The following is a 57671-nucleotide window of genomic DNA, read 5'->3' as shown; positions in this document are numbered from 1 at the left end:
ATTACTCATTTTGGTCTTATTTCCTTGGATCTTGTTATTGTGATTTAACCAACTCTGTTTTAATCATTACTTGTTTACAGTTGACTTAAATCCCATTGAAAATTGTAAGGTTTTGCTAAATCTTTTACGCTTATTTTATAAAGCTTTTTACTTATATTGGTTACTTATATTTGTTACATAACTCTTTGTTAGTTAAAGCTCTACAGTAAAGATGACATCTTTACCTGCAGTGACTTGTCCTTGTGCTTTTACTAGGTATTGCACATCTTCCATATTGGCCAGTACTACAGGGGTCAACAAACTCTCAACTTGATCGGTTAAGTAGTCTAAGTCAAATTGCAAAATTGGATCGCCCACTTTGACTTGCTGTCCTTCTTCGGCCAAACGTTTAAAACCGTTACCACGAAGTTCAACCGTACCCACACCAAAATGAACAAACAGCTCTAGCCCTTGATGAGACTCAATACTGAATGCATGATTGGTTTCAAATATTTTTCCTATGGTGCCATCAATTGGCGCTAAAATCAGCTTGCCTGTTGGGTTGATAGCTAATCCATCACCGACAATCTTTTCTGCGAAAACAACGTCGGGGACTTGTTCAATTTCTACTAGGTCGCCAGAAACAGGAGCATAAATTTCGATACCGCCAGTTAAAGCGGGTTGTCCTGAAATAAGTCGGCGTATACGGCTTAAAAATCCCATGAGATATAGCCTCTTTTTATAATGTTTTTATGGTTTTATTCTAGTGTTGTCTGATTTTTTTATAAACAATAAATATTGAAAAATACTAAATAAAGTCAAATTAACTGAATAACTGGTTTAATTGTTCTATGTGGCTAAAGCCTAAAGCTTGCTGTGCTTGTCGGTAAAATTGCTGATATTGGCCATTACAGATAGTGGCCTTAACGTCTAACAAGCTTGCGGTGTTAACACTTAGCTCATCAATTCCTAGACCGACCAATAAGCTAATTAGTTTCGTATCACTGGCTAATTCCCCACACAAACACACTTTGATTTGATGAATTTTACAGGTATCAACGGCCATCTTTATCAAGCGGATCATTGCAGGAGAGACAGGAGGGTAATCTTTTACAAGTTCAGGATTTCCCCTGTCAGCGGCTAAGGTATATTGAGTTAAGTCATTGCTACCAATACTAATAAAGTCTAACTTAGGTAAAAGGTGAGGTAAGTTAAGTACCGCTGCTGGTGTTTCAACCATGATACCAACATTGAGCTCTCCAAAGCCTTTTTCTTCTTCTACAAGTTGTTGCTTACACCAATCAATGAGTTCAAAAGCTTGTTCTAGCTCTTCTATTTGGTTCACCATTGGAAATAATAAACGGATTCGACCATGGTTTGCGGCGCGCAGTACAGCTTTAATTTGTGTGGTAAATAACGTTTGATGTTGAAGGCTGTAGCGGATCCCACGAACGCCCAATGCTGGGTTATCTTCATATTGCTGACTCAAGCAAGGAATTTCTTTATCTGCGCCGATATCAAACGTACGAATAGTGAGGACTTTTCCATTGAGGCTATGTAATGCATCACAATATTGTTGATATTGTTGTTTTTCATTGGGAACAGAATCAACTTGCATCAATAGAAACTCAGTTCTGAACAGTCCAATACCCGCAGCGCCGCTGTGCTCAATTTGGGTAATGTCATTCATGCTACTGACATTGGCAAGTAAACAAACAGGGTGTCCATCACGGGTAACACTGGGTTTATCGACGTATTGCAATAATGCGTCACGTCGTTTTGATTCCTGCTCTGATTTCTGCTGTAGAAGCTGCTGAGTATCAGGCGCTGGATTGATATGCAGCTCACCACTAATCGCATCGAGAATTAACGGGCTACCATCTAGAATGTCATGAGTATTGAACTGGCAACTGAGTAAAGCAGGTATGCCTGCCGCTTTGGCTAAAATGGCAGTGTGACTGGTTAATCCACCCGTTTGAAGCACGATACCTTTAATTTTATTTAACGGAATGGTAGCAAATTCAGCAGGTGTAATGTCTTCAGCCAGTAAAATACTGTTGTCGGTAAGCTTTGATACATCCCATTGCAAGGTGCCGTTAACGGCTGACATTAGTCGCTTGCCTAAACAAAGCACGTCATTGCTTCGATTAGCCATGTAAGGATCGTCGAGTTGGGCTAACTCTTCAGCATGCTGTGCAAAAATTCGTTCAACTGAAACGACTGCAGAAAATCTAAAACGGGTAATATAATTTTTGAGCTGCTCAGCTAAATCATCATCTTCGAGCAGCATGATATCAGCATCAATTAAATGAAAATGCTCACTATCGGGTTCTATCTGTGTTTGGCAATGGCTCAAATGACTGGTTAGAAAGCGAATGGCTTTCGTGGCTTTTTCACACTCTTTAGCAATGTCGGCAACAGGAAGTAAACGGTAATCTACCGTTTGGTTATGCAGGTTAATATGAACTGCTTGACCGAATGCAATTCCGGGGGAAACAACAATACCTGTTACTGCCATAAGCCTTCCTGTTAGCTAAGTGTGATGAGTAATTCAGAGACAGTTTCTACTGCTTTTTCAGCCTGTTCTCCGTCAGCAAATACCTTAACAGATTGACCTTGATATAACCCTAATGTTTGTAATTTAAACAAACTTTTGGCACTTGCTTGTTTACCATTACATTCGACAATGACGTCGCAGTCAAAGTTTTTTGCGGCTTTGACTAATAAAGCTGCTGGGCGGGTGTGGATTCCGTGGGGTGCAATAATGGTAACGGTTTTTTCGTACATCTAAGCTAACTCGTTCATAAATAATAGTCAGAATAATACCGTAAACCATGGATTGCTAACAGTGAGTTTATGTTATTACTGAGCTTTGGTAGTTAAATATGATTCATCTAGCGAAGAAGTATGCGTGAGCAAAATCACTCACGCATAAAAGCTGAAAAAAATTAGAGAGGTATGATTAGTTAGTTTTGAATTGACTTAAATTTTCAGTAACGCTCTGGCTAATGGTTTGTAGTGATTGCGCTGCTTCAGAGTTCGTTTCGTTAGTTCTGACTGCAATTTCAGTTAATTCAGAAATAGTGGTGATATTGCGGTTTATTTCTTCGGTAACTTGAGACTGTTCTTCTGTTGCACTTGCCAGTTGGGTATTCATGTCACTGATATTAGCAATGACGGCTAAAATTTCAGTCATCGCTTCTTGTGACCGAATCGCTTTAGTTTGTAACTGAATGGATTGTTCTTGGGTTTCAGTGTTGCTCTTAATCACGAGTTCGACGCCATCGTGAATATTAGTAATGATTTTATTGATCTCATTGGTTGAAGCCTGTGTGCGAGTGGCAAGGGCCCTAACTTCATCAGCAACAACTGCGAACCCGCGGCCATATTCTCCAGCACGTGCCGCTTCAATTGCTGCGTTCAACGCCAGTAAGTTGGTTTGATCAGCAATTCCGCCAATGGTGTCTAAGATTGAACTGATTTCAACTGATGATTTGCCTAAGTCATGGGTGACATTTTCTGCATTTTTTAGCTCAGTGACTAATAAATCCGTTTCGTGTACGGTTTCTTGCATAAAGGCATGTGACTGCTGAGCTTGCTGTTTCACATTGTTGGCGCCATCAGCTGCTTGATAAGTGTTTTGCGCCATATCATGGGTTGTTGCAAGCATTTGATTTACTGCTGTGGCAACACTTTGGGTTTCACTGTGGATTAATTCTGCGCTTTGATTTGACTCTTCAACGGCGACTAAAAGCTGCTGCGCATCAGTATCAAGTTCTTTGCCTAGTGGTTTTAACTCTGAGACTACAGACGCAATTTTTATGACGAAATCATTGAATGCATCAGCCATTTTAGCTACTTCATCTTTACCGCTATTATCTAAACGCTTTGACAAATCGCCTTCGCCTTTTGCGATGTCTTCCATTGCTGCAATAGCAGCGTTAATCGGCGATGTGATAGAAATATTCAGTAGTACAAAAAAGCCAAAGATAGGAATAGAAATCAGCATCATGATGATCAGGTAATTAATCACCACACTGCCCATGCTGTCTATGACATCACTGGAACTGCCATGCGCAATAATAGTCCAACCCCATTCAGGGTAGTATTCCGAACCCGCTAAAATCGTTTCTACACTATTCGTTGATGATAAATTGCCTTGGTATTCAGATTGGCCTTTGGTCATTCTTCTAGCATTACTGACAAGCTCTATCAAAGGCTTCGTTCCGTCAGCAGCAATATAACTGTCAGATGAACGTCCTTCTAACATGGTATTTTCAGGGAAACTGATAATGACGTTATTTTGGTCAACAACAATGTAAGATTCATTCGTGCCATAACGTAAATCTGCTATTACTGATAAGGCTTGTTGTTTTATTTCTTCTGCATCAGTTTGTTGATTACTTTGGCAGGTTAATGCATTGAGAAGGGAAGTTGCGGTGGACACTTGCGCTTCAATTTGAACCTTCTTTTGATTGATGAGGTTGTTGTACTGTTCATTAATAGAAAAACTGGCAAAACATACGGTTCCTATTGCCGCGAGAACTAACATTATGATGAGACGTTTCAAGATAGTTAATTGTCTGAGGAAGGCGATCATAGATACTCTTTAAAATTTTTCAGCGATGTATTTTGCAAATATAGACAGTTTTAGTTCTAGAAAGAACATCTTATTAGTAGAAGTGTGATCAGCTGATATAAATTTACAAAATGATACATATAGTGAGTGTTTTCAAGCACTATGACCAACTTTAGAAAAGCTTAACTATCAAACTGTTAATGCGAAGTATGTTATGTGTGTTTTTTATTTTTGCTAATGAGTTGTTTTGGCTTTGATTTATTATTCGATAAGCCTCAGAATGAAGGAAAAGTAAAACTAGGTAATATATTGTTATGAATTCAGTCCAAATTGTTACAACAGATGACATCCTACTCAAGTTATGTCATTCCGTTTCTCACGTTCTTTCAAGCACCAGTGACAGCCAAGTGACCCATGCTGGTATGGTGCAGAATATTACTCGTACTTGTTTAAAGCCTGACTTAGGTTGCTTTTCGATATTTGATGGTGGTTTTTCTGGTTTAGTGGTTATCAATTTTTCAAAAGAAGCCGCCATAGAGATTTATCGCAGATACATGATTAACATGGGAATGCCTGAATCTGAGCTCGCTTTTTCACACACATCTGATGATGTTGGAAACGTGATGGGTGAGTTGATGAATCAAATACTGGGTGATTTCATCAAAACAATTTCAAAAGAATTACAAACATCAATCAGCCAAAGTCAGCCAAAAATGTTAACTATCAATAAAGAGTTAACGATATCGATTGATACTAATTTAGATGAAGCAGTATCAAGAAGAGTGTCATTTAAAACAGCTGATAATCATATATTTTATCTAGAGTTTGCCATGGATAAAACAGAATTCATTATGCTGAAAGAGTTTGAATTAGATGAAGAATTTGATCCTGATTCATTGATTGAAGCACATGGCAGTAACAATCAATCTAAAACGGCGACTAAAAAAGATGCGCCAGTCATAGTGGCAGACGATGCTGATGATTTATTGAATGAGTTAGGTTTATAAATTAAAACGGTGAAAACTGTCGTTATTTTAGGTATAAACAAGGTGTGAGTACCTAAAATAACTATAAAAAGGCCTGATGCTAATATGACATCTAAAGCTACTTCCATCGACATCGCTTATCGAGCCGGTGTTTCGCAATCGACGGTTTCTCGCGCATTGAGAAATAGTCCCTTAGTTAACCTCGAAACCAGGCAACGAATTCAAGCCATTGCCAAAGAACTCAATTATAAAGTCGATAAAAATGCCAGTAATTTACGGACTCAAAATAGCCACACTTTGGCGTTGTTGATCTGTGAAGACCCCACTAATGATGAATCATTAATTAACCCATTTTTCCTGTCTATGCTTGGCTCGATAACCAGAGCAACCGCTCAGCAGGGTTATGACTTATTGGTTTCTTTTCAGCAACTATCCAGTGATTGGCATGCTGACTATGAGGATAGTAATAAGGCCGATGGCATCATATTACTGGGCTACGGTGACTATGTAGATTATGAACATAAGTTACAAAAATTATTAGAGCAAAATACCCATTTCATTATTTGGGGCGCTGAGCATAACAATAAAGAAGTGCTCTCCATTGGTTGTGACAACCATCAAGGCGGCGTGATAGCCACTGAACATATTATATCGCTTGGATTGAATAAAATTGCTTTTTTAGGCGATGCATCTGAACACAGCCCTGAATTTCGAGACCGCTATTTAGGTCATGCAGAGGTGTTGAAAAAAGTGGGTATTAAACTGAATAAAAAATGTCAGTTTGATGCTATCAGTACCGAAAGTTCAGGCTTTGATGCTGCAATTAAATTATTGGATAGTGGCCATGAGTTTGACTCTATCTTCGCTGCCAGTGACTTGATTGCTATTGGAGCAATTCGTGCACTTAAAAAACGCGGTGTTAGAGTGCCAGAAGATATTGCTGTCGTAGGTTATGATGACATCCCAGTCGCAAGCTTTGCTAATCCATCTCTCACCACGGTTAAGCAAAATACTAAACTTGCTGGTGAAATTTTAGTTGAAAGTTTATTAAAGCTCATACGCGGAAAAGAAGTGGGGCCACAGCTGATACCTACCAATATGGTTGTAAGACATTCTTGCGGCAGCAGCCCAGAGGCAGACAATTAGATTTTCTGTTGTAATAAATTGATATCTATTAATTGGATTTACATGGTCATGCCAATATATAAAGCCGATTACCTTTAAAAGTGACGGCTTTGTTTGCATCGATATGAAGAGATGGTTTATCCAGTTAAATAACCTTAACTTCATGACTACTTTGTAATGAGAGTTAACCTTAGTCATTATGGATAATGCTTTGAATCAAGATACTATACGCCCAAATAGAGTTAACATTTTACGCCTTCATTTATCGATATATCTTGGTTTAAACCGTCTCGTATACAAAACTAAATTATTGATAGTGTTTATCCTATTAAGCCTCATTTCCTTTCAAGTTAAATCGCAAGATTTAGAGCCTCGCAGTTATACCAATATCCCGATCGACATGCATTTTATGGCAGCAGGCTATCTGCACTCTGAAGGCGCATTGTCTCCATCTCCATCTGTTCCTTTAAAAGATGCTCATCTAACATTGGATGCAGCAGTGTTAGGTTATGCCCATTCATTTGGCTTAGCAGGCAATTCTTCAAAATTTGATATGTCATTATCGCGTATCTGCATGAAAGGGTCTGCTGATTATCAAAATGAAATTGTGACAGCTAATCGTTGTGGCTATGGCGATCCTAAAGTGAGGTTAACATGGAACTTTTACGGTGCTCCAGCGGTTGAAGCAAAAGATTTTGCAAAGTATCAGCAAGGCTTAGTCATCGGTACCAGTTTACAAGTTAGCCTTCCCATTGGTACTTATGACGAAACTAAGTTAATCAATGCTGGAGCCAACCAATGGGTCTTTAGACCAGGCATAGGAATGTCTTATCGCGTTGGTGATTGGTATTACAGCGCAATGACATCGATTCGTTTATACAGTGATAATGATGAATTTTATAATCAAGTGCAGCTTAGCAAGCAAGCCCAATATACTTTTCAGGGGCATATTATTTACAGTATTGCACGTGGACAATGGCTGTCGTTAAGTGGCAATTACTTCATCGGTGGTGAAACCAGTAAAAATGGTATTGATGCTGATGATGACCAAGAAAATTCACGATTCGGATTAACATATTCATTAGCATTTAATCGTCATCACAGTATGAAATTGTATGCGAGCACAGGTGTAATAACCCGCATCGGCAATGATTTTGATACCTTAGGCTTAGTATGGCAGTACGCCTTTTAACACGCGTACAAAGCAATGAAGCAAAATGATAATAATTAACCGTTAACAAGGAAAGCATATGGCTGGTGCAAGTTTACTAATGTTGTTGGATGATATCGCTGCAATATTAGATGATGTTGCTGCTATGAGTAAAATTGCTGCAAGAAAAACAGCAGGGGTGTTAGGTGATGATTTAGCCCTCAATGCTCAGCAAGTCTCAGGTGTTGCATCAGAACGTGAATTACCGGTTGTTTGGGCTGTAGCGAAAGGCTCATTCATGAATAAATTAATCCTTGTACCAGCAGCCTTATTAATTAGTGCATTTATGCCGTGGGCGATTACGCCTTTGTTGATGTTTGGTGGGCTTTTTTTATGTTTTGAAGGATTCGAGAAAATTTATCACTCCTATGTTCACCGAAAAGATAAAAAGTCCGAAATATCAGAAAAAGAAATTATCCAGAAGTCTGAGCAAGACATTAAGGCGTTTGAGAAGAAAAAGGTCAAAGGCGCAATCAGAACGGATTTTGTTTTATCTGCTGAGATTATTGCCATTAGTTTAGGTGTAGTCGCACAAAGCAGTTTGTTAAGCCAGTTTCTTACCTTAAGCGTGATTGCGATCATTATGACTGTTGGGGTATATGGTTTGGTGGCGGGTATCGTCAAAATTGATGACTTGGGACTTTATCTAACTCAACGAAAAGGTGAAGGGCCGCTGGTTGCCGTTTGGCATAAAATAGGTTTTGGTTTGCTAACTTCAGCGCCTTATTTAATGAAAGGGTTAACGATTGTGGGCACGATTGCCATGTTTATGGTGGGGGGCGGTATTCTCACTCATGGCATTCATGCCATAAGTGCTCAGATTACCAATATTGCCCTCATGGTGAGTGACATAGCTTATTTAGGTGGATTACTAGCAGCGCTCACGCCGAGTCTGTTAAATGCGATATTTGGCGTAATAGCAGGGGCAATTGCAGTCATGACGATGACTGTAATAACAAAACTCAGAAGTTAATAAAAAGCTTGGCTTGAGTTTACAGGCTCAGCCGTGAGCCTTTATATTGGATTGAGCAAGAACTTCTTGGCCGTCATAACAACAGCTTCCTTTGAACTGCTTTGCTTTGTACATGTATTGGTCTGCTCGCTTAATTAAACTGTCTCTTGATCTGGCTTGAAAAGGAAAATAACTGACTCCCATACTTGTCGTAATTGACAATTTATTACCATTAAACTCAATCGGTTGGCTTACTGAGTCAAGAATTGATTGCGCTTTGTGACCTATTTGATCAAAATCTTCAATAGTCCCTAAACAGACTAAAAACTCATCGCCGCCAAGGCGGCCAACAATATCAGCTTTTCGGGTACATTCTTGTAAACGCTGAGCCACTTGCTGTAATACCGTATCACCCGCATCGTGACCTATTGAATCGTTAATAATTTTAAAGTTATCGATATCGAGAAAAAATAAAGCCACTTTACTACCTGATATATGGGCATCATTAATCACGTTATCTAAGGCTCTTTCTAGTGCTCTGCGATTCATTAAGCCCGTTAAATGATCTTTTTCAGATAACACTAACAGTTGTTGTTTTTGCTTTTCCAGTTCACTGGTTTGTCTGTTCACTTCTTGTTCTAATTCTTGTTTTGAAACCATAGTGGTTTCAAGCTTTTTGGTCATCTGATTAAAAAATGAAGCGAGCAAGCGAAACTCTTCATCTAAGTTTTTAGCATCTATTTTATGATTTATTTCTCCTTTTGAGAGTGCATGAATCCCTAATTTCATTCTATTGAAACCAATTTTAAAGCGTTGGTATATCGAGAAGTTCATCGCCAACACTATAATTGCGGCTAAGATCAACCCAAGGGAGGAGTACAACATGACAGATGTAATTGCGATTTGATTACTGTCTAAAGTTGTTTGATTTAAATAAGCGACTTCTTCTGACATGTTCTCAATCAATATATTATATCGGTAGCGTAATAGTTGCTGAGCTTGAGTGACATGGCTATTTTCTGACGTGCTAGATTGTGATGAAAGGGCTTGCTCTTGTGTTAGTAAAGATCCCATATCGTCAGTTAACTTTTGAAGGTTAAACACACTCTGTGTGTAGATGTTTTTTGTTATTAACAACTGAGATAAAGATTCATGAGATAAAACGACTTGTTGTAAACTGGCTTGATCTTGCCGTTGCGAAAACAACCACAACTGGCTACGTAAGGCATCTATATTCTCCTGTAAATCTGAAAAATAACGCAGCGTCTCAGTGGTTTTATGTTGAGCTGAGTGGATTTTTAAAAATGAAAAACTGAGCAACAAGGTAAAAATAAAACTAATGCAGAGCAGAATAATCAGTTTTCCATTAATGGACTTTACCATGATACTTCCTTGGAACTTTTTGCTTGTTCAAATGGCTGTTTGTAAATGACATCACGAAACTCTGGCTCTTTACCTTTGACTAAGCCCTGTTGCTTAGCCCAGTGGGATTGGGTTTGTAAACTCGACAAAAGTGAGTTGCCAATAGACAACCTAAAAATATAATCATTCCATGACCATTTTATCTGATTTAGCGGAACATCTAAGTGTTTGGCCACTATCACCATAGCAGTCTCAGGGTGTTGATTAATCCATTGAATTGCTTGTTCCAGAACATCAATGATGACAGCAGTTTGAGCTGTTTTCGTTGTTGTCGATGGGCTAAAATACGATTTTTTGGATATTAGGTTAAAACTGAGCTGATAAATCCCCTGAATGCCTAGATTGGTTATCGTATTATTGGTCAGCATTTTTATTTGATATCCATATGGCTCCCATATTGAAATAGCATCGACTTGACGGGTGATTAAAGCATCGACCAACGCTTTTGGTGAAAGGTAGACTTTTTCGATATCGCGCTTATTACCTCCTTGAGCAACCAATAAAGTATCGAAATAATATTCACTGGCACTGCCTTTGACGATGCCGACTTTTCTAAGGTTGCTGTTGTTGCTGTTGTTGCTGCTCTCTGTACTGATTGATACGCTTTCTTTAATCGTTAAATTTTCATTAAGAGTTAATAGCTTTAAATCGTTTGAAGACTGCACAAAACTGGTTAATAAGGCGATGTCATGGGTTTGATAGCTTTTAAACATCACTACAGATTCTGAAGCCGTTGCAAAATCAACTTGATCGTTAATTAACGCTTCACTGCACTCAACGCCGCCAAAACACGCTATAAGTTCAACATCAAGGTTTGCTTTTTCGAATAATGATAAGTGTTCAGCAATAATAAATGGCGCACTGAGTGGGGTTTGTGAAACGCCAATTTTGAAGGGGTTATCTTCAGTTTGAGTTGCCACTTTTGTGGGTGATAGCAGGAGTATTAGTGAAAGGGTGACACAGCTAATGAAAAGGATGGCCAACTTGATAGAACCTTTATTTTTTCTAACGTTATTGAGCAGGCTGTTCAAAGTCCGATCCTTAGACAAATTATTCACTTAAGGTTAATTCTAGATTATCTATTAATTTTTGTAGGGTTATTTAGTTAATATTTTTAGTATTGATATCAATAACGTTAAAAACAACTGTGTAAGTGCTTAATACAATGTCATTTGAAAAGCATAAAAAAGGCCACTTAAAGTGGCCTTTACTGACGTCTTAACAAGACTAGTTACATCGTATTACAGCAAGAGTAATACTCAAGATTACTGGTTTAGTTTTTCTGCAACGACAGGGTAGAAGTCCCAAACTGCTTTATCAGTCATAGAACGTACGAGTTTAACGTACTCAGCATGCGTCCAAGCAAGTGGTGTCGCCGAGTTAGTGCCTTGGCCCATTTCATAGTTGTATCGTGTTGGGTTACCCACACCATCCCAAGCTTGTTCTGGTAGCATTAATCCTTCATTAGCAAAGGTTTCCATACCTTGAACGTATGTATTGATCAATTGCTGATGCACTTCAGGTGTCAAGGTGTCGGTAGATTTTGCTAATGCGAGTTCATAATGTCCGCGTTCACCAGTAAAGAAAGGCCATACTCGACCACGTTGATCTTCGGTATTGCCTTTCTCTGCATAACTCAGACCCGTGGTGATATCTTCACCGTAACCATCATTACCATAGCGTCGATAACCAGGTATTTTGCTGCCATCTTTAGCGGTAAACTCATACTTAACTCGCAAGTTATGTTCAAGTTCAGTGTTATCAATTAGCATCACACTATTTTGAATGACGCTGTCGTTAGCATTCTTAACGCCATATCGGACTAACTCTAAGAAACCACCATCCAAAATAGTACGCTGATCTAGCCCTGGCTTACCATTGTTATCCAGTAGCTTGTCGTCATTATTCGGATTCCCATTTGGGCTAATACGCACGTAATAAGGCTTGTTGTCTTTCGCTAATTCACCGTTATTAGTGACCATGGTACTTTCAAGACTGGCTTCAAGTTTCTTAGCAATAGCTAAGTACTCTTCGGCTTCGCCATCTTTAGCAAGTTTGCCTAAATCACTCGCAGCAACGAGCCCGGCAATGACTGCCGCAGTGGTTGAAGGTGAGAATCCAGCTTGTTCTTCCCAGCGTTCTTGTTGAGTACTTGGCGGGATGATTTCGGTGTCATTCCAGTCGAGTTTCACTTTGCCGCCTGTGACTAAAAACTCTGCCGCAGGTTTTAACATTTCTTGATACCACTGAGTAATTTCGGTATCGGTTAACACGCCAGCTTGCCATAATTTCCAACCCAACATGATTGGCATGGCGGTTTGGTCTAGTTGTACTCCGACCCATTCAATCTCGCCATCCACATGGGTTTTTTGTAAGAACCAACCAGGGGTACCGACGTATTCAGGTGTTTGTTGACTGACCTGAACCTTTTTCAAGTATTCAAAGGCTACTTTTGGTGTTTCAGTATCGCCCATCGCAAGAAATGCCATTGCGCATTGATAGAAATCACGCGGCCATACAGCTTTATAACCAGTACTACCGACTTTTGCCGAAACTGAGTCGCCCCAAGGGTTTGATAGCGAAGCGATTAAAGCTCCTGCATGGGTTTTATCTTCCTGGGCTTTTAGTACAAGTGCGCTGGTATAGAGAAGTTGTCCATCATCTGTTGTGTTTGCACTCATTGCATTAATTGCAGGTAGTGAGGCTAAATAATCTTTCCAACCTGTGTGTTTGTCGTCGCCCAAATAGGCGCTTAAGACTTTGTCATAACCCGTCGCTAATGTTGCATCTGTATTGGCTAAACTGCTTTGCTTATCAGCGCCAAAACCGATGGCTACATTCATCTCAAGGGTATTACTGCCTTGAGCTTTATTGAGGGTTGGATATTGCGCTGTAAGGGCAACGTTACCCGCTGAAGCTTTATCGGCGCTAGTACTGCTATACAGACTATCTAACTTTCCATTATCTTTTAAATCACTTAAACCATCAGATGTGCCGACAAAACCAGCGCTCGCTTGGGTGAAAGCAACATCAGATTTAATCGTCATCACTGATGATTCAGCCTTAGCGGTGAATGCAACCAAGGCTTGTTCTTCAATGACTGCAATGTCATTTGCGCCGCTGTTATCAATATGAGGGTTAGCGTAAAGGTGGGGGGTAATGCCATCTGCATAGGCAGTAAAAATAACTTTCATCATCATACTGTCGCGGTTTGGATCAGTAAAAAAGTGCTTTTCTATTCGATATTGGCCATTTTTGGCTTTGTTAGTCACTTTGTAAGCTAACGAAAGTGGACGCCCTTGCTCATCTTGATGAAGGTATTCAATGGTACTGATGGTGTCTTCTTTTTCTGTATCAACAAAACCTTCACCCGTTACGATGAATTGCATTTCTTTAAGCTGTGCATTATGGATCATGCCATACATGGTTTCAGTTAAAATACCTTGTGCTAACGAGAACCATACTTTACTGACTGGGTTTTCTGCACTGCTTTGGTATTGGCCATCGACATAAGGTTCATAAGAAGTACCAATACCCGTTTTACCTGAGAATGCCCAAGTTGGATCGATACCTGGTGCACCAGGTGCAATGCTGTTTGTTGTGGTTGTTAATTCTTTAGCCTTGCTAGTACCTGTGTCGGTAGTACTGGTATCAGAGCATGCGGTTAACGCAAAGATTGAAGCACCGATGACCGCAGCATTGACTGCATGAGCGATGACTGATTTTTTATGTGTAGTCTTGTGTAATACGGTTTTCATTTATGACTATCCCCAAATTAAATTTTATTTTTATCAAACTGTTATTAAGTTATTTGTAATTAGCGAACGTTATTACTAGCAAGTTCAGCTATTTAACTTCTGATTTTTTGAATTTGTATCGTGAGTTTAATTAAACATCGCTGCTAGGTTGGTCAACAAATAGCACTGCAACACCGGCAATAATCATAAATACACCACCCGTTATTAATGCGAAAATTGGCTGACCGTCAAACAAGGTTTTTAAAATTACGCCTAATACACTGGCAGCAAGTAGTTGGGGGATAACGATAAAGAAGTTAAAAATCCCCATGAATACGCCCATTTTTTTCGGTGGTAAAATCCCCGATAACATTGCATAAGGAACTGAAAGAATCGATGCCCAAGCGATACCAACCCCAATCATTGGGATCCATAACAAAGCCGGATCTGTAATAAAGAAGAAGCTGATTAAACCAAGCCCACCTAAGGTAAGGTTAATGGTGTGAGCAAAACGTATACCGACGGCTTTAGCTAAGAAGGGAATGGCAATCGCGGCTAATGCAGCAAAGCCGTTATAAGAGGCAAATAACATCCCAACCCAATCAGCACCATCATTGTATGCTTTGGTTAATACATCTGATGTGCCGTAATGATATGAGGTCACGGCTGAGGTGGTATAAATCCACATTGCGAATAGAGCAAACCAAGAGAAAAATTGCACAATCGCCAGTTGGTGCATGGCTTTGGGCATATGAAATAAATCATCTACCACATTAAAAACCATTCCGAGTGACTCTCGTTCAGCAATGTTGGTGCTCGTCACTTTTTTGAGTGCCATTGAGCAGTACAGCTGAAGTGGACCAAAAGTGAAAATACCTATGGTGAGAATATACAGTTGTTTGTCCAAGTCAAAACCCATGACCAGGCCGGTTGCGATAGCGCCAACAGCCATCCATAACAGCGCCGCAAATTGATACTGGCCAGCAGTGCGCGAGCGTTGTTCGTCTGAGGTTTCTTGTCCGCTTTGGGCTTCATCTTGAGCTTGAAAAGCACTGATTTCTTCAGGTGAGTATTCTTTTGAAGAGATTACAGTCCAGCCAACAGCAAGAAATAGCACCGCGCCACCAAAGTAAAATGCATAGCGAACTGAGTCGGCTATTTGTCCTTCCGGTGCAGTATTCGCGACGTCAAAAAAGTTGGTTAAAATATAAGGAAGGGCAGAAGCAACAACGGCACCAATACCGATAAAGAAACTCTGCATTGCATAGCCTTGTGTGCGTTGGCTTTTTGGCAGGTTATCGCCTACAAATGCTCGAAAGGGCTCCATAGCAATATTAATTGATGCATCCATAATCCATAGCATGCCAGCAGCAACCCAAAGTACGGGTGAGTGCGGCATGATGAATAAGGCTAGTGTGGTACAGATTGCACCGATGAGAAAGTAAGGACGACGTCGCCCAAGACCATTCCATGTATTATCACTTAAGTAACCAATAATAGGTTGTACAATAAGGCCCGTAAGGGGAGCTGCAATCCATAGAATTGGTATTTCGTCTATTTCTGCGCCTAAGGTTTGAAATATGCGACTGACGTTGGCGTTTTGTAACGCAAAACCAAATTGGATCCCCAAAAATCCGAAGCACATGTTAAAAATTTGCCAGAAGCTTAATTCCGGTTGTTGACGACGCTGGATCTGTGTTGAAGCCTGAGGCTGGTTATTATTATCGACAGACATGATTATTCCTTTATCTTCCATTTTAAATGGCTCGTTCAGCATCAAGGCTGAATTCTTATTTTACTAGTGGCTATCGCTAGGTGCTTAATACGTCTGATAAAACGATAGTTAAAAAAATGGCGAATACTCATCTCCCTTAGACGGGTATTCGCCAAAGACCTCGTATTGATATCTTCGGTTGATAATGAAGTTATCAAAGGTACTCAAAACCTGACACAATCCGATGAAGGTGATGTGTCAGTAACGACCTAGCCCAATCCATCCCCACAAGCAGAGGAAGAAATTTAGCAGGTTTTATATTAGCCTTGAGGCGGAATTTGGCACAACTCATTACATACGTATTCATCATTTATGCACAACGAAAAGTGATCATACTTGTAACAGGTAGGCAGCAGTATTGGTGCTAGCATTGTATTTAAGAATGAAATATAAGGCACTGTAAATGAAGAAAAACCTGAAGGCAATGAAGACATTGCACAACAGGCTTTTGGGGGGAGATTGTTAAATTAATTGGCTCGTTAAACAATATAACGAGTAAAGCATTGATAACGGGTTTAACTAACGGTGTAACCTAGCCAGCGATGCAAACTAGCCAGCGATGTAAACGTAAGTCATGAGCCTAATCCAAATCACAAAGCTTTGAAGCGAATCGCAGTGCCGCCACTGCTAGCAAGTGATAAGCTCATTTCATCTTTTGCGGTGACAGTCTTGGTTTCAATCACATAATCATAGGGATTGGTTTCCCAATTCGCTTTATCACCATCACGATAAATTTGCGCTTGATATTGTTTATCTGCTCCTAAGAAATCGAGTTTAATGACGACTTTACGTGGACTTTCGTCTGTCAGTGCACCGAGATACCAATCTTCTGATGCACGGTCTTTGCGGGCAAAGGCGACATAATCACCGATTTCACCCGCTACAGCGATACTCTCACTCCAATCCGTGGGTACATCCTGAATAAACTGAAATGCATCTAATCTTTCTACATAATTTCTTGGTAAATCAGCGGCCATTTGAATCGGGCTGTATAACACCACATACAAGGCTAATTGTTTTGTAAGGGTGGTTTGTACGCGGTTCACTGCATCTAAGCCCTTAGGAGCTAAGTCGAAAATACCAGGAGTGAAATCCATTGGGCCTGACAACATACGGGTATATGGCAAAATAGCGGTATGTTCTGGATTGTTAGGCGGTGTGCCCCAAGCATTAAACTCTTGTCCACGGGCACCTTCTCTGGCAATCCAGTTCGGATAAGTACGACGAAGACCAGTATCTTTTACTGGTTCATGAGTATTGATACTGATCCCGCGTTTAGCGGCCTCAGTGACGCTATGGAGGTATTCGTTCACCATAAACTGACCATCGTGCCATTCGTGGCGAGTTATACCATTTTCGTCGATACGCTTAATATCACCGCCATCAGCAACGTAACCTGTTTTAATTTGAGTCACATCGTGCTTTTTATACAGGTCGTAAGCGTCGCTCATCTGGTTACGGTAGTTGGTAACTGAACCAGAGGTTTCATGGTGACCAATTAATCGCACATTTTTGCTCGCGCCATATTCACTTACTGCGTCGATATCAAAATCATCATAGGGTTTAGTAAAGCTGAAAACATCGCCATTATGAAACCAGCTACCATCCCAACCGATATTCCAACCCTCGACCAGCACGCCATCAAAGCCATATTTGGCGGCAAAGTCCATATAGCGTTTAGTCTCGCTGGTGGTTGCGCCATGTTTTTCACCCGATCCCCAAGTGTTTTCATTCAAATGCATGCCCCACCAAATACCAACATATTTTCCTGGTTGCACCCAAGAGACATCGCCGAGTTTATTGGGCTCGTTAAGGTTGAGGATTAAATCTGAATTGAGCAAGCCTGTCGCTTTATCGGCTATTTGAACCGTACGCCATGGGGTGGTAAATCCGGGTGCTGTTTTAACTAATATACCGTCAGACCATGGGGTTAAATCAGCTTTTAATGTGCCGTCTCTGCGTTGATCTAGCACCATAGCTGCGTAATTGGTTAAGGCGGCTTCATGAATACTTAAATGGGTGCCACTCTTTAATTTGTATGTGAATGGTGTATGTGCGCGGTCGACCTTATTAACACTTGTGGTGTTATATAAATATTCGTAACGGTTCCAACCACGCCCAGGGATCCACCAAGCTGTTGCATTATGGGCATCAGGTACTGAAAATTCAGTGAGCTCGTTAATTATATTAAGCGATGTAACATCGGCGAGAGAGGCTTGTTTAGGGACGGTATATCTAAAGCCAATACCGTCATCAAAGGTTTTAAATTCAAGCGTAAACTCATAGGTGCCATTTGAAAATGTTGTGGTGAGTTTATTGTGCTGATCAAGTACCCATTCTCGTTCGCCCCAGGGCTGCTGCCAAGGGGTAGAGGATGACTCAATATCAGATGACTTAATTTCAAAACCGCTGCCGAATTCCCCCAAAGACTGAAATACCAAACCTAAACGTGAATTTAATACTGCATCTTGGCCATTAAAGCTGACTTTATACTCTGGTCTATCACCATCATCAGTAAGGCTGACAAGAATTTTTTTATCAGGGGAGCTGACGGTTACAGTTTGGGCATGCACATGAGTATGGGTTGCAAAGAGTGTTAGGGCGCTCAATGTCGTTAGTAGAGCTCGCTTACAGTTGATGTTTGATGTAATTGAATGCTGCTTGTTATTTGAAGCGAATAACATTGTGACTCCATTTTATTATTTGTATTTCCTTAACCCATAGTAGAGCTGTTAATTATTCAGCTGCAATTTGTTACATACGTATTCAATTCAATTGTCATAAATTGGTTGAATTTATTTTTACGTTTATAAAATATATTTGAAATGAGAAGTATTTGTAATTAGGTGTTTAATTGAAAATTGAGAAATAAATTACTAGTTGTATCGTTGTTTATTTGGTACTGAAAATGCCTCTTAGATACAGGTGTTAATGTGTTTGATTGCGCTCGCTGTAATTGTTTCAAAAAGTGGCTATTAAATTTAGATTTTGCAAATGCGCCTTGCAGTAATAGCAATTGTGATAGTGTTAAAAGTGCAGCTAAATCTATGACTTACCTATATTTTACAATTTAAACTTCTATTTGCTGAAAGTATGATTTGGTATTGTTCCTTTACATAAAAAAAAAGGAAATACCATGGTGATGAACAGACGTAGCTTTTTAAAAGGCAGTAGCGCATTTGCATTTTCCGCAAGTATTATGGGGTGTTCTAGTAGTGATGATGACACGACTGAACCGCCAGTAATTGAGCCTCCAACACCTGAACCAGATGGTGTATTTCATACAACTTGTCCGCGAAACTGTGGTGATAGATGTAGCTTAATGATATCGACAAAAGATGGCGTTGCTGTTGCAGTAAATGGCGATCCAACTCACCCAGTTACAGCAGGTACTCCTTGCGTTAAAGGCCATGCTTATCTGCAATCAATTTATAGTCCTGATAGAATTCAACAGCCAATGAAGCGAGTAGGTCCAAGAGGACCAGGTGCAACATTTGAACCGATTACGTGGGAAGAAGCGAATACGCAAATTGCCGCCAAGTTAAATGAAATTATTGCAGCTCATACTGGTAATGCGATCCTACCTTATACCTATTCTGGATATAGCGGGATCGGCGCGACATCAGGTGCTAACCGATTTTTTAACCGTATCGCTAGCCGAAAATTAGAAAGAAACATTTGTGCTAGTGCCGGTTATTCTGGCATGAGTTCAATCTTAGGTGAGTTTTCTGGTCCAAGCCCTGAAGATTACGTCAACACTAAGTGTTTTGTCTCTTGGGGTACCAATGAGCAAGCAACCAATATCCATCATCTTAAATTCATTAACCAAGCGCGTGATAATGGCGCTAAAATTTTAGTGGTTAACCCTGCAAGAACACCTCTTGCATCTCAAGCAGATGTTTGGTTACAACCTACCGCAGGTACTGATGCAACCTTAGTTATTGGCATTTCGAAAGTATTGGTTGAAGAAGGCCTGCACGATACTGGCTTTATCGAATCTTACACTCAAGATTACGAAGCATTATTAGCTCGTCTTGATGAGTTTACGCATGAAGAAATTGAGTTAGAAACCGGTGTAAGTAAAGCTGAATACCAAGAGTTTGCACGCGCTTATGCTGGTGCATCATGTGCGATGATCCGCATTGGTTATGGCTTACAGCGTACTTTAAACGGTGGTCGTATGGTGAAAGCGATCCCTACTATTGCAGCATTAACCGGTAATATTGGTAAAGTGGGTGCGGGCGTTGTTTACCTAAATACCCAAGCTGGTGGCATGTATGATTGGGGCTATGCTGGTGGCGGTTCATTAACACCTGAAGGCGCAGTAAGAGATACGGTCAGTATCAATGAAATCGGTAAATCATTATTACCAGAAGATTATCAACATGAAGACGGACAATATGGCCCATTAGCTTTTGATGAGCCTTGTGACCCAATTAAAGCCATGATTGTTTATTCAAGTAATCCAATGGCGATTGCACCCGATGTTGATTTAATTGAAACTGGCTTAATGCGAGATGACTTGTTTTTAGTTGGTATCGATTTATTCCAAACGGACACCATGGATTATGTTGATTATCTTCTGCCAACATCAAGCTACATTGAGCAAGTGAACATGATCGATAGCTATCAATGTTACTACGCTAAGCACAGTACCAAAGCGATTATGCCTCTGTATGAGTCAAAACCCGATACCATCATTTTCCAAGAACTTGCTAAGGCAATGGGTTACAGCGACCCTGAGTTTAGTGAAAGCATGGATGACATTATGCGCGGGACTTGGAAAGGCAATATTAGCTACGATGAGCTATGCGAACAAAATTGGGATAGTCCAATTGTGCCATATCCATTCAGAAAAGATTACGACTTCCCAACACCAAGTGGCAAAATTGAATTTAAAGATACCAGTGGTACTTATTTTGACCCAGAAAAATTCAATCCTGTCATTGATACTGGCACCCCTGAATCGAATGATTTTGCTACAAAAGGGATGACGGATGAAGAAAAAGCGCGTGAATTCCGCTTATTAACCCCAGCTCACCCTAAAATGAGTAACTCTCAATGGGCTAACATCAAATTCATTGCGGGTACATTCCCTCAGCACACTGTGTATATCAATCCGAGTGACGCAGCAGCAAAAGGCATTAATGATGGCGATCAAGTCATATTGACGGCTACGCGTTATGAAAACCGTACCGCATCAATTCAGTTTGTAGCCAGAGTAGAGCCAATGACGGCAGTGGGTACTGTGTTTGCTTGGAAAAACAGTTGGAAAAAACTGAATGAGAATGGAAGCGGAAGTGCAGTTAACCAACTAACAAACAGTGAGTTAACTGACATGAATAATGGTTCATCTTTCCATGCTACTCGTGTTGATATTGCACCAGCGTAATCCAATTCATTAAGGAATAAATCAATGACTGAACAAAAATGTTTTGTATTTCGTCAAGAAAACTGTGTAGGTTGTGACGCATGTACAGTTGCCTGCCAAGCAGGTAAAGATATGAATGAATTCATTACGCTACGTGATGTAAGCCAAGGTGAGAAACCGAATAATCAAGGACGAGATGTCGCTGTGTTCTTAAGCCAATCTTGTCACCATTGCGAAGAGCCAGTATGTGTCGCAAAATGTCCTGCTGGCGCTATGTTTAAACGTGATGATGGGATTGTTTATATCGATGATGCAACATGTATTGGTTGTGGCATGTGTAAAATGTCATGTCCATATGATGCCCCTAAAGTAGACCCTGGGCGGGGGATTCTATCTAAGTGTGATATGTGTAAAGACAAACTTGATGCTGGTGAAAAGCCTTTTTGTGTATCGGGTTGTCCAGTACAAGTACTCGATGTTATGGATCTAAGTGAGGCGATGGCGTTACCAGGTGCAAGTTTATCAGGTGATGGACATTCAGACTTAGGGACTGGGCCAACCACAGTATTTATTAAATTAAGAGAATAAGAACATCAAATTTATATAAGCCTAAAGTATAATTTATTTAGGCCTATATTTAATAAGTGATAATAAAAAGCCAGCTGATGCTGGCTTTTTATTTAGGTAAGTATAATTAAGATAACTCTTATAAAGTCGTAGTTATATGATTAATATTTTTATAAAATTTAATGCATTATAACAAGTCATTAATTAGTATTACGCTATACAGTGAAGCGAGTATTACGACGTTGATTGACATTTCTTATATGTTTATCCCAGTTATTAGCTACTTGAATAACAGATCTTGCATGGTCTAATAACGCTTGGTTGTGCGATAAATCAATATCTAAAGCAAACCCTCTTGCTAAGGCAATGATAGAGTAATCTGTTTTAGTCATGGTTTGCTGGTTAACGCTATTATTGATTAGCATACTGAAACCAGAAAAGAATGCGCCTAATAACTCTGCTTCATTTAATGTTTTAGGTAAGGAGTCGATTCGTCTAAAGTCAGTGATAACAAGGCTTGCTAGTTTTCTGCTAATGTCATCGATAGACTTTGCTGGGTTAGATGATGCTTTCCAAACAGGGTCATTCACCAAGCTTTTTTCTATTGCGCTAGCTAACTCTGCTGCGCGCCACCTTTCTTTAAAACTCATCACTAACATAAATCTACCTAACATGTTTAATAGCAATCATTTAATCATACGAGTTATTGAAAAATAGAATGATGATCTAAGTCACTGTCTTAAATAAATCGTACTAATTGTTTTATATAAATTGGAACGTATCACAGATATAAATAATAACCTGAAATACTATGAAGGTAAGTAAATAATAAGGAAATAACATGACTAATGCTGATAACGTTAAATCTAAGGCGTTAATGTTTAATCTTTTAGCTGAAATATTTTATAGAAACCCTGATGAAGATTTAAAGGAAACGATATCCGAACTGGATACCTCATTATTCATAACAAATAGAACTAACTCGCAAGGTCCGGTTTTAATTTTATTGAATGAGATTAAAAGGCTGGCAACTGAGCAGCCTTTAGTAGAATTAAAACAAGATTTTAATGGGTTATTTATTCGACCCAAAGGCAAGTTTGCATACCCGTGGGGCTCTGTGTATCTCAATAAGCAAAATCGTTTATTTGACTTAACGACGTTGGCATTTATGGAGTTTTGTAAGAAGTACCAGTTGAATTTCACTTTAGAACAAAATGAACCAGTGGATCATTTTAGTCTGATGCTGGTGGCTTTGATCCATTGTATGGAACTTGATGACGCTGAGGAGCATACCAGCTTAAATGACTTTAATGAGTCGTTATGTGAGCACCCAGAAGCTAATCGAACGGCAACACTGTTAAAAATGCACTTATTACCTTGGAGTGGACGTTTTCTTGAGTTAGTTAATGAACACAGTACGTCTGGCTTGTATCGCGCAGCAGCAACCTTGAGCCAGCTTTTGCTTGACGAATTGAAACAAGATTACAAGATAACCGTAGAACCTGTTCAGCTATATAAATAAGTTTGTTTGTTGATGGGGTGATAAAAAGCCAGAAGGTCATTTAGGATGACGTTCTGGCTTTTTAGTTTAATTTTTACCCTGTCTTTAAAACCAAGAATCTACTATAAAACCTTGAGGTTAAGGCTTATAAATCAACGGCTAAAACTTGCGATTCAAGCGGATTAAGTTTAATGCTGATTGTGCCAGCCGCTGCTTGATTGATACTAAGTTGTTGTGATTGCTTTTTATCGTCAAGTAAATCGACTAATTGATATTGAGCAGCAGTTAATTTGGCAGCGCTGATTAATTCAGTCGGTAGTGATAAAGTAAACGATGACTCATCTGAAGAGCTAAAGTTTGTAACCACAATGATGAATTGTTCATCGTTATAACGACTAAATGCGAATGAGCTGTCATTGTATTGATTATTGGCATTGATATTGATATTGGTATTGAGACTAAGACTAAGACTATCAGTTGAGCTATTAGCTTCATTTTCAGCTTGTTCACTCAAACGGTTTATACTATCTAGCTCATAATACTTGCCTGTAAGTGCAGGGGCGGTATGGCTGAGGTTTAATAGGGTTTGGTAATACTGACGAAGTGACTTTTCACTTGCTGACGATTGACCGCCATCAAAGGCGCCATTGTTCATCCAGCGCTGGTGTGCTGGCACGCCCACATAATCAAAAATACTGGTTCTTGTAGCTTGTCCAAAGCCTGCATTTTCAGCGCCTTGTTCACCTACATCTTGACCAAAATATATAAGGGTTGGAGAGCGACTTATGGTTGTAGACACAACCATAGCTGGCAACGCTGCCTCTGGTGTACCAGCAAAGTCATCAGTATGAATACGTTGCTCGTCATGGTTTTCTAAAAAGTGCAGCATATGTTGTTCAATATCCATCACTTTTGCTTGATCAACCGCGATTTGTGCGGTTGATGTTTTGCCATGAATAATGTCTTTTAATGTGTCGTATAAATCGACTTTATCGTACAGATAATCCATTTTTCCTAAATGAATAAAATCGCGATAAAGGCTAGGGTTATAGACTTCAGCCAGTAAAAATGCATTAGGTTTGATATGTTTAATATTACTGTTTAAGTAACTCCAAAACTCGACGGGCACCATTTCGGCCATATCATAACGAAATCCATCAACGCCTTTAGCTAACCAATATTGTGTGATGTCTTTAAATTTGATCCAAGACTCTGGTATCTCAGCGGCATTTTGTGATTGCCAAAATGCATAGTGCTCAGTAACACTTTTGTCTGCAAAATGTTCTGGTAGAGCTGGGAAGTCGTAACTGCCGTCTGGTTTAACACCGTAATTTACCTTAACAGTTTCATACCAATCATTTGTATGAGGTTTAGCCAAACGGGAACCGTTACCTGTCCATTTAGCTGGTTTTTCTTCAAACATGCCATCGGCCAGAGGGTGCTGTTCACCTCCTAGCGGCTGATAGCCATTAATGGCGTCGGGTACGGCAAACTCTGAATCAACCACATAATAGAAGTTATTGTTTTTGTCGTATTCAACTTGAGTATTATCATTTTGGCCAAATTGACGATTTTTAGGTAACAGGGTTGCTTGAGTCGGATCATGTGCGTCTAATGATTGGTAATCTCTTGCTACATGATTCGGCACAATATCAATAATAACTTGCATGCCATTATCATGAGTTCGTTTGATTAATGCTTCAAATTCGGCTAAACGTAGCTGTGGGTTATCTGCTAAGTCGGGATTAACATTGTAGTAATCCTTTACTGCATAAGGTGACCCTGCACGACCTTTTACGACATCAGGGTCGTCATTACTAATACCAAATTCACTGTAGTCATTGATTAATGCATGGTGCGGAATACCCGTATACCAAAGGTGAGTAGTGCCTAATGATTTGATGTCTTGTAGGGCTATGTCGGTAAAGTCGCTGAATTTACCCACACCATTTTCTGCGATGGTTCCCCAAGGCTTATTTGTGGTGTTGGTATTACCGTATAAACGGGTGAAGACTTGGTACACCACGGGTTTTCCTGTCAAAGGCTCAGACATCAATTCCTTTTCAGTTTTAGCTGACGATGAAGATTCCATTAATGAATTTTCTACTGGAGTCTGCTTAGTGCAGCCGACCATGAATAATGCGGCAGCGCACATGCTTAATCTTATAATAGAAGATTTCTTGTTTGCTAATGCATTCGTGTTTTGTAATAAACTTATGCTTGGTAATAAAGTCGACATAGTTATCTCTTATGACAGCGTTATAATTTTAGTTGTTTCTGCGTTATCTCAAAGGAAAGAGATTATTTTGATAGTGTTAAGATAATGACACCTTTCTCTTTTAATGTGAGCGACTTATCTAATGAATACGAATGTTGTGAGAAGATATTTTCGCCGTTTTTATTGTCACCAATAACATCTTTAAAACGAGATAGATCCAGTTGCTGTGGCTGGTCGTTTTTATTGTAAATTATCAGTACGGTTTCATCTCTATTAGCAGCTTTGTAACGTCTTGCTTGTATATAAACCCCGTCTTTAGGCACGTAGTGAGATAACGCGCCTTGCTGCAGCGCTAATGAACTTTTTCGAAAATTGAGTAAGGTTTTATTAAATGCTAATGCATCTGCTTGGAGTTCAGATAAGTTTTGCTGTGTGAATACATTCACTGCATCATCTGCCCAACCGCCTGGGAAATCACCACGAACGAGACCGTCATTACGATCTTTTGTCGGGCTGGTCATCAATACTTCAGAGCCATAAAACATTTGCGGGATTCGGTTGCTGGTCATTACATATGTCATCGCCATTTTATACAATGCAATATCATCATTCATTAAACTGAAAAGGCGATTAGTGTCATGATTACCTTCAAATAACACTAAGTCGGTTGGCTTTGCATAAACCACATCATTAGCGAGCATTTCATATAAGTTTATAAAGCCGCTGCCCCAGTCTTCATTTTCTGTCAGGCTTGAAATAAGAACTTCATACAATGGAAAGTCCATCATGCTAGGTGTGTGTGATACATAGCCGTCGGCGTTTTGTTTTCCTGCTTGCCAGTAGCTGACTGTAATTGGGTTATCAGTCCATTCCTCACCGACAATATTGAAGTTTGGGTATTCATCCATGATAGCTTTGGACCAACGAGTCAAAAATGCCTTGTCTGCATATGAGTAGGTGTCTTCGCGAATGCCACTTAAGCCAGCATATTCCACCCACCAAATACTGTTCTGGATAAGGTAAGTTGCCATAAATGGATCAGTTTGATTCATGTCAGGCATAGTGTCAGTGAACCAGCCATTTTCAAACTCAGCTCTATCATCGGCCATGGCGTATGGGCCTTGAACTGTGGTTCTGCGATGGCTGGTGTAGATGATGTCTTGAGGGTTTTGTTGCCATTGTTTTTGGCCATTAATCCAGGTTGACGTTGGGAAGTCAGCCATCCACCTATGCCCTGAACCCATATGGTTTACAATGACATCCTTGATGATCCCAATACCAAACTGCTGTGCTTCTTCCACTAATGATTTGTATTCTTCATTACTGCCAAAGCGAGGATCTATGTTGTAAAAATCAGTGGTTGAATAACCATGGTAGGAATATTGAGCTTGGTTATTTTCTAGTAACGGGTTTATCCATAATTGGGTGACACCTAAGTCTTGTAAATAAGGTAGCGATTTACGTATTCCCATAATATCACCACCATGACGACCATCTTTATCGCTGCGATTGACGTTTTCAAGCATGCTAGGGTGATTATCGTTATCAGGGTTGCCATTAACGAAACGATCGGGGGTGATGAGATAAATGACATCTTTGTTGCTAAAGCCTTGTCTATCACGTGAACCAACTTCACGAGCTTGTATTGAGTAATCAAAGCTTTGAATAAATGTGTCGTTATCATAAAGACCGAACTGCAAGGTTTGAGGTTGAGCATTTTTCAAATCAAGGTCGATGAAAAGGTGATTTGGGCTGGTTGATTGATGAGTTTGCTTTAGTTTTACACCCTGAGATTGATCTAACTTAACCTGCATTTGACTAATGTTATCGCCATATACCAGTATTTGTAAGCTGCTATTTTCCATATCAGCCCACCATGATTCTGGTTCAACAGAAAGATTGGTAATTTCGGCAAATGAAGGAGCTGAAAACATCAACGTAGCCAGTAGAGAATAGGTAAATTTGTTGGGTTGATAAGTCATGTTGAAACCTTTTATTCTTTTTTAATAATTACTGTTTGCTAGAGAATATCTGTTAGAAACTGCGAATAAATTTATAAACGCTTGATGAAATCATCATGGCTTGGCATTTGACTGACTGCTGTTGTAATGATTTGCTTCACGTTAGCTAAAAACTCCTTAAGATCACTATCGGTAATATTGTTAGCAAGAGGATTATAATCATCTGGTTCAATACCTTGGCCTAGCAGCACTTGGACCCAAGCTGCCTCAGTAAAAAGCTCATCTTGATAACGAGTTACCGTTCCTGTTGCACGAAACAATTCGATTTTTTGCTTTAACGAATCTGGTATCGGCATGTCACGACATTGCTGCCATAAATCGGGCTCATTTGAAGAGTGTGCTTTGCTATTGACGTGATAATGAAGAATGATGAAGTCGCGAATTTGTTCAAATTCAAGTTTTGATTGTCGGTTATATTCATCAACATTGGCTTGCTGTATGCCATTGTGAGGGAAAAATTTAGTGAGGCGGATAATTGCAGATTGGACTAGATGCAAACTCGTCGATTCAAGGGGTTCTAAAAAACCACTTGATAGGCCGATCGCGATACAGTTTTTGTGCCACTGCATTTCACGACGACCGGTTTTGAAGTTGATTTTTTTAGGTTCTGCTAATGCTTTACCATCAAGATTATCAAGTAATAATGCTTTTGCAGCTTCGTCAGAAATATGTTTACTGGAATAAACCAGACCATTTCCTGTGCGATGCTGTAATGGAATACGCCATTGCCAGCCAGCATTATGAGCAATTGAGCGAGTATAAGGCACTAATGGTTCAGATCGTTCACAAGGTACGGCATAAGCACTGTCACAAGGCAGCCAATGTTGCCAATTTTCATAACCAACGTTCAGTTGTTTCTCTATTAATAATGCTGCAAAACCTGAGCAATCAATAAATAAATCACCGTTAATTACCTGATTATCCTTTAAGGTGACAGACTCTATGTTGCCTTGGGAATTAAGCTGAGCTGAGGTAATTAAGCCTTCAATTCGATTAACGGACAAATTTTCGCTGTATTGCCTAAGCATCTTGGCATATAAACTTGCATCAAAATGGTAGGCATGAGTAAGGCCATGTAATGGTGAACCTGCAATTTTATCAATGTCCGAGAACTTGTTTTCTTTAGCAGCCTGATAATTTAACGAATAGTCCCAAAATGACATGGCATGTTTGGGTTGTGACTTCTTCCAATAATGATGGAATTGGGTGTAGCCAATATCTTTCCCCACATCGCCAAAGGCATGCATATAGCTGTCTTGCTCTTTACCCCAGTTCTCAAACTGTATACCGAGTTTATAACTGGCTTGAGTTTGCTTGATAAAATCGGCTTCTTTGATGCCTAAAACACTATTGAATATTTGCAGAGGAGGTATGGTCGCTTCACCAACCCCAATAGTGCCTATATCTTTAGATTCAATAAGGGTAATACTTAATTGATTTTTGAATAATTTACTGAGCATGGCAGCAGTCATCCAGCCAGAAGTCCCGCCACCTACAATTACAATGTTTTTTATTTTGTTATTTTCCATAGTAATCGCCTTAGATTAGTTATTTTAAAATATGAGTTTTCTATTTGGATTATGGATAGTCATAAAGTAAAAAAGCCCCTGTAACAGGTTACAGAGGCTTTATTGTCGTCGTTAGATTAGAACTTGTAGTTCGCACCTAACATGTAGTTACGACCATAGTTTTGGTAGTCACGTACATGACGAGCATCATCACCTGTGTAAGATGTGAAAGGCTCATTAGTTAAGTTATTCACCTGGAATAATACTGATAAGCCGTAAAGGGCATCAATACCACTTTCAGAGAAGTCATAACCCACTTGTGCATCGACTACAGTTTCAGCTTTCACGTTAACATTTTGACGAGTCAAACTGATTGCGGTGACTTCACCTAGGAAATCACTACGGTAACGAGAACTCACTCGTGCTTCAAAGCCTGAGTTTTCATAGTAAACAGTCGCGTTAAATGTTTTCTCAGATAAACCTGGTAACGTTGTTGGGTCGCTATCTGGGGTTTCTTTCACTTCACTATCGTTATAAGAACCACTCATTACAGTACCAAAGCCACCTAGTACATCAGCAAATTGACCGAAATCTAATGAGAATGATGCTTCAATACCTTGAACATAACCGCCATCACCATTTTGTGGTTGCGTGACTAATCCAATTGGGTTATCACCCGGATTTTGCGGTAAAATAGTACTGAAATCAAAAGCAGATTGTTGATCATAAACGTAGTTTTCTAAGTCTTTATAGAAAACGGCAACAGCAAAGTAACCTTGATCACTGAAGTAGTTTTCGTAACTGATGTCATATTGACGTGCCATCCAAGGACGTAGTTCAACATTACCTGCGCTACCTGACCAGTTAACGCCGTCGTTAGGGTTTTCATTGTAGCTAAAGTTAACGTTTGCATTCATCTTATCCATACGAGCACGGGTAAGAGTACGTGCAGCAGCAAAGCGAAGCATTTGGCCATCTGCGATGCTTAAACCTAAGTTGATACTTGGTAACCATTCAACGTAGTCGTCACCTGCAGTGCGTGGAGTGAGAACCACTTCACCATTTTCTACAGTTGCAACAGTACCATCTGAACTTTGATCACTGTGAACCGCCTGTAGACCGACGTTACCAGTTAATGGTAGGTCAAATATTTCAGTATCAAGGTTTGCCATGACGTATGCTGTTGAAATTTCTTCGTATACGCCCCAAGAGTTGGTCGCACGAGATAAGTCTACGTTTGCTACGTCAGTTTCTGTGTAATTTCCGTCATTATAAAAAGCTAATGAATCGTAACTTAACACATCACCCATACCGAAGAAGTCAAGCGAAGTAGGGCTAAGTAAGTATTGATCCGGTACAGTCATTACATAATTAGGATCAGTGCCGTCATAACCTTTAAGCGTTAAATAGTAACCTTTATCTAGCTTGGTTTTATCACGGTCTGTACGGTTAACACCAAATTCGATACTACGTACAACACCTTCGTCAAAGATGTATTCAGCACTTAAACGGAAAGATTTTAGTTCATCTTCAATTTCAGGTTTGTTGATGAAACCATCTTGAGTGTTAGCACCTAATGGACTACCCCAACCAAGTGGATCGCCTAATTTAATCACGTTTGGATCTGAATAATCTAAACCGTGAGTAAAGTTGTAGCCACCATTGCCGTTGTAAGCAAAGCCTAAATCATCGACCGCGCCAACACCTGTACCACGACCTGTGCCGCTGTAGCTTTCCATACCGATATCAGTACGTTCAGCTTTTGAAAGGGCAATATCAGCTTCAACAGACCAATTTTCACTAATGGTAAATTTGTTATTCCAGCCTACTGATAGTGATTCAGCATCACGTTTATTGACATCGTTACGAACGACAACTTCAGCACCTCGGATAACACCTTCAGTGACTAAACCATCTTCAGTAGTAATAGCTTCAACACCACCGTTTGCGCCCCATGCAGCAGGGATTTCAATACCACGTAAACGTTGATCATCAGTAAATTTAGAGTAATAAAGATCAACAGTTGAATGGAAAAAATCATTCGGTGCATATTCAAAGACTGCTAACACGCCATCACGTTCAAGCTCAGAAGAACGAACAAATGGTTTAGCACCACCTAAAACACTGTCACCAGCATCATTTTCAGGGTAACCCCATGCTTGCCAGCGCTCTTCTTGGTTTGGAGACTGCATACGAGCATAACCAAGTGCAATACCAATTGTGTCATCAGCGAATTGGTCGATATACGAAATGCTGCCACGGTAACCCGTGTCTTCAGAACCACTGTTTAACGCGCCAAGGTCATTCATTTCGCCACGTAAACCAATAGCGAATGTTTGCTCGCCGTGTGCTAAAGGACTAATGGTTTGCATATCAACGGTACCACCAATGGCTTGAGCCATCACTGATGCATCCGGAGTCTTATATACCACGACACGGTTTAATAATTCAGAAGGGTATTGGTCAAATTCAACACCACGGTTGTCGTTAACTGAAGCCTGTTCACGACCATTTAATGTCGCAGTTGTAAAGTCAGGGCCCATGCCTCGAATAGAGATGACGTTTGCACGACCATCTAGACGTTGAGCTGATACACCTGGTAGACGTGCTAGTGATTCTGCAATACTAACATCGGGTAACTTACCGATATCTTCTGCTGAGATAGCTTCGACAATTGATGATGATGACATCTTCAAAGATTGAGACTCTTGCAAGCTACGGCGAATACCGGTGACTTTTAGTACTTCAATTGATTCATCTGCAGTAACAGTATCTTCTGCTTCAGCTGCGTAGCCGTACATGCTTGTACTGGCAGCAACCATTGCTAACGTCAGTAAGCTTGGTTTAAATAGCGACATCCATCTTTCCCCTTCTGAATGGCCAACAGCTCTTATAAGTAAGGTAGAGCTGTTAGATTTCTATTATTTATAATTACAGTCTTTATAGTATTTTTCTTCAGCTTGCTTAATTGACTGCATAAGCGCTGAGGTATATTTCCGTTTTGTTGCGGAACAGTGAAGATACTACTCCTAGCATTCTTTGCTCGACAACGTTATGCATACGTATTCAAAGATTGGATAGGCAAAAAAAGACCTTTTTTTTACTTTTAATTAACATTCGAAAGTCATGTTGCCGGCTATTTAAGTATCTGAATTATAGCACTAAACTCTCTAGTGTGTATTTTTGAAAAATGTATTAATTCTTTGCATACGTATGCAGCTCTATTGAACCTCATTTCCATATTCACGTATCCTCGAGTCAATTAAATAATAACGACGACCTGTTACTGGGTCGCAACAAAGAGTTAACTGTAGCAAGGTTGTTTTGTAGTTAATTCGCTTATTACAGAGGGTGTGCGATGAGTCAGTTATCATGGTGGCGTGGCGGAGTGATATATCAGGTATATCCACGAAGCTTAATGGATTCCAATGGAGATGGAGTAGGGGATCTACAAGGGATCATTACTAAACTTGATTACATTGCTAGTTTGAACGTCGATGCTATTTGGATTTCGCCATTCTTTAAATCACCAATGAAAGACTTTGGCTATGACATCAGTGATTACCTCGACGTTGATCCTATGTTTGGCACAATGCAAGACTTTGATGAACTTATTGCAAAAGCACATAAGCTAAACATTAAAGTTGTCATCGATCAGGTGTTAAGCCATACCTCTGACGAGCACGCTTGGTTTAAGCAAAGCAAATTAAGCCGCGATAACGATAAAGCAGATTGGTATGTATGGGCTGATCCGCAAGAAGATGGGACTGCACCAAATAATTGGTTAGCCATATTTGGTGGCTGCGCATGGGAGTGGGAGCCACGTCGTCAACAATACTATTTACACAACTTCTTAAAAAGCCAACCAGATTTAAACTTTCACAATCCTGAAGTAAGGTCTGCGGTATTAGATAACGTTGAGTTCTGGCTTAAAAAAGGTGTCGATGGTTTTAGGTTAGATGCGATTACGTTCTGTTACCACGACGAACAGTTACGTGATAACCCTGCGAAACCAAAAGATCAGCGTCAAGGTCGTGGTTTTAGTGAAGATAACCCGTACGCTTACCAATATCACTATTTCAATAATACTCGACCACAAACCGTCGGTTTTATTGAAGATTTACGTGCCTTAATCAATAAATATCCAGGTGCTGTGACGTTAGGTGAAGTGTCATCTGAAGATTCTTTGGCGACGATGGCTGAATATACTCAAGGTGACGAACGCTTACATATGGCATATAGCTTTGAATTATTAACTAACGATTTTAGCGCTGCTTATATACGTCAAACCGTAGAAGAGCTAGAAGCCAGCATTGGCGACGGCTGGCCATGTTGGGCTATTGGGAACCACGATGTACAGCGGGTTGCAACTCGTTGGGGCAAAGGTGAAACCAATTCAGATCTTGTTAAGATGCTAAATGGCTTACTGTGTTCATTACGTGGCAGTGTTTGCAGCTATCAAGGGGAAGAGCTGGGATTAACAGAAGCCCCGATTGAGTTTGAACAACTACAAGATCCATTCGGTATCGCCTTTTGGCCGATGTACAAAGGACGTGATGGCTGTAGAACGCCTATTCCTTGGGTAAAAGATCATCTTCAAGCAGGCTTTAGCGAAGCTAACAAACCTTGGCTACCGATACCTGACGAACATAAAGCTTTATCGGTTGATTCTCAGGAAAATGATACTGATTCTACATTGAATGCCTATCGTCACTTTTTGGCATGGCGCAAACAATACCCAGCATTAGTGGCAGGCGACATTAAATTTATCGATACTGATGAGCCTGTTTTAGCTTTTACACGTCATTTTGAAACTCAAACTTTGTTAGTGGTGTTTAACCTGGCAAATACCACTAACCAGTTTGATGTTTCAAACCTTAATATTAAACAAGTTATTGATAATCATGGCTTAGCAAGCGCTGAACTCGTTAATGACAGTGTGCTAAATTTTGATGGGTTTAATAGCTTTTTTGCCATCATCGACTAAGTTGATATTACAGCAACCTTCAGTTGCTGTTTTAGTTTATAAGCTTGACTCATTATTCAAGCCGATAACTCAGTATAAGTTTCTTAATACAATAACAAGAGTACCTAAATTATGGCCTCAACAATTTCAAGCGGAACCGCAACCGTCAGCCATTCAGGCGATGGGAAATATCGTTTTGCACTCGTATCGCTCACATCATTATTTTTTATGTGGGGTTTTATTACTTGCTTAAATGACATCCTTATTCCGCATTTAAAAGCAGTATTTTCATTAAGTTATACCGAAGCAATGTTGATTCAATTTTGTTTCTTTGGTGCTTACTTTTTAGTGTCTCTCCCTGCTGGAAAACTCGTTAAAAAATTGGGTTATCAGCGCGGGATTGTCACAGGGCTTGTTATTGCTAGTTTTGGTTGCGCGTTGTTTTATCCTGCTGCTGATTTTGCTGTTTACGGATTGTTTTTAGGGGCACTATTTGTGCTGGCGTCGGGTATTACTATTTTACAAGTCGCTGCCAATCCATACGTTAATGCGCTGGGTAGTGAAGAAACTGCATCAAGCCGCCTTAATTTAACCCAGGCTTTTAATGCTTTAGGTACAACAGTTGCGCCATACTTTGGCGCAATCTTAATTCTGTCAGTTGCCACTGGCGCAGTGGGTGAATTAAGCCATGCACAAGCAGAAGCTGAAGTCGTTAAAATGCCGTACTTGTTTCTTGCTGCTACTTTAGCGGTGTTAGCCGTGATATTCGCGAAACTTAAACTGCCGGTGATTGAAGCACATGTTGAACCAGATTCAACAGGTGAAGTGACTTATAAAGGCAAAAGCAGTGCACTACAAAGCACTCATTTAGTCTTGGGAGCTATCGGTATTTTTGTTTATGTTGGCGCAGAAGTATCAATTGGTAGTTTTTTAGTTAACTTTTTAGGCGAAGAGCATATTGTAGGACTTAAAGAAGCCGATGCTGCTAAATATATTACTTATTACTGGGGCGGAGCTATGGTTGGACGCTTTATTGGCTCTGCTGTGATGCAAAAGATTTCTGCTGGTAAAGTGCTGGCTTTTAATGGCCTGATGGCGGCTGCATTAGTGTTAGTTGCAATGTACACCAGCGGTCAAGTAGCGATGTATGCGATTTTGGCAGTAGGTTTATTTAACTCGATTATGTTCCCAACGATTTTCAGTTTAGCATTAAGAGATCTTGGGCCTCATACTTCACAGGGCAGCGGTGTGCTTTGCCTTGCTATTGTTGGTGGTGCAATCATTCCTTTATTGCAAGGTGTGATGGCCGACAGTATGGGAATACAACCTGCATTTATTTTGCCTGTGGTTTGTTACGCATTCATTATATTTTATGGTGCTAAAGGCTCAAGAATCTAATCTTTAGACCCTATAATCATCTGTACTTATACAAAAGCAGCCAGTTGGCTGCTTTTTGTTTTTAGTTTATTGGATTTTAGCGCTGATTTATAAGAATCTACACTTGCGCTAGCGTCCGTTAGCTCCTATGATCCAATCGCTTTTCTGTATTAACTTCTTTTTCTTTACTCTGTGAGATCCCCAATGCTGACTTTCCCACTTTCTGGCAGTTCATCTGAACTGGTAATTGATGTGCTAACCATGGTGTTAACTGATGGTAAGCCATTAGATAGAGCATATTCTCACAACTTTTCTGGTATGCAATTTCCGCCTGCAGAACTTGCCCGTATCACAACAGTAACGGGTGATATTCTTCGTCGTTTGAATTTATATTGCTACTTAGTTGATATGAAAGCAGATGATATCGAAAGAATGGGGTCAAAGTTACTCAATGGATGGCATTTATTCCATGAACTTGAAATACCTAAGATGGAATATGCATTACAAGTTGATGCAGACGATTTTGCCGCGCGTATCGCAGAAGCTAAAACGCAGCCAGCATTATGGGACGGTTGTCCTGAGTGGTTAGATACTCTAGGTGCTGAGCAATTAGGTGATAAATGGCCAGCAGAAAGAGCTGCGTTAGCAGCAGTACCTAAACGTTATATCCGAGCTAATTCTTTAAAAGGTACTAGAGAAGAATTAAAGCAACGTTTAACCAAAGAATTAGTCGCAACAGCTGAAGTTGACGGGGTAGAAAGTGCCCTTGAAGTTCGCTCTGACTCTGCTTTATTTAAAACAAAAGCATTTAAAGAAGGTTACTTTGAGCAGCAAGACGCTGGCTCACAACTTGTTGCAGCCGCTGTTGATGCAAAACCGGGTATGCGAGTTGTAGATGCATGTGCAGGGGCTGGTGGTAAGACATTACATATTGCAGCGCAAATGAAAGGTAAAGGCCGTTTGTTAGCGATGGATGTTGAGCAGTGGAAACTCGACAATTTAAAGACTCGTGCTCGTAGAGCCGGTGCGCATAATGTTGAGACACGCATTATTGCCAGCAGTAAAACCATTAAACGCTTAAAACTTACCGCAGATCGAGTGCTACTTGATGTGCCTTGTTCTGGTCTTGGAGTGCTTAAACGTAATCCAGATTCAAAATGGCGTGACACGCCAGAACGCCTGCCGGTATTAATTGAGCTACAAAAAGATATTTTACAAAGCTACAGCCGTATGGTGAAAGTCGGTGGGATGCTTGTGTACGCAACTTGCTCGATTATGCCGGATGAAAACCGTAACCAAGTTGATGCATTTATTGCTGCAAATCCTCATTTTAAATTAATCGATGATGAAGAAATTTTGGTTTCAGAACATGGTTTTGATGGTTTTTATTTAGCCCGTATGGAACGTGTAAGCGAAGCCTAACTTTTGAGTTAGTTGTTGTTTGAATATTTTCAGTTATCTTGGAGTAAGTACTCAGTAAAATTCTAAAGAATTGTTTCAAATAAAATCTAACGATAAACACATCATTAAAAGCAGTATTATCAGCAGACAATACTGCTTTTGTTATTTTTAGAGCATAAAAATAGCTAATTCTCATTCAAACCAGATTAATCAAATGTTTGTCCTTTTTGCAAAGAGTACACTTGTTGGTCACTTGTAATGCTTTTGTTGATTTTATCTTTAAATATGCATAATCTTCATAATATATATGATGCAGTCAAACTGTCATAAACAGTTCGCACTAGTTTTTTAAATCGTAGGAGCTCTATGGATAGCGCGCAGTATAAAGTGAATGATTTTGTGAGTAGCGATGTTTTAACACATCGCTCTTCAAGCATTGAGCGTTATAGCACGATTTTATCTATGGTACTGGAAGGCTCACCACTTCGCGAAATACTCCATTCTTTAGTTTTATCCATTGAAGCACAAAAAATAGGTACCAAAGCCTCGGTTTTATTAATCAGTAATGATAAAAAGCGTTTACTTAATGGCGCAGCACCTAGTTTACCAGAAGAGTACAACCAAGCTATTCATGGGGTTGAAATTGGCCCTGAGATTGGTTCATGTGGCGCAGCAGCTGCCACTGGTAAGAGGGTTATTGTTGAGGATATTGAAACCTCTCCTAATTGGGCAGCCTTTAAAGAATTACCCCTCAAAGCGGGACTAAAGGCCTGTTGGTCAGAGCCTATTATTGATTCAAATGGTGACGTTTTAGGAACGTTTGCCATGTATTATGATACCAAGAAATCTCCCTCAGCATTAGATCTCGAATTAATTCAAGAAGCGGCAAAGTTAGCCAGTTTATCAATAGAGCGTAGCCAGGCTTTACACTTACAACAACTAACCAGTCGAATATTTAGTAAGTTACCTATGGGCTTAGTGATCACAACTGATTCCCATTCCTTATTACTTGTAAACCCAATGTTCAAAACCATTACTCGAGATTTTACTGCGGACAAATCTGTATTTGAGCCAGAAGTCTTTTTTGAAAGATCTGATGAAAAAGCATTAAGCTCGATGCTTAAAAATTTAACAAGAGGCAATACGTGGCAAGGGGAGTTGGTTGGTTATAAAAGAAATGGCCAAACATTTGATGCTGAAGTCACGGTGACTACGTTCAGAGATTATCATGGTGAGCAAAATTGTTTCTCTTGGTTAATAACAGATATAAGCGAACATAAAAGTGCGAATAAGCTGATTCATTTTCAAGCTAATAATGATGCATTAACCAGCCTTGCTAACCGAAGATGTTTTTTAGATAAAATATATGATTATGTCTGGCAGCATGAACGCACAAAACAAAATAATATTGCTTGTAGTGTGCTGCTAATGGACATAGATAACTTTAAGTTAATTAACGACAGCTTAGGTCATGAAAATGGTGACTTTTTGCTTAAAGAAGTGTCAGACCGTTTAAGTTTAATTTCGCCATCCAATAGTATGTTAGCAAGAATCGCCGGTGATGAATTTGGTTTATTTATCCCAGGTCTAATCACCGATAATGAACTTATCGCACTCGCGAAACAGATTAACCAATCAGTTACGGAAGTTGTGGTTATTGAGCAGCAGCAAATACATCCATCGATGAGTATCGGCATTGCGCGTTACCCTGAAGACTCAACCATTGTTGAATCACTGATTAATTTTGCTAGCCAAGCAATGTATGACGTTAAATTAAAAGGTCGTAACAGCTATCAATTCTTTAATAAAGAAATGCAAAAAAACGCTGAACGTACCGCTTACCTGCAAATGGAACTCAATAAAGCGTTAAACGAAGAAGCATTTGAACTGTATTTTCAGCCTATTGTTTCAGCCAAAACCTCGAAAATAGAAAAGGCTGAAATTCTATTACGCTGGCAATTAAATGGTGAATTTATATCTCCTGAAGAGTTTATCCCAATCGCAGAGCAGTCAGGGCTGATTGTTCCTATTGGTAAATGGGTAAGACAACAGGCATTAAAGATCATTGCAGAGTGCTGGCGACAGGGTGAACCGATTGCATTATCAGTAAATGTCTCTACTTGTGAATTTTTAACTGACGATTTGCAAAAACAGTTTCTCCAGTGTTTTGAAGAGTTCATGGACCAACAAACAGAATCTGACTTCCCATTATCATTGCTGACGCTTGAAATTACCGAGTCATTGATGATGGATCAGCACCAGAATATTGAGAGTCTATTGAATCAACTAAGAAGTTGCGGGATAAAAATTTCGGTAGATGATTTTGGTACTGGTTACTCATCGTTATCCTACCTTGCCAATTTTCCTGTGGATCAAATTAAGATTGATAAGGCTTTTATTCAGAAAATTGAACAAGGACCCCGTCATAGGGCACTTGTTGAAGCGATTGCAAGCATGAGTAATGCATTAGAACTTGCGGTAACGGCGGAAGGGGTAGAGACCCAAGCACAATTGGATTTCGTAAAAAATAATAAAGTTGATGCTATACAAGGTTACTTTTTTTACAAACCTATGCCTCAGCAAGCATTCTTCGACTTGATTAGCCTGAATAATTCATGACTTAAGTACTACTCACCTTGAATTGTAATCATCATATGTCGCTGACCGCCATGATTGCGATGCTCGCCAAGATAGATCCCTTGCCACATTCCTACCGCTAATTGACCATCACTAATTGGAATCGACAGCTCACAACCTAATAGGCTCGATTTTAAATGTGCAGGCATGTCATCACTACCTTCATAGGTGTGCACATAGTAAGGCTCATTTTCAGCCGCAGTTTTACTAAAGTAAGACTCAAAATCTTGCCTAACACTGGGATCGGCATTTTCATTAATTGTGATAGACGCTGAGGTGTGTTGTAAGAACACGTGCATTAGCCCGATTGAAAAGTTCGATAATTCAGGGATCTGCTTTAATATTTCATCAGTCACTAAATGAAACCCACGTGGTTTAGCCGTTAAGGTTATTTGTTTTTGAAACCACATTTTCTTCTCTTTATTTCGTTAATTTAGGTTCAAATTGTAGAGATTTTTGGTCAAAACGCCAACAGTCAAAAACACTGCTATAAAAAATTTCAGCAGGATAAAACGCTATTGGCTGTTAAATTCAATTTTTTAGTCCCTTTTATTGACTTGCATTAGCTGAAAGCCTTGTTGTATATGGGTTGTGAGAGGTGTTGGGGGATTCGTGTCATTTTACGATGATTTTTTTCGAGGTATAAAAAAAGTCCAAATTGACTGTCTAATTGTAGTAAAAAACTCAGCACACAGTTGTAAGTTGTGTGTAAAACGAACGATTGATACAAAGTGTTGCAATTGTTTGTGGTTGATTAATCTCAACTTTAGTTTAAAAGAAAAGAGGGTAGGCACAAAAAAACCGCTCTAAGAGCGGTTTTTAAACTAAAAATGGCGACGTTAATTAACGGCCTATTTAGTATTAACCAAGCATAATTTTTGGTTCAGTAAACTCAAGCTCTAATGCTTCAGCCACTTCTTTACAGACTAGTTTACCGTGGATAACATTAAGGCCATTCAGTAAGTGCTGGTCAGCAAGTAGTGCTTTTTTATAGCCTAAATTAGCAAGTTTAAGAATGTATGGCAGGGTTGCATTGTTCAGTGCAAACGTTGATGTACGGGCTACAGCGCCCGGCATGTTAGCCACACAATAGTGAACAACATCATCAACAATGTACGTCGGCTCTTGGTGTGTTGTAGCGTAAGATGTTTCAACACAACCACCTTGGTCGATAGCCACATCAACAATAGCACTGCCAGGTTTCATGCGTGAAATCATGTCACGCGTCACCAATTTAGGCGCAGCTGCGCCAGGGACTAATACACCGCCAATGACTAAGTCAGCATCAATTACATGACGTTCAATCGCATCTGCAGTTGAGTAAATTGCTTTAACTGACGAGCCAAATTGAACGTTTAAACGACGTAATGCATCAATGCTACGGTCAAGTACAACTACGTCTGCGCCCATGCCCACAGCCATTTGTGCAGCATTTGTACCTACCATGCCGCCGCCAATAATAACCACTTTGGCAGGTTCAACACCTGGCACACCGCCAAGCAACATACCACGACCACCTAGTGACTTTTCAAGGGCGCGAGCACCAGCTTGAATTGACATACGACCTGCCACTTCTGACATTGGTGCAAGTAGTGGTAAGCCACCACGATCATCAGTCACTGTTTCATAAGCGATACATACTGATTTACTTTTAATTAAGTCTTCAGTTTGTGGCATATCAGGTGCTAAATGCAGATATGTAAATAGGATCTGATCTTCACGCAGCATAGCGCGTTCAATGGCTTGAGGCTCTTTAACTTTTACAATCATGTCTGACTGAGCAAACACTTCTGCGGCAGTTTCTAGAATAGAAGCACCAGCGTCAATAAAATCTTGATTGGTAAAACCAATGCCAATACCAGCATCGGATTGTACGAATACATCATGACCTTTAATCGTTAGTTCTCTAACGCTTGAAGGAACCATACCTACGCGGTATTCGTGGTTTTTGATTTCAGTAGGGATACCAATAATCATTTTGTGCCTCTATTTAATCAGTTGTCGTTGTTGACAGTTCAATTATTATTATAATCGTTCGCCTGAACGTGCTTATTTCAGGGAAGTCTAGTATAGTGCCCAAGACGCAGTTTATGCTGCTAAACTTTACACATTAAAAGATGAATATGTTGTTTTTGTGCTAAAGCAAGGTTAATAATATGGCAAATAATAAAAAAAATTCTGTAAAAGATTTAGATCGGATTGACCGTAATATCCTCAATGAACTTCAAGTTGATGGTCGCATATCAAACGTGGAGTTATCGAAACGAGTAGGGCTTAGTCCTACTCCTTGTTTAGAGCGAGTTAAGCGTCTTGAGAAACAAGGTTACATTAATGGCTACACTGCATTAGTTAACCCTCATTATCTTGGTGCATCTTTACTTGTATTTGTGGAAATCACGTTAACACGCGATACGCCTGATATTTTTGAACGCTTCAACAAAGCGGTTCAATTACTCGATGATATTCAAGAATGTCATTTAGTATCTGGAGACTTTGATTATTTATTGAAGACTCGAGTATCTGATATGTCGGCATATCGTCGTTTATTAGGTGAGACACTACTTAAGTTGCCATCAGTTTCTGATACTCGTACTTATGTGGTTATGGAAGAAGTCAAACAAACTAATAAAGTCGCATTAAATTTATTAGCGGATAGCTACTAAACTTTCTGACCAATAAAAATAAAGGGCATTGCCCTTTATTTTTTTGTCCAAAATTTGTTCACACTTAAAAAATGTCACTTATCGGTGTAAAAGTAACCAAATGATTCATGGATAATTAAATTTTGGTTAAGCATCCATCTATCTGAAAACATTAGGTTGAGCTTGGCTTATTGCCATTGCATAATCACTGCAACATCAATGATATTCTGTTATTGTTATCATTCTTCTTAAATTCTTATTCGGGTGTTTTCGTTTGTCTCAGGGAAAAAGTCTTCAAACACTTAGTGGCCTTCAACGCCTTCTCGAAGGTGGATTGATTATATGTTGCATGACAGCAACCTACATTCTTCTTGCGCTCAGCAGTTTTGATCCTAGTGATCCTGGCTGGAGTCAGTCTCATTTCCAAGGTGAAATCAATAATCTTACAGGCGCAGTAGGGGCTTGGACTGCCGATGTGCTGTTTTACTTCTTTGGTTTTATTGCCTATTTAATTCCGGTCATCATTGCGGCCACTGGTTGGTTTATTTTTAATCGCACTCACAAATTATTTGAAATAGATTACTTTTCTGTGGGATTAAGGATCATTGGCTTTATGTTGATGGTGTTGGCATTAGCAGCGCTTGCGAGTATGAATGCCGATGATATGTACGTTTTTTCTGCCGGTGGTGTTGCTGGTGACGTTATTGGCCAAGCCATGTTGCCGTACTTTAACAACCTGGGTACCACATTACTGTTACTGTGCTTTATTGGTGCAGGTTTTACATTAACCACAGGGATCAGTTGGTTAACTGTGATTGAAGCGACAGGCTATGGCACCATATGGTGCGTGAAAAAACTGATCAGTCTTCCAAGTTATTTCAATGGTTCAAATGAAACTGAAGACACGCGTGGCTTTATGTCTGTGGTTGATAAGTTTAAGCAAGGCCGTGACAAAAATAGTGAAGAAGAGGATGTGATTGATGGTGAAGTGCAACCCTCAAATGAACAGCCTTCAATTAAACAGCCTTCAAATATAGAAAAAGCACCGGAACGTCATTATGGCGGCAAGTTAGAACCGCAGTTTGATGTTGTGTCTGACAACACTGACAATCACATAGCAGACGATGAGTACGAAGAAGAGCCTGCCAAACAATCTGTTTTCGCACGAATGAAGTCTAAAATCATTCCGCGCCGTGAAGAATCACAAGATGATGATCAAGATGCTGAAATTGATAGCGAAACTCAAACTCAAACTAGGGTAGAGCCTCAGGTTAGCATTAACAACACCGCAGATGAATCAAGCCAACCATGGGTTGCATCAGGTGATGCGCCAGCAGTTGATTTAACAAATGCTAATCAATTAGATCCGCAGCAAACTAATGACGAAAGTATCGAGTTTGGCGATGAGTTTGAACGCACGACATCTATTGGTGCAACCGTGATGGCTGCGGCAGTTAAAAATCAGCAAAGTGATGACCAACAAAGTGAAAAGCAATTAACTGAGCAGCAGCAAACGAATGCGGCGCAATCTACAGCGCCAGTAGCCTCAGACAAACCGTATATAGCGGAAGGTATCGTGGTAATTCCAGGACAAGAGCCACAGGTTGTTATGAGTCAGCCACGTGTTGCCATGCCGCCTTTACCGAGTATTACCTTACTTGATGTCCCTGATCGAAAAGAAAACCCAATCACAAAAGATGAGTTAGATATTGTTGCTCGCTTAGTGGAAACCAAGTTAGCTGACTTTAACATCGTAGCCAATGTTGTTGGCGTATTCCCAGGTCCTGTTGTTACCCGGTTTGAGTTAGAGCTTGCTCCAGGTGTTAAAGCGTCAAAAATTTCTAATTTGTCTAAAGATTTAGCGCGTTCTTTGCTAGCTGAAAGTGTCCGTGTCGTAGAGGTCATTCCAGGTAAAGCTTATGTGGGTCTTGAGTTACCTAATAAGTTCCGTGAAACCGTGTTTATGCGCGATGTACTTGACAGCAAAACCTTTGAAGAAAGCCAGTCAAATCTATCAATGGTGTTAGGTGAAGATATTGCAGGCGACCCAGTGGTCGTTGATTTAGGCAAAATGCCGCATTTACTGGTTGCGGGTACGACAGGCTCTGGTAAATCAGTTGGTGTGAATGTGATGATCACCAGTATTTTGTATAAGTCGGGACCAGAAGACGTACGCTTCATCATGATTGACCCGAAAATGCTTGAGCTATCAGTTTACGAAGGCATTCCGCATTTATTATGTGAAGTTGTGACCGACATGAAAGAAGCGGCCAATGCACTACGTTGGTGTGTCGGTGAAATGGAACGCCGATATAAGTTAATGTCGGCATTAGGTGTGCGTAATCTTAAGGGCTACAACACCAAGATTAAACTTGCAAAAGAAGCGGGAACACCGATTGTAGACCCGTTATGGAAATCATCTGAAAGCATGGATGAACAAGCACCTGAGTTAGATAAATTACCTTCGATAGTTGTAGTGGTCGATGAATTTGCTGACATGATTATGATTGTCGGCAAAAAAGTAGAAGAATTGATTGCCCGTATTGCCCAAAAAGCACGTGCAGCTGGTATCCATTTAATCTTAGCGACTCAGCGTCCTTCGGTCGATGTGATTACAGGTTTGATTAAAGCGAACGTACCGACTCGTATAGCATTCCAGGTATCTTCACGTATCGATTCACGTACCATTTTAGATCAACAAGGCGCTGAAACCTTGCTAGGCATGGGTGATATGCTTTACTTGCCACCAGGTACCAGTGTGCCTATTCGTGTGCATGGTGCATTTATTGATGATCATGAAGTACATAAAGTGGTTGCCGATTGGCATGCCCGTGGTAAACCGCAATATGTCGAAGAAATTCTTAATGGCGTTAGTGATGGTGAGCAAGTGCTGTTACCTGGTGAAACCGCAGAAACCGATGATGATACTGATCAGTTATATGATGAGGCTGTCGCTTTTGTTACTGAAACCCGCAGAGGCTCTATTTCCAGTGTTCAGCGTAAATTCAAAATCGGTTACAACCGCGCAGCCAGAATTATCGAAATGATGGAGACACAAGGTATTGTCAGCACGCAAGGCCATAATGGTAACCGTGAAGTGTTAGCACCACCGCCACCACGTGGTTAATCAGACAATGCCAGCAAACGTTAAACGAAGTTTAATCTTAGTTTGTTAGGCCTAAATGCTACATTGAAATAACGATTACGCTCTTAGAAGTAGTAGGAAAGAATATGAAAAAATGTGTTGGTTTATTATCAATTATCACGGCGCTGTTTATTACGCCGGTTCACGCTGATGATTCAGCAGAACTACGTGAAAAACTGAAAACATTGGCATCTTTAAAAGCTGACTTTAGCCAAGTCGTTACCGATATTAATGATAAAGTGATTCAGTCAGGCCAGGGCGTTTTTGCCCTTGCTTATCCTAATAAATTCTACTGGCATTTAACTCAGCCGGATGAATCTTTAATTGTTGCTGATGGTCAAGACTTGTGGATATTTAACCCATTTGCTGAAGAAGTCACCGTGATGGACTTTGCTGATGCTGTCGAAGCTTCGCCGATTGCTTTACTTGTTCATAGAGATGAAGAAACTTGGGCGCAATACCATGTTGGTCAAGTAGAGCCTGAGTCAGGAAAAGCCTGTTATATGATTAAACCTAAATCACTCGAAAGCAGTGTAGTTACGGTAAAAGTCTGTTTTGATCACACTCAACTAACCGATTTTAATCTATTGGATGAGCAAGGTAATCACAGTCAGTTCATGTTAACCAATCAAGCCAGTGTGACAGAAGATGAGCAATCATTGTTTGAATTTGTCGTACCGGCAAACGTTGATATAGACGATCAACGTAATAGCCCTGCGCAATAAGGTTTACCGTGTCTAACTTAGGCTTTGATTTCTCACCCGACTTTCGTCCTTTAGCTGCAAGAATGCGCCCGAGGGAAATCAGTGAATACGTTGGTCAAAGCCATTTGCTTGGTGAAGGCCAACCGTTAAGACAAGCCCTTGAAGCCAATCGTGCTCATTCAATGCTCTTATGGGGGCCGCCTGGCACAGGCAAAACCACTCTAGCTGAACTCGTTGCTCATTATGCCAATGCTCACGTTGAGCGGATTTCTGCGGTGACCTCAGGGGTTAAAGAAATTCGCGCTGCGATTGAGCAAGCAAAAGCAGTTGCGCAAAGTCGTGGTCAACGCACATTATTATTTGTTGATGAAGTACATCGATTTAACAAAAGCCAACAAGATGCATTTTTGCCGTTTATTGAAGATGGCACGGTCATTTTTGTTGGTGCAACGACTGAAAACCCATCGTTTGAACTCAATAACGCATTATTATCACGAGCAAGGGTGTATCTCATTAATCGCCTAGATGGTGATGATATTGCTCAAATTATCAATCAAGCATTAACAGACACTGAACGTGGTTTTGGTAAACGCAATTTCGCCATGCCAGATGATGTTATGCAGCAATTAGCAGCCACATCAGATGGTGATGCCCGCAAAGCACTTAACTTATTAGAGTTAATGAGCGACCTAGTCAGTGACAATGGCAGCTTTACCCAAGAGATGCTTACTCAAGTTGCTGGCCATCAGATGGCCGCGTACGATAAAAATGGCGATCAATTTTACGATTTAATTTCAGCAGTGCACAAGTCAGTGCGTGGTTCATCGCCAGATGCTGCGCTGTATTGGTATTGCCGCATTTTAGAAGGCGGCGGCGATCCTTTGTATGTTGCAAGGAGACTGCTTGCGATCGCTTCTGAAGACATTGGTAATGCCGATCCAACTGCAATGAATATTGCCCTCAATGCTTGGGATTGTTTCCACCGAGTAGGGCCTGCAGAAGGTGAACGAGCCATTGCGCAAGCGATTGTTTATTTAGCCAGCGCGCCCAAAAGTAATGCTGTTTATACCGCATTTAAAGCGGCTCGAACACTTGCTAGAGAAACTGGCCATGAGTCAGTACCTGATCATTTACGAAACGCACCGACTCAGCTTATGAAAAACATGGGGCTTGGCGCGGAATACCGCTATGCTCATGATGAACTTGGTGCATTTGCACCCGGTGAAAATTATTTTCCTGAGTCACTGCAGCAAAGCCAGTTTTATTATCCAACTGAACGTGGTTTTGAAAAAAGAATTAAGGATAAGTTGGCCCATTTAGCTGAACTTGACAGAACAAGCGAGGTAAAACGCTATGATTAGCTTGACCAATATCATGTTTGTGGCACTTGGAGGCTCAATTGGTGCAGTTTTTCGCTATGTTATTTCAATTTTAATGCTTCAGCTATTTGGAAGCAGTTTCCCTTTTGGTACACTGTTAGTCAATATATTGGGATCATTCTTGATGGGCATCGTTTATGCCATCGGTCTTGAAACAAGTCACCTAAGCCCAGAAATGAAAGCCATGGTTGGTGTTGGGCTATTGGGCGCGTTAACGACTTTTTCCACGTTTTCCAATGAAACATTATTGCTCATGCAAGAAGGACTCTTCTTAAAAGCAATTCTCAACGTGTTGTTGAATGTCACGCTATGTATTTTCATGGTATATGTCGGCCAGCAGCTAGTAATTTCTCGCATTTAACTATTAAGAATATAAAACATGTTAGATCCAAAATTTTTGCGTAACGAACTTGAAGTCACAGCTGAGCTTTTAGCTAAACGTGGCTTTATCCTTGATGTTAGCCGCCTTACTGCCTTAGAAGAAAAACGTAAGTCGCTACAAGTGGAAACAGAAGAATTACAAGCGTCCCGTAATGCAATCTCTAAATCCATCGGTCAAGCTAAGTCTCGTGGCGAAGATGTCAGTGAAATCATGGCAAAAGTAGGGGATTTAGGTTCTCAACTTGATGCGAAGAAAACTGAACTAGCTGAGTTATTAGCTGAGTTAAATGGTATTGCGATGAGCATGCCTAACTTGCCTGATGATGCAGTACCTGCTGGCGCAGATGAAAATGACAATGTTGAAGTGCGCACATGGGGCGAGCCAACTAAATTTGATTTTGAAGTCAAAGATCATTTAGACCTTGGTGAAGGCTTAGATGGCTTAGATTTTAAAAGCGCAGTTAAAATTACCGGCTCACGCTTTATCGTAATGAAAGGTCAAATTGCGCGTTTAACCCGTGCAGTTGGTCAGTATATGTTAGATCTTCATACTGAAAACCACGGCTATACAGAAATGTATGTGCCGTTATTAGTGAACGAAGAAAGCTTACTGGGTACGGGTCAATTACCAAAATTCGGTGAAGACTTATTCCACACCAAACCAGCGACTGAAGAAGGACAAGGCTTAAGCCTTATCCCTACTGCTGAAGTGCCATTAACCAATATGGTTCGTGACACGATTGTTGAAGAAGCGAATTTGCCTCTTAAAATGACTGCATTAACATCTTGTTTCCGAAGTGAAGCTGGCTCTTACGGTCGTGATACTCGTGGTTTAATTCGCCAGCATCAGTTTGATAAAGTAGAACTTGTTCAAATCGTTAAGCCAGAAGATTCAATGGCAGCACTTGAAGAATTGACTGGTCATGCTGAAAAAGTACTACAAGGTTTAGGTCTTCCATACCGTACTATGATCTTATGTACTGGCGACATGGGCTTTGGCGCTGCTAAAACTTATGATTTAGAAGTATGGTTACCTGCGCAAAACACTTACCGTGAAATTTCTTCTTGTTCAAACATGAAAGATTTCCAAGCACGTCGTATGCAAGCGCGCTACCGCGGTGTTAATGATAAAAAGCCAACGCTTTTACATACACTGAATGGTTCTGGTTTGGCAGTAGGGCGCACAGTGGTAGCGATTCTTGAAAACTACCAAAATGCTGATGGCTCAATTACTATTCCTGAAGCGTTACGTCCGTATATGCGTGGACTTGAAAAGATTGCTTAGTAGATAACGCTAATAGCCATCTACATTGCCAAAGGTTAACAGTCCCTTTGGTAATGGGATAAACAATAAAAACCAAACATCATGTTTGGTTTTTTTATGGCAACAAATCATTTGCTGTTGTCCACAACTTAAAAAGTAAAGATGAAGATGTTAGAAATCGAATATGTCATAGATGAGATGTCGACAAAGATGTATGTCGACAAAACGCATTACTTTAAGTTATCTGATAACCAATGGGTTTTAGCTGGTGACTTGGCGGTTAGTGCAAGTATCATCGCTAGAAGTGGCACTGCAGCATCTATAGTCACAGTGATTGAAATTGACCCAAGGTACCATTATTGTGATGTTAAATTGAGTCATAATCATCATTTCTTTGTCACTAAAAATCCAACTTCAGCACTAGATAAAAACTGTGAAATAGCGCCAACCGATCCCCTTGAATTAATCCCCTATGAGTTAGCCAATAAACCTTCTTACCACCCCAATGGTGAATCAACAGGGCACCATAGCGGCCCGTGGGTTGCGGCGAGACATATTAATAATAAGGGTGAACATATCTTTGGTTGGGGCAGAGCAGATGACGTAATGTGTGCTGAAGATGCAGCGGTCAATGATTTAAAAGCTAAAGTTGGCGGCGATACATTATTGAACCGTAAAAATGTCACCATATCCCATGCATATATTCGTAAATACACTAAAAAAGGCAGGTTAATCAATAAAATGAGCCCTTGTACATATTGCCGTGAAAACTATGGCTCGGCTTTAAATGATAAAACGGTGGGAGAGAGTGACTTAATTAAACCTGGGCGAGATTACCTGCCAGAGTAAAAGTTAGCTTATAGGTAATTGTTTAATTTTAAAACTAATTGTTGTTAGTTTAACTTGCTCTTATCTCAATTTATACAAACCTAAAATCACTAAGCGGTATTAAGCTAATTTATAACCAAATTGAGTAAAGTAAGATAAGAGCAGTGTTTCATTTTCTACTGTAAAATCAGATGCATTTAGCAGGTTTTGGTAACCCAGCTATCTTAGTTGCCTGTTTAGCCGGTCCGACAGGAAAAAGGGTATACAAGTATTTAGAGTTACCTTTATCTGCCCCTAATGACTGACCTATAGCCTTAACCAATACACGTATTGCAGGACTGGTTTTAAACTCTAAGTAAAAATTTCGAACAAAATTAATCACTTCCCAATGTTGTTCGGTGAGTTCAATCTCTTCTGTTGCTGCCAATGTTGGCGCCATTTCTGGCGACCAGTCTGTGTAATTTTTTAAATAACCTTTAGCGTCAACTTCAATGTGTTGACCGTTAAATTCAAATGATTCTACCAAGTGATCACCTTAGTGTGTTGCAATGTAGCCAGTACAAACTGGTCATAATCAATGATTGAGATATTGGCTGATTGAGGTAAACGCTCGCTTAAGCCTCTGGCTTCAATGTCTTCAATTAACACATACAGTTTGAAGTCAGCCAAACGTTGTTGCCATTGAGTATTGAGTAAACAATTTAGCGCATCGTCAGCGAGTAAAATGCTGTCTTGAGCATCAATGTAACGTAAACAAGTGTTAAGGGCGTTATCAGCCGTTACTGAGCTTTGAATATGGTGCAATATCATAGTTAGTAGACCACCACTTCATTTGCCTGCTGAATTAATAGCTGTATCTGTTTAACACTCGCCATTTCAGCTTCAAAATTAAATTCACTTTCTTTTAAACCAAATTGTTTAGCTGATTCTTGGCAAACCAAAACAGTGTCAATATCATATAAACTAAGCGCTTTAAAAGTGGCTAAGTAATCCTTACTGCCGACGAGTTCAGGCTGCTGTTCAGGCAATAAATGTAAAACCGCTTCATCAGTAAATACCACACTGACTTCTTGCTCAAAGCTTGCACTTAACATGGCAAAATCGAGTCCTTCGCGACTAGAAGTATTACCAATCGGGCTATGTCTAAAGATGACACATACTTTTTTCATTAACTGAGTACCTTTGTCTTACCGCTGTATTTAATCATTAGAAACAAATCAATCTATCTGATTGTTCAATACCGGTAACGAGTTCACCGAGTCCGCCCATTGTGAATTTGTCACTGGCGTTGAAAGCATCTTTACGGTTTTCGTTTGCATCCTGTGCCGACAAAACCCCACGCCTTAAGGCAGCAGAAACACAATTAACAAGATGTAGATTATGTTCAGTAGCGAGTTTAGTCCAAGCTCGATGTAAATCATGCTCGTCAGAGGCGGGACAAATTAAAGCGCTACTATTCATCACACCATCTTGATAAAAGAAAACATGACTGACTTGATGACCCAAAGACAAAACGCTTTCAGTAAAACGAAGGGCGCGGAAACTGGCGGTAGAGCCATAAACTGTGCCATTAACTTGGATAATAAATTTATTCATAACAATAAAAAATGGCTCCTGTAAGGGAGCCATTTTAGCGTAGTTAGCTGATTAATCACAAGGTCATAAATAAGTGATTAATACCGATACTCACTGATTAATCATCGTTACCCATGCCTAACAAGTGTAGTAGGGCCATGAATAAGTTAATGAAGTTTAAGAATAATGAGATTGTTGCGCGAATATAGTTTGTTTCGCCACCATTTACGATACGGCTTGTATCATAAAGGATTAAACCAACCATAATCATCGCTACAGCAGCTTGCAGTGCCATAAACATCGCGCCGCTGTTTACAAAGAACATGTTGATTAAAGAAAGACCAATAACCACAAGTAAACCAGCAAATAAGAAACCACCCATAAAGTTAAAGTCTTTCTTAGTGGTGATTGCGTATGCTGATAATGAGATAAAGATGACTGAGGTTAAACCAAAGGCTTGCATAATAAGCTCTGGGCCATTCGCCATACCAACATAATGGTTAAGAATGTAACCTAGTGATGCACCTTGCATACCTGTAAATGCGAAAACCCAAGCTAAACCCGAAGCATTATCGGCTTTTTTCAAGGTAACCATCATGACTACGATACTGCCTAGTGATAGACCGATAGACATGAAAGGACCGATGTTCATCGCCATTGCAACACCAGCCATTACAGCTGCGAATGCTAATGTCATGGACAATAACATGTAAGTGTTTTTAATGAGTTTGTTGGTTTCCATCGTCGTAGCTTGTTGGCCCGACAAAGTTTGTTGATTCATAACAGTCTCCAAGACGTTAAAAAAATGATGTTCCTATATTAGAAAGCTTTGGAACATACTGATAAATTACTAATGACTTAAGTTGATGATACCTGAGCTTTACTACAGCTTAAAGTAATCTTCGTAAACGAATTGCATCAGGAACAATAAATATTGTGTAAATCAGAGAGCTAACTCACCTGATTACCTAAAAAAGGCTTATTAAAAGGCTTATTAAAAGGCAAATTGGATTACGCTAAATCCAATGATAATAATGCCATTGTTAAAAAATTAGCTTAACTGAACATTAAATCTGACATTTGGCTCATTACAATTGAATAACTGGCTTAATTAATTGATAAAAATGAGACATCAGCAAATTCGTCGTTTACGCTAACCACTCTCGATGCAGTTTATCTGTATCACCTAGATAATCTAATACCCATTCCAATGCCGGAGACATCTTTTCTTGGTTCCATGCTAAACAGCAAGGGCTGGCATTCTTTGGGTTCTCAAGTGTTTTAGAAATTAACGAACCTGATTGAATAAACGGTTTAGCAAGGTTCAGCGGCATATAGCCAATACCTGAACCATCCCTGAAACAGTTTATTGCGCGGATCCAGTCTGGCACAACTAAGCGGCGCTGATTATCGAGTAACCATGTCGTGCGTTTTGGGATTTCTCGCGACGTATCTTCAAGACAAATAGAAGGGTACTGACGTAGTTCATCATCTGAAAGCGGTGTTTCAATATCGGCCAGAGGATGATTTTTACTGACCAAGAACGCCCATTCAATGTCGCGCATGTCTTTATATTGAAAAACGCCACCGACAGGGATAGCGGTGGTTGCGCCAATGGCAATGTCACTTCGACCAGTTGCCAATGCTTCCCAAACACCATTGAAGACTTCAATGCGGATGATAAGTTCTACATCGCTAAAGTGGCGGTAGAAGTCGGCAATTAATACGCTGATCCTATCTGCACGGACAATATTATCTAGTGCAATGGACAAAGTAGGCTGCCAGCCATTTGCGACACGCTGAGTACTGCGCTTTAAGTCGTTCATTTCAGCTAGTAGTTCTCTTGCATGTTGCACGAAGTGTTTACCCGGTTCAGTTAAGCTTACACTTCGATGATGCCTTTCAAACAAAATGACACCAAGTTCGTCTTCTATTTGTTTAACGGCATAACTGACGGCTGATGGAACTTTGTGTAATTGATTGGCCGCAGCGGTGAAACTACCGACACGCGCGACTATATCTATCATTTCCAATGCTTGTTCTGAAAGCATGAAGGGCTATCCTTTGCTATGAAAAATTATGAATGCAGTCATCAAAAGTAAACGTTTCACAAAGTTTTTGCAAGTCATTAGACTGCACGCAGTTTTTAATAGTCTCAACTTGGAATACCTTTTTACATGAACAATGCATCATCCATTACCACTAATTCAAAGTCTGCAAATTTGCAGTACTTTATTTTGTTAGGTTACCTCGCTTTACTGAGTATGCTGGGCTTTATTGCTACAGATATGTATTTGCCTGCATTTCAGAATATTGCAGATTCATTTTCTACTAGCTTAAATAATGTGGCCTTTTCATTAACCACCTTTTTGGCAGGCTTAGCGCTAGGACAATTATTATATGGTCCACTAGTTGAAAAAGTAGGTAAGCAAAAAGCATTAATCATCGGTCTTGCATTGTTTGCAGCGGCCAGCGGCGCGATCGTTGCCAGTGAATCAATTGTGATGCTTAATATTGCGCGATTTTTTCAAGCGCTGGGTGCATGTAGTGCTGGCGTGATTTGGCAAGCGATTGTGGTTGAAAAATATGATGCTGAAAAAGCACAGAAAATATTTTCAAACATTATGCCGCTTGTTGCACTTTCACCAGCAGTTGCACCACTGATAGGTGCATCAATTGTCAGTAATTTTGGCTGGCGTGCCGTCTTTATCACATTGGTGATTATTGCATTGTTATTAATTGTATTAACTAAGTGGTTAGTTGCGGCTGAGACCAAGCAAGCGGAAGTACAAGAGAGCATTAGCTACAAGTCGATTTTAAAAAATACGCATTATCTAGGTAATGTGGTCATTTTTGGCGCTTGTTCCGCTGCTTTCTTCAGTTATTTAACGGTTTGGCCAAGTGTAATGATCAAGTACGGTTATGAAGCGCAGGCCATTGGCTTAAGCTTTATTCCTCAAACCATTATGTTCATTGTAGGTGGCTACATGAGCAAGGTGTTGGTGAAAAAGCTTGGCGCACCGACAGCACTTAAGTATGTATTAGCGCTGTTCTTTGTGTGTGTTGCTGCAATCGCTATCGTGACATTAGTTATGAAAATTGAAAGTATTTACCCATTACTGATCTCTTTTTCAATTTTAGCTGCTGGTAACGGTGCAATTTATCCTATCGTAGTGAACAATGCGCTGCAGCAATTCAGTAAAAATGCGACTAAGGCGGCTGGTTTACAGAACTTTATTCAAATTGGTATGGCATTTGGTGCATCGAGTATTGTGGCTCTGTTAGCCCAATATGCTGAAATGACCATTGGTTTAGGGGTGACATTAAGTGCTGTAGGCGTGTATTTGGGCTACTTATTATCAAAGCATGATAACTGGACTTCAGTTAAACAATGTTTTGTAAAGCCAGATCCTGCTCGAATTAGCGCCTATGCTGATAAAAAATCAGCAGAGTGATGCCATCTTAAGCAAACGGTAAGTTTTATGTAAAGTTATGCTTTACAGAAAACGTTGAGGACATTATTATTCTCGGCGTTCGGAGAGATGGCAGAGTGGTCGAATGCACCGGTCTTGAAAACCGGCATGGGTTTGTAGCCCATCTAGGGTTCAAATCCCTATCTCTCCGCCACATTTAGAAAAGCCCGCTAATTTATTAGCGGGCTTTTTGCTATCTAGAATTTAATATATAAAACAACATAGGTTTGTAGTTCATCAATGTAGGGTTCAACTCCTTATCTCTTCGCCATATTAAAGACGAAAGGCTCATCAGATATGATGAGCCTTTTTTCGTTCTTGCGTATTTATAGTTAAACATAGGTTTGTAGTTCATCAATGTAGGGTTCCTCTTTCAAAAATACGCTATCTCTCCGCCATATTTAGAAAAGCCCGCTACTTAAAAGTAGCTGGCTTTTTGCTATCTGGAAATTGAGTGAGTTCGGCAAGAGAATTAAAAGGTTTGTAGCGCATTAACGTGGGTTCCTCTTTCAAAAATACGATATATTTCCGCCATATTTAAGAAAAGTCCGCTATTTATAGTGTGCTTTTTACTCTCTGTATTTGGTCTAATTCTCTGTTCTTTGGCATCCGTGGGCTTACATCAACGTTTAGGTGTAGTCTTTGTGTTAGCATCACAAGCTTGGGATTCAGCTTATAGCCTTTACTCACCTAATATAGTGGGTAGCACATGAGTTTTACTGGTGCGGTTAGCTAATCAACTATATAAGCAAAATGGAGTTGTCTTTTGTATTCGTGAAACCGGATATGCGAACATCATAATTTATGAGTTTTAAATCAAACAAATACAGCATTGAATCTACAGATTATCAAATCGGACAGGATAATGTGACTAAATTGGGCATGGATGTTCACAACACAGTTTTTACCGCTTCAGTCGGGCTCTCTCTTCTCTTCATCATCACTTTATTAGCACTTTCCCCAGCGGATGCCAAAGCTGCGATCGATTCAGTAAAAGGCGCAGTACTATCTAATTTCGATTTCCTTTTCATGTGGGGCGCAAACATAATGCTGCTGCTTGCAGTTGTTATTGCGTTTTCACCTTTAGGGAAAATTCGTTTAGGTGGTGATAAAGCCAAGGCTGATTATTCCTTGGTATCCTGGATAGCCATGTTATTTGCTGCTGGTATGGGCATAGGCTTGATCTTTTGGGGTGTGGCTGAGCCAACTGCATTTTATACCAACTGGTTTGGCACCCCGTTAAATGTTGACCCATTTACCCCTGAAGGACGTGAAGTGTCATTAGGGGCGACTGTTTTTCACTGGGGTTTTCATGCGTGGGCCATTTATGGCATGACAGCGCTTTGTCTTGCTTATTTTGTTTATAACAAAGGTCTGCCTTTATCGATGCGCTCGGTGTTCTATCCGTTACTAGGCGATAAAGTTTGGGGCAAAACAGGGGATGTCATTGATGTATTAACTGTGCTGGTGACTCTGTTTGGTTTAGCTACTTCGCTCGGTTTAGGCGGAACTCAAGCTGCAAGTGGTATCAGCCATGTGTTTGGCCTTGAAAATAATCTCTTTCTTCAGCAATTCATTATTATGTTGATCATGGGATTAGCCATAGTCTCTGTACTTAGAGGGATGAATGGAGGTATAAAATTTTTAAGTAACCTTAATATGGTTATTGCCTTTGTCTTTATTATCTTTATTGCCGTGCTGAATTTCACAACGGTACTAGATTCAGTCGCTACCGCACTTACTGGTTACGTTAAAAATATCATTCCTTTGAGTCAATCTTCTGGTCGAGAAGATACCACATGGTTACATGGTTGGACCGTTTTCTACTGGGCCTGGTGGGTCGCTTATGCTCCTTTCTTTGGTATGTTCGTGGCGCGTATATCTAAGGGGCGCACTATTCGTCAGTTCCTTTTATGTGTATTGATAATACCAACAGCGGTGACATCAGCGTGGATGTCTATTTTTGGCGGTATCGCAATTCAACAAGTGATTGATAAAGTGGGGCAGTTAGGTATAGATCAAGGTATTGCTGACGTATCTTTGAGTTTGTTCTACATGTTAGAAGCTTACCCACTCGGAAATATATTATCGCTTATCGCAATCGCACTAATTATTGTTTTCTTTGTGACGACATTAGATTCAGGCTCAATTGTGATTGATGGCATGACTGCAGGTGGTAAGTTAGAAGTGCCTGATCGACAGAAAGTTGTTTGGGTCTTTATTTCTGGTGCCATTGCTATGGTAATGCTGTGGATTGGTGGTACTCAATCAATTCAAGCTCTACAGTCGATAACAATTATTGCTGCACTGCCATTTACTATTATCTTACTTTTAGCTTGCTTCAGTTTGATCAAAGGATTATTGACTGAAACTGATCGAAACAAGCAGATCGATAATGTCAAAGAAGCAGCCTAAAACTGTCAAGCCTTTTGGTTTAAGTCTATTGGTTTCAGCCTTTTGGTTTAAGCCAATTGGGTTTGAGTAGATTTGGCTTGAGCTGTTTTTACTTGAGTAGATAGGTTTAAGTATGAGAACCAATTAAATGACTTAGTGTTAATAAAACACATTTACTGGTTTTAACGTACGCCATGTGGTGTAAACCGTTAAAAAAACAACATGGTGATGTTATGTTGAGCAAACGAGTCATTTAATTGAATTTATCACTTTACAGTGAACCCCGAGGACATTATTATTCTTGGCGTTCGGAGAGATGGCAGAGTGGTCGAATGCACCGGTCTTGAAAACCGGCATGGGTTTGTAGCCCATCTAGGGTTCAAATCCCTATCTCTCCGCCATATTTAAAGAAGCCCGTTACTGCAAAGTAACGGGCTTTTTGCTATGTGGAAATTGAGTGAGTTCGGCAAGAGAATTAAAAGGTTTGTAGCGCATCAGTGTAGGGTTCAAATCCCTATCTCTCCGCCATATTTAAAGAAGCCCGTTACTGCAAAG

43 protein-coding genes and 2 tRNA genes (1 of these 45 running past the window's edge) are annotated in these 57671 nt (G+C 40.1%); 22 read left to right on the top strand and 23 right to left on the bottom strand.

Translation table 11 applies throughout. From position 1 onward, the window contains the following. From LMH66_RS09505 to LMH66_RS09485, 5 genes are all read right to left on the bottom strand, one after another. Nucleotides 1-9: the 5' end (the start) of an arsenate reductase gene (locus tag LMH66_RS09505; RefSeq protein WP_102526219.1), read on the bottom strand. The gene continues 342 nt to the left of window position 1, outside the view; 9 of the gene's 351 nt are visible here — the first part of the coding sequence; the start codon lies at nt 7-9; its stop codon lies off the left edge, out of view. Between the two features lie 183 nt (nt 10-192). Further along, a complete protein-coding gene (gene crr, locus LMH66_RS09500; protein ID WP_102526218.1) occupies nt 193-702 on the bottom strand; it encodes a PTS glucose transporter subunit IIA in 510 nt (169 codons plus the stop codon). A gap of 100 nt (nt 703-802) precedes the next feature. Beyond that, nucleotides 803-2497 carry a phosphoenolpyruvate--protein phosphotransferase gene (gene ptsP, locus LMH66_RS09495; RefSeq protein ID WP_229369563.1) on the bottom strand — a complete coding sequence of 565 codons (1695 nt, stop codon included), beginning with the start codon at nt 2495-2497 and terminating at the stop codon, nt 803-805. Nucleotides 2498-2508: 11 nt separating this feature from the next. Continuing rightward, nucleotides 2509-2766, bottom strand: a complete 258-nt coding sequence (locus LMH66_RS09490; protein ID WP_102526216.1) for an HPr family phosphocarrier protein — start codon at nt 2764-2766, stop codon at nt 2509-2511. A 175-nt stretch (nt 2767-2941) separates the two neighbouring features. Then, nucleotides 2942-4579, bottom strand: a complete 1638-nt coding sequence (locus tag LMH66_RS09485) for a methyl-accepting chemotaxis protein (RefSeq protein WP_229369562.1) — start codon at nt 4577-4579, stop codon at nt 2942-2944. 293 nt (nt 4580-4872) lie between these two features. Between LMH66_RS09485 and LMH66_RS09480 the strand changes: the two genes are divergently transcribed. The 4 genes from LMH66_RS09480 to LMH66_RS09465 all read left to right on the top strand — a co-directional run bounded on the left by LMH66_RS09480 (nt 4873) and on the right by LMH66_RS09465 (nt 8852). Further along, on the top strand, nt 4873-5565 hold the full coding sequence (locus tag LMH66_RS09480; RefSeq protein WP_102526214.1) for a DUF3334 family protein: 693 nt from the start codon (nt 4873-4875) through the stop codon (nt 5563-5565). A gap of 84 nt (nt 5566-5649) precedes the next feature. Then, nucleotides 5650-6690, top strand: a complete 1041-nt coding sequence (locus tag LMH66_RS09475; protein WP_229369560.1) for a LacI family DNA-binding transcriptional regulator — start codon at nt 5650-5652, stop codon at nt 6688-6690. Between the two features lie 190 nt (nt 6691-6880). Then, complete coding sequence (locus tag LMH66_RS09470; RefSeq protein WP_229369559.1) at nt 6881-7861, top strand: transporter; 981 nt, start codon at nt 6881-6883, stop codon at nt 7859-7861. 58 nt (nt 7862-7919) lie between these two features. Further along, a complete protein-coding gene (locus LMH66_RS09465) occupies nt 7920-8852 on the top strand; it encodes a DUF808 domain-containing protein (protein WP_229369556.1) in 933 nt (310 codons plus the stop codon). Between the two features lie 27 nt (nt 8853-8879). On the opposite strand, the gene LMH66_RS09460 is transcribed toward LMH66_RS09465, so the two are convergent. The 5 genes from LMH66_RS09460 to LMH66_RS09440 all read right to left on the bottom strand — a co-directional run bounded on the left by LMH66_RS09460 (nt 8880) and on the right by LMH66_RS09440 (nt 18448). Then, the gene (locus LMH66_RS09460; RefSeq protein WP_229369554.1) at nt 8880-10214 is read right to left on the bottom strand and encodes a GGDEF domain-containing protein; all 1335 of its coding nucleotides are present in this window, start codon (nt 10212-10214) and stop codon (nt 8880-8882) included. Beyond that, on the bottom strand, nt 10208-11284 hold the full coding sequence (locus LMH66_RS09455; protein WP_229369548.1) for an ABC transporter substrate-binding protein: 1077 nt from the start codon (nt 11282-11284) through the stop codon (nt 10208-10210). Before LMH66_RS09455 ends, LMH66_RS09460 begins: the two co-directional genes overlap by 7 nt. Before the next feature lie 234 nt (nt 11285-11518). Continuing rightward, the gene (locus tag LMH66_RS09450) at nt 11519-14011 is read right to left on the bottom strand and encodes a glucan 1,4-alpha-glucosidase (RefSeq protein ID WP_229369545.1); all 2493 of its coding nucleotides are present in this window, start codon (nt 14009-14011) and stop codon (nt 11519-11521) included. Nucleotides 14012-14141: 130 nt separating this feature from the next. Beyond that, complete coding sequence (locus LMH66_RS09445) at nt 14142-15725, bottom strand: MFS transporter (protein WP_229369543.1); 1584 nt, start codon at nt 15723-15725, stop codon at nt 14142-14144. A gap of 629 nt (nt 15726-16354) precedes the next feature. Beyond that, nucleotides 16355-18448, bottom strand: coding sequence for a glycoside hydrolase family 97 protein (locus LMH66_RS09440; RefSeq protein ID WP_229369541.1), 2094 nt, complete (start codon nt 18446-18448; stop codon nt 16355-16357). 452 nt (nt 18449-18900) lie between these two features. Between LMH66_RS09440 and LMH66_RS09435 the strand changes: the two genes are divergently transcribed. Next, the gene (locus tag LMH66_RS09435; protein ID WP_229369534.1) at nt 18901-21156 is read left to right on the top strand and encodes a molybdopterin-containing oxidoreductase family protein; all 2256 of its coding nucleotides are present in this window, start codon (nt 18901-18903) and stop codon (nt 21154-21156) included. Between the two features lie 24 nt (nt 21157-21180). Continuing rightward, nucleotides 21181-21723: a 4Fe-4S dicluster domain-containing protein gene (locus LMH66_RS09430; RefSeq protein ID WP_102526205.1), complete on the top strand. Its 543-nt coding sequence runs from the start codon at nt 21181-21183 to the stop codon at nt 21721-21723. Between the two features lie 194 nt (nt 21724-21917). Here LMH66_RS09430 and LMH66_RS09425 read toward each other — a convergent pair whose 3' ends face one another. Next, a complete protein-coding gene (locus LMH66_RS09425; RefSeq protein ID WP_229369531.1) occupies nt 21918-22361 on the bottom strand; it encodes a hypothetical protein in 444 nt (147 codons plus the stop codon). A gap of 182 nt (nt 22362-22543) precedes the next feature. Here LMH66_RS09425 and LMH66_RS09420 point away from each other — a divergent pair, with 182 nt between their 5' ends. Beyond that, the gene (locus LMH66_RS09420) at nt 22544-23224 is read left to right on the top strand and encodes a TorD/DmsD family molecular chaperone (protein ID WP_229369527.1); all 681 of its coding nucleotides are present in this window, start codon (nt 22544-22546) and stop codon (nt 23222-23224) included. 124 nt (nt 23225-23348) lie between these two features. Here LMH66_RS09420 and LMH66_RS09415 read toward each other — a convergent pair whose 3' ends face one another. The 4 genes from LMH66_RS09415 to LMH66_RS09400 form a co-directional block, all read right to left on the bottom strand. Next, complete coding sequence (locus tag LMH66_RS09415) at nt 23349-25442, bottom strand: alpha-amylase family protein (RefSeq protein WP_229369526.1); 2094 nt, start codon at nt 25440-25442, stop codon at nt 23349-23351. Nucleotides 25443-25504: 62 nt separating this feature from the next. Then, a complete protein-coding gene (locus LMH66_RS09410) occupies nt 25505-27403 on the bottom strand; it encodes a glycoside hydrolase family 13 protein (RefSeq protein ID WP_229369525.1) in 1899 nt (632 codons plus the stop codon). 71 nt (nt 27404-27474) lie between these two features. Next, complete coding sequence (locus tag LMH66_RS09405) at nt 27475-28971, bottom strand: tryptophan halogenase family protein (RefSeq protein ID WP_229369523.1); 1497 nt, start codon at nt 28969-28971, stop codon at nt 27475-27477. A 116-nt stretch (nt 28972-29087) separates the two neighbouring features. After that, a complete protein-coding gene (locus LMH66_RS09400) occupies nt 29088-31808 on the bottom strand; it encodes a TonB-dependent receptor (protein WP_229369522.1) in 2721 nt (906 codons plus the stop codon). Between the two features lie 500 nt (nt 31809-32308). Here LMH66_RS09400 and LMH66_RS09395 point away from each other — a divergent pair, with 500 nt between their 5' ends. From LMH66_RS09395 to LMH66_RS09380, 4 genes are all read left to right on the top strand, one after another. Further along, entirely contained in the window at nt 32309-33937 is a 1629-nt protein-coding gene (locus LMH66_RS09395; RefSeq protein ID WP_229369521.1) for an alpha-glucosidase family protein, read from the top strand. 111 nt (nt 33938-34048) lie between these two features. Further along, nucleotides 34049-35314, top strand: a complete 1266-nt coding sequence (locus tag LMH66_RS09390) for a sugar MFS transporter (protein ID WP_102526197.1) — start codon at nt 34049-34051, stop codon at nt 35312-35314. A gap of 183 nt (nt 35315-35497) precedes the next feature. Further along, nucleotides 35498-36715: an RsmB/NOP family class I SAM-dependent RNA methyltransferase gene (locus LMH66_RS09385; protein ID WP_229369520.1), complete on the top strand. Its 1218-nt coding sequence runs from the start codon at nt 35498-35500 to the stop codon at nt 36713-36715. 345 nt (nt 36716-37060) lie between these two features. Further along, nucleotides 37061-39313, top strand: coding sequence for an EAL domain-containing protein (locus LMH66_RS09380; RefSeq protein WP_229369518.1), 2253 nt, complete (start codon nt 37061-37063; stop codon nt 39311-39313). A gap of 8 nt (nt 39314-39321) precedes the next feature. Here the strand turns inward: LMH66_RS09380 and LMH66_RS09375 are convergent, their stop codons facing one another. Both LMH66_RS09375 and ald read right to left on the bottom strand, forming a co-directional pair. Further along, on the bottom strand, nt 39322-39741 hold the full coding sequence (locus tag LMH66_RS09375) for a secondary thiamine-phosphate synthase enzyme YjbQ (RefSeq protein WP_229369516.1): 420 nt from the start codon (nt 39739-39741) through the stop codon (nt 39322-39324). A gap of 451 nt (nt 39742-40192) precedes the next feature. Beyond that, entirely contained in the window at nt 40193-41308 is a 1116-nt protein-coding gene (ald, locus tag LMH66_RS09370) for an alanine dehydrogenase (protein WP_102526193.1), read from the bottom strand. Nucleotides 41309-41487: 179 nt separating this feature from the next. Between ald and lrp the strand changes: the two genes are divergently transcribed. The 7 genes from lrp (at nt 41488) to LMH66_RS09335 (ending at nt 49695) form a co-directional block, all read left to right on the top strand. Beyond that, complete coding sequence (lrp, locus tag LMH66_RS09365; protein WP_055026025.1) at nt 41488-41994, top strand: leucine-responsive transcriptional regulator Lrp; 507 nt, start codon at nt 41488-41490, stop codon at nt 41992-41994. Nucleotides 41995-42247: 253 nt separating this feature from the next. Beyond that, complete coding sequence (locus tag LMH66_RS09360) at nt 42248-45100, top strand: DNA translocase FtsK (RefSeq protein WP_229369515.1); 2853 nt, start codon at nt 42248-42250, stop codon at nt 45098-45100. 104 nt (nt 45101-45204) lie between these two features. Continuing rightward, on the top strand, nt 45205-45843 hold the full coding sequence (gene lolA, locus LMH66_RS09355; RefSeq protein WP_229369512.1) for an outer membrane lipoprotein chaperone LolA: 639 nt from the start codon (nt 45205-45207) through the stop codon (nt 45841-45843). An 8-nt stretch (nt 45844-45851) separates the two neighbouring features. Beyond that, complete coding sequence (locus LMH66_RS09350) at nt 45852-47183, top strand: replication-associated recombination protein A (RefSeq protein WP_229369511.1); 1332 nt, start codon at nt 45852-45854, stop codon at nt 47181-47183. Further along, nucleotides 47176-47562, top strand: a complete 387-nt coding sequence (gene crcB, locus LMH66_RS09345; RefSeq protein ID WP_371997797.1) for a fluoride efflux transporter CrcB — start codon at nt 47176-47178, stop codon at nt 47560-47562. The genes LMH66_RS09350 and crcB overlap by 8 nt, the downstream gene beginning before the upstream one ends. 18 nt (nt 47563-47580) lie before the next feature. Continuing rightward, nucleotides 47581-48867 (top strand): serine--tRNA ligase, encoded by a 1287-nt coding sequence (gene serS, locus LMH66_RS09340; RefSeq protein ID WP_102526189.1) that lies wholly within the window; start codon nt 47581-47583, stop codon nt 48865-48867. Nucleotides 48868-49014: 147 nt separating this feature from the next. Continuing rightward, the gene (locus LMH66_RS09335; RefSeq protein WP_229369510.1) at nt 49015-49695 is read left to right on the top strand and encodes a hypothetical protein; all 681 of its coding nucleotides are present in this window, start codon (nt 49015-49017) and stop codon (nt 49693-49695) included. Between the two features lie 166 nt (nt 49696-49861). On the opposite strand, the gene LMH66_RS09330 is transcribed toward LMH66_RS09335, so the two are convergent. From LMH66_RS09330 to punR, 6 genes are all read right to left on the bottom strand, one after another. Continuing rightward, complete coding sequence (locus tag LMH66_RS09330) at nt 49862-50200, bottom strand: TusE/DsrC/DsvC family sulfur relay protein (RefSeq protein WP_102526187.1); 339 nt, start codon at nt 50198-50200, stop codon at nt 49862-49864. After that, the gene (tusB, locus tag LMH66_RS09325) at nt 50194-50484 is read right to left on the bottom strand and encodes a sulfurtransferase complex subunit TusB (protein ID WP_102526186.1); all 291 of its coding nucleotides are present in this window, start codon (nt 50482-50484) and stop codon (nt 50194-50196) included. Before tusB ends, LMH66_RS09330 begins: the two co-directional genes overlap by 7 nt. A gap of 2 nt (nt 50485-50486) precedes the next feature. Beyond that, nucleotides 50487-50843, bottom strand: coding sequence for a sulfurtransferase complex subunit TusC (gene tusC / locus LMH66_RS09320; RefSeq protein WP_102526185.1), 357 nt, complete (start codon nt 50841-50843; stop codon nt 50487-50489). 37 nt (nt 50844-50880) lie between these two features. Next, nucleotides 50881-51270: a sulfurtransferase complex subunit TusD gene (tusD, locus tag LMH66_RS09315; RefSeq protein ID WP_102526184.1), complete on the bottom strand. Its 390-nt coding sequence runs from the start codon at nt 51268-51270 to the stop codon at nt 50881-50883. Between the two features lie 97 nt (nt 51271-51367). Beyond that, on the bottom strand, nt 51368-52030 hold the full coding sequence (locus tag LMH66_RS09310) for a Bax inhibitor-1 family protein (protein ID WP_102526183.1): 663 nt from the start codon (nt 52028-52030) through the stop codon (nt 51368-51370). 367 nt (nt 52031-52397) lie between these two features. Next, nucleotides 52398-53300: a DNA-binding transcriptional activator PunR gene (punR, locus tag LMH66_RS09305; RefSeq protein WP_102526182.1), complete on the bottom strand. Its 903-nt coding sequence runs from the start codon at nt 53298-53300 to the stop codon at nt 52398-52400. A gap of 126 nt (nt 53301-53426) precedes the next feature. On the opposite strand from punR, the gene punC reads away from it, so the two are divergent. From punC to LMH66_RS09285, 4 genes are all read left to right on the top strand, one after another. After that, a complete protein-coding gene (gene punC / locus LMH66_RS09300; protein WP_229369509.1) occupies nt 53427-54704 on the top strand; it encodes a purine nucleoside transporter PunC in 1278 nt (425 codons plus the stop codon). A gap of 81 nt (nt 54705-54785) precedes the next feature. Next, a tRNA-Ser gene (locus LMH66_RS09295) sits at nt 54786-54876 on the top strand. A 650-nt stretch (nt 54877-55526) separates the two neighbouring features. Continuing rightward, nucleotides 55527-57137: a BCCT family transporter gene (locus LMH66_RS09290; protein WP_229369508.1), complete on the top strand. Its 1611-nt coding sequence runs from the start codon at nt 55527-55529 to the stop codon at nt 57135-57137. 289 nt (nt 57138-57426) lie between these two features. After that, nucleotides 57427-57517, top strand: a tRNA-Ser gene (locus LMH66_RS09285). The last annotated feature ends 154 nt before the right edge of the window (nt 57518-57671 follow it).

Origin of the sequence: Shewanella sp. 10N.7 (assembly GCF_020806285.1) — a bacterium.
In the GTDB taxonomy this organism is placed as follows: Bacteria; Pseudomonadota; Gammaproteobacteria; order Enterobacterales; family Shewanellaceae; genus Shewanella; species Shewanella electrodiphila.
This window is presented reverse-complemented; position numbering and strand designations above follow the sequence as displayed.

Excerpts from the sequence above, each read along its gene's own strand:
- crr (WP_102526218.1), bottom strand. The coding sequence starts at position 702 with ATGGGATTTTTAAGCCGTATACGCCGACTTATTTCAGGACAACCCGCT.
- ptsP (WP_229369563.1), bottom strand. The coding sequence starts at position 2,497 with ATGGCAGTAACAGGTATTGTTGTTTCCCCCGGAATTGCATTCGGTCAA.
- LMH66_RS09490 (WP_102526216.1), bottom strand. The coding sequence starts at position 2,766 with ATGTACGAAAAAACCGTTACCATTATTGCACCCCACGGAATCCACACC.
- LMH66_RS09485 (WP_229369562.1), bottom strand. The coding sequence starts at position 4,579 with ATGATCGCCTTCCTCAGACAATTAACTATCTTGAAACGTCTCATCATA.
- LMH66_RS09480 (WP_102526214.1), top strand. The coding sequence starts at position 4,873 with ATGAATTCAGTCCAAATTGTTACAACAGATGACATCCTACTCAAGTTA.
- LMH66_RS09475 (WP_229369560.1), top strand. The coding sequence starts at position 5,650 with ATGACATCTAAAGCTACTTCCATCGACATCGCTTATCGAGCCGGTGTT.
- LMH66_RS09465 (WP_229369556.1), top strand. The coding sequence starts at position 7,920 with ATGGCTGGTGCAAGTTTACTAATGTTGTTGGATGATATCGCTGCAATA.
- LMH66_RS09460 (WP_229369554.1), bottom strand. The coding sequence starts at position 10,214 with ATGGTAAAGTCCATTAATGGAAAACTGATTATTCTGCTCTGCATTAGT.
- LMH66_RS09450 (WP_229369545.1), bottom strand. The coding sequence starts at position 14,011 with ATGAAAACCGTATTACACAAGACTACACATAAAAAATCAGTCATCGCT.
- LMH66_RS09445 (WP_229369543.1), bottom strand. The coding sequence starts at position 15,725 with ATGTCTGTCGATAATAATAACCAGCCTCAGGCTTCAACACAGATCCAG.
- LMH66_RS09440 (WP_229369541.1), bottom strand. The coding sequence starts at position 18,448 with ATGTTATTCGCTTCAAATAACAAGCAGCATTCAATTACATCAAACATC.
- LMH66_RS09435 (WP_229369534.1), top strand. The coding sequence starts at position 18,901 with ATGGTGATGAACAGACGTAGCTTTTTAAAAGGCAGTAGCGCATTTGCA.
- LMH66_RS09430 (WP_102526205.1), top strand. The coding sequence starts at position 21,181 with ATGACTGAACAAAAATGTTTTGTATTTCGTCAAGAAAACTGTGTAGGT.
- LMH66_RS09425 (WP_229369531.1), bottom strand. The coding sequence starts at position 22,361 with ATGTTAGTGATGAGTTTTAAAGAAAGGTGGCGCGCAGCAGAGTTAGCT.
- LMH66_RS09420 (WP_229369527.1), top strand. The coding sequence starts at position 22,544 with ATGACTAATGCTGATAACGTTAAATCTAAGGCGTTAATGTTTAATCTT.
- LMH66_RS09415 (WP_229369526.1), bottom strand. The coding sequence starts at position 25,442 with ATGTCGACTTTATTACCAAGCATAAGTTTATTACAAAACACGAATGCA.
- LMH66_RS09410 (WP_229369525.1), bottom strand. The coding sequence starts at position 27,403 with ATGACTTATCAACCCAACAAATTTACCTATTCTCTACTGGCTACGTTG.
- LMH66_RS09405 (WP_229369523.1), bottom strand. The coding sequence starts at position 28,971 with ATGGAAAATAACAAAATAAAAAACATTGTAATTGTAGGTGGCGGGACT.
- LMH66_RS09400 (WP_229369522.1), bottom strand. The coding sequence starts at position 31,808 with ATGTCGCTATTTAAACCAAGCTTACTGACGTTAGCAATGGTTGCTGCC.
- LMH66_RS09395 (WP_229369521.1), top strand. The coding sequence starts at position 32,309 with ATGAGTCAGTTATCATGGTGGCGTGGCGGAGTGATATATCAGGTATAT.
- LMH66_RS09390 (WP_102526197.1), top strand. The coding sequence starts at position 34,049 with ATGGCCTCAACAATTTCAAGCGGAACCGCAACCGTCAGCCATTCAGGC.
- LMH66_RS09385 (WP_229369520.1), top strand. The coding sequence starts at position 35,498 with ATGCTGACTTTCCCACTTTCTGGCAGTTCATCTGAACTGGTAATTGAT.
- LMH66_RS09380 (WP_229369518.1), top strand. The coding sequence starts at position 37,061 with ATGGATAGCGCGCAGTATAAAGTGAATGATTTTGTGAGTAGCGATGTT.
- LMH66_RS09375 (WP_229369516.1), bottom strand. The coding sequence starts at position 39,741 with ATGTGGTTTCAAAAACAAATAACCTTAACGGCTAAACCACGTGGGTTT.
- ald (WP_102526193.1), bottom strand. The coding sequence starts at position 41,308 with ATGATTATTGGTATCCCTACTGAAATCAAAAACCACGAATACCGCGTA.
- lrp (WP_055026025.1), top strand. The coding sequence starts at position 41,488 with ATGGCAAATAATAAAAAAAATTCTGTAAAAGATTTAGATCGGATTGAC.
- lolA (WP_229369512.1), top strand. The coding sequence starts at position 45,205 with ATGAAAAAATGTGTTGGTTTATTATCAATTATCACGGCGCTGTTTATT.
- crcB (WP_371997797.1), top strand. The coding sequence starts at position 47,176 with ATGATTAGCTTGACCAATATCATGTTTGTGGCACTTGGAGGCTCAATT.
- serS (WP_102526189.1), top strand. The coding sequence starts at position 47,581 with ATGTTAGATCCAAAATTTTTGCGTAACGAACTTGAAGTCACAGCTGAG.
- LMH66_RS09335 (WP_229369510.1), top strand. The coding sequence starts at position 49,015 with ATGTTAGAAATCGAATATGTCATAGATGAGATGTCGACAAAGATGTAT.
- tusB (WP_102526186.1), bottom strand. The coding sequence starts at position 50,484 with ATGATATTGCACCATATTCAAAGCTCAGTAACGGCTGATAACGCCCTT.
- tusC (WP_102526185.1), bottom strand. The coding sequence starts at position 50,843 with ATGAAAAAAGTATGTGTCATCTTTAGACATAGCCCGATTGGTAATACT.
- tusD (WP_102526184.1), bottom strand. The coding sequence starts at position 51,270 with ATGAATAAATTTATTATCCAAGTTAATGGCACAGTTTATGGCTCTACC.
- LMH66_RS09310 (WP_102526183.1), bottom strand. The coding sequence starts at position 52,030 with ATGAATCAACAAACTTTGTCGGGCCAACAAGCTACGACGATGGAAACC.
- punR (WP_102526182.1), bottom strand. The coding sequence starts at position 53,300 with ATGCTTTCAGAACAAGCATTGGAAATGATAGATATAGTCGCGCGTGTC.
- punC (WP_229369509.1), top strand. The coding sequence starts at position 53,427 with ATGAACAATGCATCATCCATTACCACTAATTCAAAGTCTGCAAATTTG.
- LMH66_RS09290 (WP_229369508.1), top strand. The coding sequence starts at position 55,527 with ATGAGTTTTAAATCAAACAAATACAGCATTGAATCTACAGATTATCAA.